This window comes from Mycobacterium sp. E2327, assembly GCF_001672675.1.
Classification (GTDB): domain Bacteria; phylum Actinomycetota; class Actinomycetes; order Mycobacteriales; family Mycobacteriaceae; genus Mycobacterium.
Window position 1 is genome coordinate 1 of record NZ_LZKE01000204.1, and the last position, 56,478, is coordinate 56,478.

Genomic DNA, 56,478 nt, shown 5'->3' on the forward strand with positions numbered 1-56,478 from the left:
CTCGTAGTAGGACCGCGGATCGGTCCCGTTGGGCAACTGGCACCACTCGGTGATCACCGGCGCCGAGGCCAGCCGCTGCTTGATCGCGTTGACGGCGGCGTCGTTCGACCGCACGTATTGCGAGTCGTTGGATTCGGCCCAGGCCGGCAACGGCGCCTGGACGCCGAGGCAGTCCGAGCGGATGCCGACCGGCGCCGACAGCTTTTTGGTGACGTCGTCGGCCAGCAGCTCGCGCACGATCTCGGGATTCTGCGGGGTGACCACCAATTGCGTGTGGGGGAAGGCGTTGACGTTCGCCGCCACCAGCTGCTGGATAGATGCCTTGGTGATGCTTTGATCCCGAAACTGGCTGTAATAGCCCAGCATTCCGACGCTTTCGTCGGGCCCGGGGCCGGGGGCGCCCAACACGTCGCGCAGGTACGCGATGTGGTTCTCGCTGAAATCCCCGTAGCCGGAGAACTCGAAAACGCTGAGCCGCTCGTCGCCGTCGTAGCGGCGGCCCAGCGCGGCCAGCAGCTGCCCGAACGCGCCCAGGTAGGCCGGGTCGTTCCAGCTCGGCACCACCTGCGTCACCCCGGGCGTGGGGCTGTTCGGCGGGGCCGGATAGCTGGTGGACGACGAACGCATCCAGTCGGGAATCGCGAGGTTGGTGTTGTCGGGATACGAGTCGTTGCAACAGGAGTTGTAGGCGTACACGCGAAGCGTCATCCGCATGTTGCGGTTGGCCAGCTTCGTCAGCGCGTCGTCGATGACGCTGAAGTCGAACCGGCGATCGTCGGGGGCGTCGGGCGGCAGGGTGTGCGGGTCGACGGGCTGCAGCTGCCGCCACGAGACGCGCAGGCTGGCATCGTAGGACGCGGGCCACGCCGGGTATCGCTGCTGGGCCGGATTGCCTTGCGGGAACAGCGGAACCAGCAAATCCTCGTACTGGCCGCGCAGCGGGTTGGCGATCTCCTGAACCGTCGGCGGGATGGCCGGGAAGACCATCGCCGACAGCGGTCCCGGGTTGGGGTGACCGCCGCAGCCGTTCAGCAGCAGCGCCGTGCACGCCACAACGGCGGCCGCGCTCTTTTTGATTGAACGGAGCATCGTCACCGGGGTTAGATCGCGCCTAACGACAACGCCTCGCGGTCGGCGAGGAACGGCATCGGCATCCAGCGCGCGGACAGCAACGCTTCCATCGCGTTGCCCGGCACCGGCCGGGACAGCAGGAAGCCCTGCGCCCGGTGGCACCCGTGTTGCATCAAAGTCAGTGCGGCAGCGGGGGTTTCGACTCCCTCGGCGACAAGTTGCAGGCCGAACGCCTCGGCCAGGCCGATGATCGCCCGGACGATGGCCAGATCGCCGGCGTTGGTGCCCAGGTCGCGGACGAACCCGGTGTCGATCTTGAGCATGTCGACGGGGAGGGACTTCAGGTGCGACAGGACCGCATAGCCGGTGCCGAAGTCGTCGATGGCGATCTGGACCCCGACCTCCTTGAGCTCGTGCAGGGTCTTGCGGGTGGTCTCGATGTCGTGCACGACGGCCCGCTCGGTGATCTCCAGGCAGACCGATCCGCCGTCGATGCCGAACTCGTCGATGGTGTCGGCGACGCTGCGCACGAAGCCGCGGGTGATCAGTTGGACGGGCGACACGTTGATGCGCAGGCTCGCGCTCTGCCCGACGCCGTTGGCGCGCCACCGGCTGAATTCGGCGCAGGCGCTTCGCATCACCCACCGGCCGAGTTCACCGGCCAGGTTGGTCGATTCGGCCACCCCGATGAACGAGTCCGGCAGCAGCAGGCCCCAGATCGGGTGCCGCCACCGGACCAGTGCCTCCGCCGCCACGATGGCGCCGGTCCACAGATCGACCTCGGGCAGGTAGTGCAGCAGCAGCGCCTCGCTGTCGATGTCGCCCTGCAGGTGCAGCTCGATGTCGTTGCGGAAGGCGCTCTTCAGCGACATGTCGTCGGTGGACAGCGCCACCTGGTTGCCGCCCGCGCGCTTGGCGGTCAGCACCGCCTCGTCGGCCCGGCGCAGCAGGTCGGTGCTGTTGTCGCGCCCCGGCATGCCCACCGCAAGCCCGATGCTGACGGTGCGGGTGATCATGTGTCCGCCGATAGCCAGCCGCTCGCGCAGCATCGCCCCCAGCCGGCGGGCGAACGACTCCGCCGTCCCCGTCGACATCGGCTGGTCCGGGATCACGACGAACTCGTCGCCGCCGAGCCGGGCGATCATGCTCTGGTTGCCCGCGCACACCCGGATCCGTTGCGCGAACACCCGGATGAACCAGTCGCCCGCGGTGTGCCCGAGGTAGTCGTTGATCGGCTTGAGCCGGTCCAGGTCGAGGTACAAGACGGCGACGGGTCCGGGGCTTCCCGGCGTGAGCCGTTCGGACAGGTGCGCGACCAGCGCCCGCCGGTTGTACAGGCCGGTCAGGTCGTCGTGCTCGGCCAGGTAGCGAAGCTTCTCTTCGGCGGCGATCCGCGCCTGCAGCTGCGCGAACAGCGCGGCGATGGCCTCGAGCGTGTTGATCTCTTCTTGCTTCCACTTGCGGGAGCCGTTCTTGACGAAGCCGAGCACGCCCGTGGTGGCCTCGCCCGAGACCAGGGGCGCGGCGGCCACCGAGGGCGACGTGGGCTGCTTGGACCCGCCCAGCCGCCGGGGAAACCCGCGGTTGTTCTGCTCCGGCCGGATCACGACCGGCTTGCGCCCGTGCTCGCACTGGGCCAGCACCGGGTCGGCGCTGGTGAAGTGAACGACGGCCAGCGGATCCGGGTCCGGAACGTCGGTGCGCGGCGGCCACTCCGCCACCAGCACCGAGGCGCGGATGTCGTGGTCGTGGTGGCGCAGGAAGCAGGCGTCGAGATCGAACTGCTCGACGAGCTGCGCGAGCACCTTCTCGCTGACCTGGGTCGCGGTGGAGCCCGTCGCCTCCATCAGCTGGGTGGCCACGGAGGTGACGACGAGATCCAGGCTTCGCGGCAAGGACTCCTCCGATGGGCGTGTCCCAGCTGGGCCTGGCCCGTTCGGGGGGCCCAATCAGGGGTGTTCGTCTTCCAGTTTGCACTCACCCGATGCACGCCGATGCGCATTGGGGAGCCCCATACTTCCGCGGTGGCTGCATTCGGCCCGGGGCAGGTCACGAATAGATGCGAAGCGTATCATGTGCGACCCGGCGCGGGGCCCGTTCGAGCCCGGCCCCCCAAGCCCCCAAAAAGGATGGGAGACCACCGCAGATGCCCGTCGCAAGCACGGCGAAACGTTGGCTCGCGCCGGCGGCAAAGACGTTGGCGCCGCGGCTGTTCTGGCGCCGCAAGTACGGCATCCTGCAACGCCTCGGCGAGGCGCGCCCGGACGTGCGGCTGGTCGCGTCGCTGTGCGATCCCAACCGCGTCTCGCTGGACATCGGGGCCGATGTCGGCGAGTTCACGATCGCGATGCTCGCGTCGTCGCGCTCGGTGATCGCGTTCGAACCCCGGCCGGCCCAGGCGCGCGAGTTGGCGTCGATGTTCGACGCGGTCGGCGCGCCGGTCCGGGTGGAAGCCGTCGCGCTGTCCGACACGCCCGGCGTCACCACGATGCGGGTGGTGGAATCCGACCCGGGCCGCAGCACGATCGATGCCGACAACGCCCTGGGCGACGCCGGCGGCGACGCGGTGCAGAGCATCGAGGTGCCGGTCAAGCGGCTCGACGACCTGCGCCTCGGCGACGTCGGCCTGGTCAAGATCGACGTCGAGGGCCACGAACTGGCCGTGCTGCGGGGCGCGACGGAGACGCTCGCGCGCAACCGGCCCGCCGTCCTGGTGGAGGCCGAGGAACGCCATCACCGCGGCGCCGTTGCCGCGATCACGGAGCTGCTGACGGGACTCGGGTACGAGGGCTACTTCGACACCGGTGACGGCCGGCGGCCGATTGAGGAGTTCGACGCGGCCCGGCACCAGAACCCGGCCAACATCGGCGGCCGGGAGGACGGCTGGGCGGCCCACGGCGTCTACGTCAACAACTTCGTCTTCGTCCCCAAGGGCGTGTGAAACGGCTCACAGCTCCGCCCGGACTGTCACGGTCGGCCGGCCCGCGGTGTCTCAAGGGCACGAGTTCCGTGAGAGTAGGAGACAGAAATGACCCAGCCGACCGCCCCAAGAACCCACGTCGTCGTCGTCGGCGGCGGATACGCCGGAACCCTGGCCGCCAACCACCTGCGCCAGCGCCCCGACGTCGACATCACCCTGGTGAACCCGCGTCCCGTGTTCGTGGAGCGGATCCGCCTGCACCAGCTGGTCGCCGACACCGGCGCGGCGATCGCCGACTACGACACGCTGCTGGGCGAGGGCATCGGGCTGGTGATCGACGCCGTCGAGCGCATCGAGGCCGCCGACCGCCGCCTGGTGCTGGCCTCCGGCGCCGAGCTGGACTACGACTACCTGATCTACGCCGTCGGCAGCACCGGCGCGATGCCGCTGACCGTGCCGGGCGCCGCCGAGTTCGCGCACTCGGTCGCCGACCTGGAAAGCGCGCAACGGCTGCGCTACGCGCTCGCCGACCTGCCGCTGGGTTCGCCCGTCACTGTCGTCGGCGGCGGGCTGACCGGCATCGAAACCGCGTCCGAGCTGGCCGAGCTGGGGCGCCCCGTGACCCTGGTGTGCGGCGGCATCCTCGGCCCCTCGCTGAGCGAGAAGGGCCGGCGGTCGGCGGCCAAGCAGCTGCGCCACCTCGGCGTCAACGTGCTCGAAGCCGCGGCCGCGAGCGAGGTGCGCTGGGACGCGGTGGTGCTCACCGACGGCGCCGTGCTGCCCAGCGCGGCGACGGTGTGGACGGCGGGCTTCGCCGTGCCGGACCTGGCCGCGCGCAGCGGGCTGAGCACCGACCCGCTGGGCCGGCTGCTCACCGACGAGACGCTGACCAGCATCGACGACCAGCACATCGTCGCCGCGGGTGACGCGGCCGCGCCGTCCGGGCAGCCACTGAGGATGAGCTGCCAAGCCGCCGGCCCGCTCGGGGTCCAGGCCGCCAACACGGTGCTCAGCCGCATCGCGGGAGAAGCACCGGCGCTGCTGAACCAGGCGTTCACCGGTCAGTGCATCAGCCTCGGCCGCTCGCACGGCACCATCCAGCTCGCCCGCAAGGACGACACCCCGGTTGAGTGGTACGTCGGGGGTCGGTTCGCGGCGTCGGTGAAGGAGACCGTCTGCAAGGGCACGCTGTGGTTCATTCGCCGCGAGGCCGCCAAGCCCGGCTCCTACTTCTGGCTCAAGGGCGGCCGGCGGGTCGCGCAGTTCCCGGCGGACGAACAGGTCGCGCTGCCGTGACCCGTTCGACCGAGCACGCCGAACGATTCACGGTGCTGCGGCCTTTGCTGTTCACGATCGCCTACGAGATCCTCGGCTCGGCGACCGAGGCCGACGACGTGCTGCAGGACAGCTACCTGCGGTGGGCCGACGTCGACCTGTCGGCCGTGCGCGACACCAAGTCGTATCTGGCCCAGCTGGTCACCCGGCAGGCGCTCAACGCGCTGCGGGCCGACGCGCGCCGCCGCGAGGAGTACGTGGGGCCGTGGCTGCCCGAGCCGCTGCTCCTCGACGACCAGGATCCCTCGGCCGATGTCGTTCTGGCGGAATCGGTTTCGATGGCGATGCTGGTCTTGCTGGAGACGCTGAGCCCCGACGAACGCGCGGTGTTCGTGCTGCGCGAGGTGTTCGGCTTCGACTACGGCGAGATCGCCGAGGCGGTCGGCAAGCCGGCGCCGACCGTGCGTCAGGTCGCGCACCGCGCGCGCGAACACGTGCGGGCGCGGCGGAAGCAGCGCGGCGCTTCAACAAAAATTGATGCCGAGCGCAACTCGGAAATCACCGCCCAGTTCCTGGCCACGGCGGCCAGCGGCGACGTGGCGGCGCTGATGGGGATGCTCGCCCCGGACGCCACCTGGACGGCCGACAGCGGCGGCATCGTCAGCGCCGCCCGCAGGCCCGTGGTCGGCGCCGAGCGGGTGGCCCGGGCGATCGTGGGGCTGATGCGCAAGGCCGCCGGCTTTGCCGGGGCGCGCGTGGACATGGTGACGTGCAACAGCGCCCCGGCGGTGCTGCTCTACCTCGGCGAACAGCTCGAAGGGGTGATCACGCTGGAGATCGCCGGCGACAAGATCACCAACTTCTACGTGATGCGCAACCCGGAGAAGCTGGCCGCCCTCGCCACCGCTCGCGACATCAGCCGCGGCTAGGCGGCAGACTAGGGCGGTGCGAACCGACCGGCTTGGCGACCTCGGCGCCGCGCCCGGGGTGCTGCGCGCCGTCGGTGACGCCGCCGGCCGCCTGGGTTTGGCGCCGCCCGCCGCGCTGACCGGCGAGTGGTTCGGTTCGCTGGCGGTGATCGCGCCGAGCCTCGCGGCGCGGCCGGTCGCCGTCGACGACGCCTTCGCGGTCCGCCTGGGCACGCCCGCGCCCGGCTCGGCGGCGGTCGGCGGCGGCTGGGTCGGCTACCTGTCCTATCCCGATCCCGCCGCCGACGGCCGGGCCAACCGGATCCCCGAGGCCGCCGGCGGCTGGACCGACTGCGTCCTGCGCCGCGACCGCGACGGGGCCTGGTGGTACGAAAGTCTGTCCGGCGCACCGATGCCGGGCTGGCTGGGCGCCGCATTGGCGGCCAGGCCGTCGCCGCCGCGCGATTGCCGCATCGACTGGGGCGGCCCCGACCGGGCGGCGCACCGCGGCGGGGTACTGGCCTGCCTGGAGTCGATCCGCGCCGGCGAGGTCTATCAGGCCTGCGTATGCACGCAATTCACCGGGTCGGTCAGCGGCGCTCCGCTGGATTTCTTCGTCGACGGCGTGGCGCGCACCTCCCCGGCCCGGGCGGCCTACGTCGCGGGGCCGTGGGGCGCGGTGGCGTCGCTGTCCCCGGAGCTTTTCCTGCGACGACACGGTGCGACCGTGACGTCCAGTCCCATCAAGGGCACGCTGCCGCTCGATGCCTGGCCGTCGGCGCTGCGGGCGTCGGCCAAGGATGTCGCGGAAAACATCATGATCGTGGACCTGGTCCGCAACGACCTGGGCCGGGTGGCGACCGTCGGCACGGTCACCGTGCCCGAGCTGTTGGTGGTGCGGCGCGCGCCGGGCGTGTGGCACCTGGTGTCCACGGTGTCGGCGCGCGTCCCCCTCGAGCTGCCGACGTCGGCCCTGCTGGACGCCGCCTTCCCGCCGGCGTCGGTGACGGGTACCCCCAAACACCGTGCGCGGCAACTGATTTCGCAATGGGAACACAGCCGCCGCGGCATCTACTGCGGAACAATCGGCCTGGCCTCCCCGATCGCCGGATGCGAGCTGAATGTCGCGATTCGCACCGTCGAGTTCGACGCTGGCGGCGGCGCGGTGCTGGGCGTCGGCGGCGGGATCACCGCCGACTCCGATCCCGACGCCGAATGGGAGGAATGCCTGCACAAGGCGGCCCCGATCGTCGGGCTGCCGTTGGTCGCGACACCGGCTCAAGCCGGCTAGGAGGCCGGCCGGTGAAGCATCGGAGCCTCGGCCGTGAATTTCGGCTAACACCCCACGCCACGTGCCGCTTTTGCTTAAGCTTCATGGATTGACCCGCGCCGATCGCGAGTCGACTGCCGGAGGGGGCCGTCATGAGAATCGCTGTCCTGGGCGCCGTCGCGTCCGCCCTGATGGGCGGGATGCTGGCGGTCACGCCCCTGACCTCGGTCAGCACGCCGCTGCCGGCCGCGGGACCCTGCGGCAATGGCGGGGCCCCCTGCCAGAAGGTGGCGTCGGTCCTGATGCCCGAGACGCCGCCGTCGGCGCCCGGCACGCAGGCCGCTCCCGCAGCGAACACCGGGGACGCGCCGAAGCCGGTCGCGGAGGCCACCAACCCGACAATGCCCGGCGGACCGGGGAGCGCCGGAGCGGTGTCCGGGGCACCGCGAATCGGCGGGGGCGGCGGCGCGCCGGCCTCGGGGGCCTCGTTTCCCGGCGGATTCGACACGGGCTTGCCTGACGCCGCGGCCGCGGTCCTGCCGCAGCTGCCGGGCGCCATAGACAACGCGGCCGCGATCTCCGCCGCACCCGCCGGGGCGCAAACCGCCTGGTCGATCGTCCAGGGCGTGGTGGGCGTGGGAACCACCGTGGTCGGCGTGGGCACCAGCGTTGTGGCCACCGCTTCCACCGCCGCGATCGCGCTCGCCTACCTCAAGAGCACCGGCCTGCTGCCGGCCGGCTTCACCCTGGGCGTGCCGGCCATCCCGGGCCTTGCCGCCGCGGCTGCGGCCGTCCCGAATGCGGCGGCCGCCGTTCCGGGCGCTGCCGCCGCGATTCCGGCGGTGCTGGCGGCCGCGCCGGGGGCCCTCCCGGCGCTGCCCGCCTTGCCCGCGGTTCCCGCGGGATTGCCCGCGCTTCCCGCGGCCCCGCCGCTGCCGGCCCTGCCCGCCGCCCCGCCGCTGCCGGCCCTGCCACCGCTGCCGGCCGGTCCGCCTGCCCTGCCGCCGCTGCCGGCGTTACCCCCGCTGCCCGCGGGCCCGCCGCCGCTGCCGCCGCTGCCCGGCCCGCCGCCGCTGCCGCCGCACCCCCAGCTGTGCACGCCGGGGATCGGTCCCCTCAAGGCCTGCACGCCTTAGGAGAGCTACTCGGCGCGTGACTGCAGCACGGCGTCGTAGAGCTGACGTGTCCGCACGTCCGGATGCGCCGCGGCCACCTCGCTGCACGCGTCCTTGACGCGCACGCCGCCGGCCACCATCGCCTCCACCTCGGCCACCAGCGACGGCAGGTCGGCGCGCGGCGTCGCGCCGGCGAGCACCACGGTGATCTCGCCCAGCACCCCGTCGTTCGCCCACGTGGCCAGCTCCTCCAGCGAACCGCGCACCACTTCCTCGTGCACCTTCGTCAGCTCCCGGCAGACCACCGCGCGGCGGGCGCCGCCGAGTTCGTCCACGGCGTCGCGCAGGCAGGCCGCCAGCCGCCGCGGCGATTCGAAGAACACGCAGGTGCGGCGCTCGTCGGACAGCGAGGCCAGCCAGGTCCGGCGCGCCGACTTCTTGCGCGGGGCGAACCCCTCGAAGCAGAACCGCTCCGACGGCAGCCCGGACACGGCCAGCGCGGTGGTCACCGCGGACGGCCCGGGCAGACAGGTCAGCGGAATTCCGGCCTCGACGCACGCCGCGACGAGCCGGTAGCCGGGGTCGCTGATCAACGGCATGCCGGCGTCGCTGACAATCAGCACCGTCGCCCCGGCCTTCATCGCGTCGACGAGGGCGGGCACCCGAACGGCCTCCACCCGGTCGTACAGGCTTACGACCCGACCCTTGATCTCGGCTTGCAGCGCCTTGGCCAGGATTCGCACCCGCCGGGTGTCCTCGGCGGCCACCACGTCGGCGTGGGCCAGCGCGTCGACCAGGCGCGGCGAGGCATCCGACGGCTGGCCCAGGGGCGTCGCGCCCAGCAATAGGCGACCGGAGGTCATGACGGACAGCCTACGATCGACGTGATGACCGCCCCGCCCCGCGAAAGCGCCGTCGCCGAGCGCGAGCGTGTCGTACCCGTCGACAGCCCGGGCCCGCTGGTTCCGGTGGCGGACTTCGGGCCGACGGACACCATTCGCGGCTGGGTCGCGACCGGGGTGATCACGGTCCTGGCGACGGTGACCCGGTTCCTCAACCTGGGCTCGCCGACCGATGCCGGCACGCCCGTCTTCGACGAGAAGCATTATGCGCCGCAGGCCTGGCAGGTGCTGCACAACCACGGGGTGGAGGACAACCCCGGGTTCGGCCTGGTCGTGCACCCGCCGGTCGGCAAGCAGTTGATCGCCCTCGGCGAGGCGGTCTTCGGCTACAACGGGGTGGGCTGGCGGTTCACCGGCGCCCTGCTCGGCGTCGTGATGGCGGTGCTGGTGATGCGGACCGTCCGGCGGATCAGCCGCTCGACGCTGGTCGGCGCGATCGCCGGGGTGCTGGTGATCTGCGACGGCGTCAGCTTCGTCACCGCGCGGACCGCCCTGCTCGACGGCCTGTTGACCTTCTTCGTGGTCGCCGCGTTCGGCGCGCTCATCGTGGACCGCGATCAGGTGCGCTGGCGGCTGCACGTCGCGCTCGTGGAGGGCCGCAGCGCCCAAACCCTATGGGGCCCAAGGCTTGGCGTGCGTTGGTGGCGCTTCCTTGCCGGGGTGATGCTCGGGTTGGCTTGCGGCACAAAGTGGTCCGGTCTCTACTTCGTGCTGTTCTTCGGCGTGCTGTCATTGGCGTTCGACGTCGCCGCGCGGCGCCAGTACCAGGTGACCCGGCCGTGGCTCGGGGTCTTGCGGCGCGACCTGATTCCCACCGGGTACGCGTTGGCGCTCATCCCGTTCGCGGTCTACCTCGCCAGCTACGCGCCCTGGTTCGCCTCGGAGACCGCGATCGACCGCCACGAGGTCGGCCAGTCGATCGGCCCGCACTCCGTCGTCCCCCTGCCCGACGCCATTCGCTCGCTGTGGCACTACACCGCCAAGGCGTTTCAGTTTCACGCGGGCCTGACGAACTCCGCCGGCAACTACCACCCGTGGGAATCGAAACCGTGGAGCTGGCCGATGTCGTTGCGGCCGGTCCTCTACGCCATCGACCAGCAGAACGTCCCCGGCTGCGGCGCGCAGTCGTGCGTCAAGGCGGAGATGTTGGTGGGCACCCCGGCGATGTGGTGGCTGGCGGTGCCGGTGTTGCTCTACGCCTGTTGGCGAATGCTGGTCCGCCGGGACTGGCGCTATGCGGCTGTTTTGACCGGCTACTGCGCGGGATGGCTGCCGTGGTTCGCCGACATCGACCGGCAGATGTACTTCTTCTACGCCGCGACGATGGCGCCGTTCCTGGCCATGGGCATCGCGCTGATCTGCGGCGACATCCTCTACGCCCGCAACCAGAACTCCGAACGGCGCACGCTCGGACTGATCGCGGTCAGCTGTTATGTCGCATTAGTGGTGACCAACTTCGCGTGGCTTTTCCCCGTACTCACCGGCCTGCCGATTTCCCAGCAGACCTGGAACATGGAGATCTGGCTGCCCAGCTGGCGCTAGTTCTCGCATCGAGACTGCGTCCAGCGCGCGCAAATGGCCCGATCCGACGCGCTGAGCGCAGACTCGGCGCGAAAGACCTACACCGGATCGCGCGCGGCGGGGCAGGACATGCACCGGGGACCGCCGCGGCCGGTGCTCAATTCGGACCCGGCGATGGTGAGCACCTCGATGCCCGCGTCCTGCAGGCGGGCGTTGGTCTGCGCGTTGCGCTCGTAGGCGACGACGACGCCGGGTGCCAGCGCCAAGGTGTTGTTGCCGTCGTCCCACTGCTCGCGCTCGGCGACGAGGGGGTCCAGCCCGGTGTCGATCACCCGCAGCTTGTCGATCCCCATCGCCTTGGCGGATGCCTCGAGAAAAGGGGTCTCGTCGCCGATAGTGACGCCGTCGGGGGTGCGCTGGATCGTGTACGCCGACAGCGTGTCGACGATGTTCGCGTACATCACCACGGTGTCGGTGTCGACCATCGTGCACACCGTGTCCAGGTGCATCTGCGCGCGCCGCTGGGCGATCGGCACCGCGAGCACGGTGTCGGCGAGATCGTCGTCAAAAAGGCTGCGCGCCAACGCTTCCGCACCGGCGGGGGTGGTCCGTTCGCCAACCCCGACCGCGATCACGCCGGGGGCGAGCAGCAGCACGTCGCCGCCCTCGACGGGAGCGGTGCGCGACTCGTAGGCGCGCCGCACCCCGGTGAACCGCGGGTGATGGGCATAGATCAGGTCGGTCAACGACGCCTCGCGAACGCGCGCCCGCAGCGCCAGGGTCGGGATCACCACCCGCGGCCCGATCCAGATGGACGAGTCACGGGTGAACACCAGGTTCGGCAGTGGATCGATGACGAAATCCGCCCCGTGGTGCATGCGAAGCACCAGGGAGACCTCGGTGAGGGTGTCCGGCGGCAGCTCGTTGAACGTCATGCCACCCATCAGCACGTTGGCCAGCGCCACCGGGTCCAGCCCCCGCAGATGGGCCGAAAGCTCTTGCGCCAGTGGGGTTCCGAGCCGACGAGCGTCGACCGCGGCGGCGACGCCCTGCATCCGGGCGGCCCCGCTGTGGTTGAGCGCCTCGGTCAGCAGGTCCGACAGCAGCAGCACCTCGACGCCGCGGGACCGCAGCAGCTCGGCGAACTCGTCGTGTTCCTCCTGCGCCCGCGCGACCCAGGGCAGGCCGTCGAAGAGCAGCTGATCGTTGTTGCGCGGATTGAGCCGGCGCAGCTCCGCGCCGGGGCGGTGCAGGATGGCGACCCGAAGCGCGCCCACCTCGGAATTGGTGCCCAGCTCAACATCACCCACCCTGGAAACGGTAGCCGGTCGCAAGGCCGGTCCCCGCCTCATCGAACGGGTGTGCGATAAAATGGGCGCCGTGAGCATCGCGGTACAGGGCTCGCTGTTCGAGCACACCGAGCGCAGACAGCTCGGTGACGGCGCCTTCATTGAGATCCGCGCCGCCTGGCTGGCCGAGGCCGACGACCTGTTCGCCGACCTCCTATCGACCGTTCCATGGCGGGCCGAGCGCCGCCACATGTACGACCGGGTGGTCGACGTGCCGCGGCTGGTCAGCTTCCACGACCTGACCGTCGAGGATCCCCCACACCCGCTGCTGGGCAAGCTGCGCCGGCGGCTCAACGACATCTACGCGGGCGAACTCGGCGAGCCCTTCACCACCGTCGGATTGTGCTGTTACCGCGACGGCTCGGACAGCGTGGCCTGGCACGGCGACACCATCGGGCGCAGCAGCTCGCAGGACACCATGGTGGCGATCGTCAGCCTGGGCGCGACGCGCACCTTCGCGATGCGGCGGCGCGGCGGCGGCCCGTCGCTGCGACTGCCGCAGGCCCACGGCGATCTGCTGGTGATGGGCGGATCCTGCCAGCGCACCTGGGAGCACTCGGTGCCCAAGACCTCGGCGCCGACCGGCCCGCGCGTCAGCATCCAGTTCCGTCCCCGCGACGTGCGCTAGCGGCGATCACAAGCACGGCTAGCCGGGCGCGGTGGGTCGCCGCCATCGGCCTAGCGGCCTACGAACGGACCGCGGCGACCGCCTTGACGAGGAGGTCACGCGCGCGTTGGGTGTCGATCTTGGCCACCGGCTGGTCCGGAATGACCAGCGGGTTGGCGATGACGATCACCTGGTAATCACCGAATTGGGCCGAGTAGTCGTACAGTTCGCCGGTGCGCGCTCCCCCACCGACCACGGCCTGCAGGACGCGGTGCACGCCCGCGGTGCGGGCCCCGTCGATGTGCGGCGCGTCGATCGCCTCGATGCCGCCCCGTACCCCGGTCCCGGCGAATGCGACCTTGGCGCAGTCCTTCCCGGGGTCGTTGAACGGCAGGGCTTTTGACGTCTCCAAGGCGATGACGACGAACCGGTTGCCGTTGCCCTCGGCCGAGACGGCGGCCATGTTGCCCTGCAAGTCGGGTGGCATGTCCGGGCCGACGGCCACTTTCGCGCAGTTCGCCGGGTCGAAAGTCAGGCCGTCGGGCAGTTTCCGGGCCGAGAGCAGCTTGGGGTCGACGCCCCGGACGGGGATGTCGGTGACCTTGTAGTCCGGCCCGAAGCTCGACTTGACGTCGACGACCTTGCCGATGTCGGCCTTGACGGGGGTGGGATCGTTGCCCGACGAGCATCCGGCGAGCACGCACACGGAGGCGGTCGCGAGCAACACCTTCAACATCGTGGCCAATCTACCCAACGGGGACGCTCAGCCGCGCAATGTGGACACCGTTTTGACGAGCAGATCGGCGGCGAACTGCGGCGGCAGCGCGGGCAGCGTCGAACCGGGGTCCGTGGTCAGCGTGGTGAACGCGTAGTACTGGCCGAGGTAGGCCGTGAAAGTGTATGCGCGCGAATCGATTTCGGTGCCCGATTCGACGGACGACTTGGTGTCGGCCACCATGCCGAGCGTCGCGGCGCCGTCGATGTGGGGGGCGTCGATGAGGCGAACGCTGGCGGTGGTGTGGCCGTCGCTCATGGTCCACCGCCCGCACGCCGCGACGACGCCCTGGTCGAGGTCCACCGGCCCTGGCAAAGCCACCACCACCGCGTCGACGATGCCGCCGGTCCCCGACCCGGAGAAGCCCTGCGCGGACTGGTCACGTCCGTTGCCCGGGTCGGCGAGCGTCGCGCACGGTGGCGGCTTGGCGCTCGCGGCGGCCCCGAGGCTCCAGATCACCCTCGGCGACGCCCCGCTCGGGACGTTGGTGGTCACCTCGTAGTGGGGAGGCAGCTCGCCGACCACCCGCTTGATGTTGGCGGGGTTGACGGCCGCGTTGGGGGCGCTGGCCGATTTGGTGGGCGCGGCCGACGGCGCGGGCGCGTGGGTGTGCGCACACGCCGTCATCAGGACAACCGGAATCCCAATCCACAACGGCCGCATGCCCGTTCAGCCGACCGCTTCGATCACCTGACGGGCGACGCGCTTGATCTGTTCGGCCATGTGACGGCCGAAGACCAGCCGGTGGGGCACGTCGATGACGGTGGTGATGACGCCGACGTCCTCGCGCTCCCAGACCGCGCCGTAGTGGTCCATGATCGCTCGCATCGGCCCGTTGTCGGAAAGCATTCGCGCGGAGAATCTTTCGACACCGTCGACCCTGGCGGCGATGGACAGCGCGCTGATCAGAAAGCTCCCGATCCCCCGGCCCTGGTAGGCGTCGGCCACGGTGAAGGCGATCTCGGCGGTTTTCGGATCGCTCTCGTCGCGGACGAAGCGGGCGTCGGCCACCGGATTCTCCCCGTCGATCACCACCCACACGAAGTGGTCGACGTAGTCGACCTCGGACAGGTAGTGCAGCAGCGCCGGGGTCGGCATGCGGGCCGTCATGAACCGCCGATAAAGGGTCTCGCTGGAGAACTGGATGTGGCCGTGGACGGTGCGCTCGTCGTCGCCGGGCAGGACCGGGCGCAGCATCAGGCGGGTGCCGTCGCGGACCTCTATGGGGATCGGGGTGATGAATGCGGCCAGGCGCTGGCGCACCGTGCGCAGCAACCGCGGCATGACCCCCGGCAGGTGCACCATCCGGGTGAAGGCGTCGTTGTCCCCGATCCAGCCGGTCAGCGGTTCGGCCGTGGTGACCGTCGCGATGCGCGGGATATTCCGCAACAGGGCGATCTCCCCCACGATGGTGCCGGGCGTCACGTGTCCGGCGTTGACCGTGCCGTCGCCGTCGCTGTCGACACGCTTGATTTCGGCGGTGCCCGACGAGATGAGCAGGAACGAAACGGCCTGCTCGCCCTGCTGCATCAGCACCTGGCCGGCTGCCGCGCGCAGCGGCTGGAGGCGGGCCGCCAGCGGCACTAGGTCCTCGGTAGTGCAGCCCTCGAAGATGTCCATTGTTGCGAGCTCTTCGGCTCGCGCGCCGGTCAGTTCGGCCACCACGACAATCCTACGGGTTGCCGGGACACGCACCGGGTCGGCGCGCTCCCGCGCCGGGACGGTCACGCCTTACTTGCCGCAGCCTTCCGCACCGTCGGCTGGGGAACCGGCACGGTCAAGCCGGAACACCGCTTGGTTGAAGCGGTCCGAACTCGTCGCCTTCTTCCCGTCGGCCTGAATGTACTGAAGCTGAACCGTTGCCATGAAATCTCCGACGGCCCGCAGGGTCGGGCTGTTGAACGCCACTCGATAACAATGGTCGCGCATCAGATCCCAGGCGACCGTCGCGTCGGAAGGCAACTCCTGCCACACCCGCCGTAACACCTCGAACCGGTCGACCGTATGCATATTCAAGGAGTAGCCGTGGATTCTGTCGGTGCCCTGGTCGGATACGTCGCTGTAGACGGCGCCGCCATGCGCGAGGTACTCCGGCAGGCTGGGATCTCGACCGTAGGCGTTGGCGGCCGCGGCGTTTGGCGGGTGCGAGTCGTCCCAAGCGGCCCGGGTGGCTCCGATACCGGGAATCGACTCGCCTTGGACGGCTGACGCTGCCGGCACCAACGCGACGGCGGGCAGGCTTGCCGGTGCGGCCGGTGTGCTCGCCGGCGAGCGCGAACAACCCGCCGTGGCACCGACCAGGACGCAGCCCGCCGCGATCGCGACTCGCACCGAGCGTGTTGATGAGAACGACATACGCCGCTCCTCAGCTAGGGAGGCCAGCTACAAACGGACTATTTGGTAATAGACCACATTACAATACTTTCTGTATCATCAGATAGGTGAAAACAGACCTTAAGTCTTTCGGCGATGCGGCAGCCTCCGCGGCGCCGATGAAGGCCCAGCCCCGCCTCGGGCTGGCGCTCTCGTGGCCGAAGACCACGTCGGCGTTCCTGATCGACGTCGCGGTGCTCGTCGTGGTCAGAAAGCTCGCCGGCGGACCGCAAACCGCGATGTGGTGGGGCGGCGTCGCGGTCGCCGTAATCGCGACGGCGGCCCTGCTGCTCACCTACCGCGGGATCACGGTCATCTCGGCCCTGGCCAGGTGGCTGTGGGACTGGTCGGCCCCCGACATCTGGGACTCGTCCCCCGAGCCGGCGGCGGCACTGAGCACGACGGAGTCCTCCCCGGCCCGGGGCGAGACACTGAATCCCGGCTGCACCGCGGCTATCGATCATCGGCGCCGCTTCGGCCGCCGCGTGGTCGGAGTGCGCGGATACCGGGGCCAGCTGGTCGCCGTGGTGGCCCTCGACGGGCCGGCGGACGCACCGCACCATCACCAGACCGCCTCGTCGGCTACCTTGCCGGTGCCGGCGGTGGCAACGGGACTGCACCACTTCGATGTGCGCCTGGACGCCATCGACATCGTCTCGGTACGACGGCGGCACGCCGCCGACGGTCGCCCAGCGGGTTTCGAGCACCGGACGTGGCTGGTGTTGCGGATGGATCCCCAGCGCAACGTCGGCGCGGTCGCGGCCCGCGATTCGCTGGCCTCGACTTTGGCGGCGGTCGTCGAGCGGCTGGTCGACGATCTGAACGGTCGGCGCTGCGCGGCCCGGCCGTTGACTGCCGACGAGTTCGCCGAGGTGGACGCCGCCGTGGCGGCGGGACTGCAACCGGCTTCGACCCGGTCGGGATTGCGCCACCTCAAGTGTTTCGACGGGTACGCGACCAGCTTCTGGGTGTCACCACAGGACATCACGTCGGAGACGCTGGACCGGTTGTGGCTGGACGACACCGATGTCACCGTGCTGACGATTCGGCTGAGCGCCGCGGCCGGCCGGGTCCACGCAGCGGCTTGGGTCCGCTACCACAGCGCGGAACCCCTGGGCAACGATGTATGCGTCGGGTTGAATCGGCTCGTCGCCCGCCAGCTGGCCGCGGTGCATGCGAGCCTGCCGGCCCCGGCGAAGCGCCCGCCGCTGGTGGTGCCGGGACGCCCGCTGCGCGACGACGAACGACTCGAAATAGGTTTGGGCCAAACAGAACTGGACGCTGCATCGGAGGAACACCCGATGACCGAGGCCGCAGCGGTCTGAGTATCGCCGCAGTCAGACCGGGAGTTCGACGGCCGGCTTGTCGCGACCGGGCGGCCACACCGGCTCCCGCCGGCGGGCGGACCCGACGCTTCGAAACTCGACGCCGTGCCGCCCGAGACAGTCCTGGCCGGGCAATGCGTCGGCGGCCTCGATCAGCCCGAGCAGCGAGTCGGAACGAAATGGGAACGGGACGCCGGCGAGCTCGAGCAGCCGTAAAACGGCCATCACGGGTCCGGCGGGCACGGGCAAGCTGGGCCGGCGTTCATGTCCGGCCGAAAGGCCCGCGAAGATCGAGGGCAGGTCGACCGGCTGCGGATTCGCCAGCCCGACGACCTCGCCCGACAGCTCGTCGAAGTGTTCGATCACCGTCGCGATCGCGTGCGCCACATCGTCCTCGTGTGCCAGGAAGAGCTTGGCCGATTTGAAACGCGGCCAAAGCGGCAGACCAGAAATCTTCCGGAGCGTGCCCGCCATGCCCCCGGGCGATTCTCCGTAGATCAGACCGGGACGGACGACGACGCAACCCATGTCGAGGGCAGTGCGTTCCACCGCCAGCTTCATCAAGCCGTAGGTCTGTCGTGTCCCGAAATAGGCGGACATCGACGAGACGAACACGACTTTGCCGACGCCGGCGCTCACGGCGGCTTCGATCAGCCGGCGCGAACCGATCACGTTCTCGCGCCAAAGTTGGCTCGTATCTTTCCCGCTCAGTACCCAGGCAGCGTGGACGAGCGTGTCCACGTCTTGGAAAATCGCCCCGTCCAGGGGTCGACCGAGTTCGAAGTGGCGCCACTCGGTGACTTGGCGTTCGGGTCGCCGACGCGTCAACGCGACCACCTCGTCGCCGCGCTCGGAGAAATGGTCCGACAGAACCGATCCGAGGTAACCGGTCGCACCCGTGATCGCCACCCGGTCTGAAGTCATCGCGATCCCCCTAGGGCTTCGGTGGCGATTCGGTGCGCATTCGCCATGATCGTCAACGTGAACGTGGTCGCCGCAACGGTCGGAAACACCGACGCATCCACGAGATGGACGTTGCGCCAGGGCTTTACCCGACCGAGGGAGTCGCTGGCGAACGGGCCGAAAGGCTTCGCCTGCATGGGAAACGATCCCCCGTAGTGGTAACTCTTCGCCGGTCCGGACAGTTTCGTTTGACCCGGTATCGGGTGCAGGTCGAGCGCGCGACCGCAACGCCGGAGTTGTCGGAGCACCCGCTCGAGCATCGGCTGCGTCGCCTCATTGCGGCCCGACGTCACCCGGACCGGCGGTAGCGACCCGTCGGCCTCGACGGGGCCGATGCGAAGTTCGACGGGGGGCGAGGCCCACGAGGGCAGGTAGCCGAGGCCGACGGTCAGGCGCCGCAGGCCCGTTCGGGCCACCGAGCGCAGCGAGCCAGAGGTCAAGACGCCCGGGAGCGCCCCCAACATGATGTCGTTGTACGGGTAGCAATGCACGAGTGCGGCTTCTTTGCCGTCGCTGTCGAAGGTGACGAAGATATTGAACTGGTTGAGCGTGAACTGGCCGTCCTGTGTCAGCTCGGCGACCGGCCGCATCGACAGGAACGGCGTCATGAACTGAACGGATTCCGCCAATCTGATGGAGCGATCCGTGAGTCCGAGGGAGCCCGCGACGATCCTCGTCGTGCCGATCGCTCCCGCCCCGACCAAGACGCGATCCGCGCCGAAAACCCGCCGCCGCCCCGTCTCGACTTCCGTGGCGTGCACCGACACACGACCCGCCGCGTCCTCCTCGATGCGGTCCACCCGCACGCCGGACCGGTAATCCACCCGGCGCTGTGCCCTGAGCCGATCGAAAGTCTGCGACGCGGAATAGATGAGCTGGTACGGGCAGCCGGTCATGCACAGGCCGACACGACGACATGCCGATCCCTTCAGCGCCAAACGCGCATGACCAACCGTCACCCCGTGCCGCCGGACGGCGATCCGATTCCGTTCGTAGCGCCGCAGCACCGACGACGTGCGATCGGTGACCGCGGGCAAATGCTCGGGAGCACCCATCAGCGGAAAGGTCTCCTCGAGGTCGTCGGCCTCGCCCGAATACGGGATCTGGCTGAGGATTTCGCGGTAGTGCGGTTCCAGGTCGGGGCGCGAGATCGGCCACGTCTTGAACGTCCCCGTCGAATACGGCATCACCTGCGCCCCCCACGTGTTCGAGAATCCGCCGTAGGCCCCCGACACCACCAGCGGGTTGGCTTCACCGTCCGCGTCGATGTCGTCGAGTTGGCCCGCGTTCGCGAACACGAAGTTCGACCCGTATATCTGCTTGACCGGAAGCTGGCCCGCAACCGTGGCCTTCGGAAGCGCGGAGACCAGGTCCAAGTCGTCCGCACTCCAGCGGTCTGGCGACGTGCTTGCCATGGCCGCGCGGGCGGCCTGTCGGCCGTCCTCGAGCTGAGTGCCCAGATCCAAAACGGTGACCGTCGCCTCGCGAACACGTTCAAGCGCCAGGGCGGCCGCGGCAGCCGACGGACCAGATCCCACGATCACAATTTCCATCGGACCTCCTGGACCCGCAGCGCGATCCGGGCAGCGGTCGGCGAAGGGTACACGCAATGCTTCCTATAGCGGGTCTATCGTATCTTTTGACGCATATTAAGCCTCTTACAGTCTTGCTGTCACGTGATACGCTGACTAAAAAGATGATTTGAGCCCATATCACCGACTACCAGTCATCACCCATACCCGCCACGTTGAACCGCAACGAGACCCTGGGGAAGCACATAATGCCCGCTCTCAGCCCGACCAAGCGACGCGCGAGCCATGCCCTAGTCGGGTACATGCGCGCATGCGTCGCGAACGAACACCTGCCGATACTCGCCAAGAAAGTCTTCGTGAACCGATGCAACCAGCTGCTCACGGCGCTCGGCAGCGAGCCGGACGAAACCCCGGTGGAGTCCATCTACGGGACCAAGTTCGTCGCCGGCCTGGACAGCTCAGCCATCACGTCCTGCCTCCGCTTCCGCGGCACCTACGAACCGGTGCTGTCCGAATTCATTCTGCGGCACGTCCAGGAAGGCGACATCTGCGTCGACGCGGGCGCCAACATCGGCTACTTCACCCTTCTGTTCGCCAAGCGCGTCGGTCCGTCCGGGAAGGTCATCGCGATCGAAGCCGCGCCCGACACCGCGCGGCGGCTGCGCACCAACGTCGAGCTCAATGGGGCGGGCAGCATCGTTCACGTCGTCGAGGCGGCGTGCGCCCCAGAGAAAGGCGAGCTCACCTTCTACCTGCATCCCAGCGTTGATGCCTTCTCCCGGCTCAGCCCACCGGCCAAGGGCGATTTTGACCGCCGCTTCACGGGAAGCACCTGGATTCCCACGGCCGTGGCCGCAGACACGCTCGCGTCCCTCGTCGGCGCCGACGCTCCGCGGGTCTCGTTCATCAAGGTCGACGTCGAGGGCGCCGAAACGGCCATCGCGCCCCAAATAGCCGCTGACTTCACGCATCCCAACCTGGTGGTGGCACTCGAGGTGAGGACCGAAATCGAGGCCACGTTGCGGCCGTTCCAAGAGCAGGGCTTCCACGTCTACGACATGCACAACGATTATCGGTGGGTGTACGAGGACAAGGTGCCGGCGATTACCGAGACGACATACCGCGACATCTCCCACCGGGGGTGGCGCGAAGCTCGAGCGCATGCGGCCGACGTTCTCCTCAGCCGCCAACCGCTGGCTCTGTCCTGAAGATCTACCCAGCAGCACCAGGCCCGGCGATGATCCAAAAGTATTGTGCGGCAAGGGCGTTCTGCACGAAGATCCTCAGGCCCGGGTGGAAAGCATCCGTCGCGACGATCGCGGTCGCCGCCCTCGTTCTCAGTGGCTGCTCGACGTCGAACGCGCCGGCTCTGCCGCAGGGCGCCCCACCGAACCCGGACCGGGTCTTCGCCACGACGGCTCAGGTGCTTCAGGCGGTCCAAGCGGCCCAAACCATCAACGCCCTACCCGATGCGGTGGGCTACTTTCTGACCAAAGCCGACTGGCCGATGGCGACCGGGCACTTCGACTGCCACCAGGTCGACCCGCACGAGGTCGGTTTGCCGGCGAATGTCCTCGACCCCTCCGTATCCGAGTTCGGGCAGTGTGCGGCCGGCGCCGAGCACGGCACCAAGCGCATGGTGACGTTCGGGGATTCCCGCGCCGGGATGTGGGGAGCGGCGCTCGAAAGCATCGCCGCGAAGGGCGGCTACCAGCTGCGGACCTTCCACATGGGCGACTGCGCGCCGCTGGACCTGCCGTTCTTTTCATATGAGAAACACGTGCCGGACGGGGACTGCGCCCAATTTCGCCGCAGCGCGATCGCCGCGATCCGAAATCTGCATCCAGACCTGGTGCTAGTGACCAGCTTCAGCACCCATATGCTCGCCGACGGCAGCCAGCCGACCCCCGCCCAATGGCAAAAAGGCTGGGAGACAACGCTAAAGGAACTCGCCCAACCGGGTACCCGGCTGGTGATGCTCGGCGACATCCCCGACTGGGAAAACGACGACGCCCACTGCCTGGCCGGCCACGTCATGGCAGTCCAGAAATGCAGCGTCCCCGTCGCCGAGGGCATGCCGTCGGGAAACGTCGAGGCCGAGCAGGCCGCCGCCGCCACCGCCCAAGCGCTCTACATCCCCACCCTGTCCTGGGTATGCGCCGAGCGATGCGAACCAGTCATCTCCGATATCCGCGTGTACCAAGACCGGTTCCACTTCACCAACACCTATACCGTCTACCTCACCGGCGCACTCGGCGAGGCACTCCAACCTGCGCTCAGCTAGGCGGCGTCAATGCCATCCGTCAGCATTCTCACGGCGACGTACCAACACAGTGCGTTCATCGGGACCTGCATCGAAAGTGTTCTCCGGCAAACAAATCCCGACTGGGAGATGATCGTCGTCGACGACGGTTCCCAGGACGGCACTGCCGAGATTGCCGAGTCCTTCGGAGATCCGCGAATCGTCGTTATCCGCAGGCCCCACGAAGGAATCGGTGGACTGGCGCGTGGGTATAAGTTGGCACTCGCCAGCGCGAAAAGTCCGATTGTCGCGATCTTGGACGGTGACGACACGTGGCCCGCTCAAAAGATCGAGCACCAGCTGCCACTGTTCGCCGATCCCGGCGTCGTACTCAGCTACGGGACAGCGGGTCTCATGGACGAGAACGGGGTGACCTACGCGAAATACTGGCACAAGCCGCGCGGCGCCGTCGCCCGCAACGAACCGGTTGGCTCGATCCTGCCCGCCCTGGTGCGGCTCAACTTCATCAACGCGTCGACGGTGATGATTCGACGGACGGCCCTCGACGAGGTCGGAGGGTTTTGGCAACCGGAGAACACGAACTACGTCGACCTTCCCACCTGGCTCCGACTCGCAATGACCGGTAAATTCGCCCCCTCACCAAGGCTCCTCGGCAATTGGCGCCGGCACTCGACGCAGGTAACGACACGCAGCTGGTTCAACACCACCAACGACAGGACTCGGTTTCTCGAGACGTTCCTGTCGGACGTCAGTGACCGCCTTCCGCCAGGCATCACCGCCGACCTGGAAGGGGCGGTGCGCGCGGACGGCTCCCGGCAGAACGAGGAAGCCGAAATCGCCAGGGGGCGCGTCGAATTGATCTCCGGAAACTGGGCAGCGGCCGTCGACGCATTCTCGACCGCATTTCGATCCGGAGGGTCCGGGATGCGTCCGGTCGCCGCCGTCGGCATGCTGTGCGCGTTGGCCCGGACTGACATGGAGGTCTTCGTCAGGGCAAAGGGACGCCACGCGTTGCCGTCGCGACGGCACCTCGCAAGACACGGGCTTGCCGGTCGTCCTGGCCGTTTCGCGGTGGACAGCGCTTGATCAGCGAACGTTCGCCACGCGCCTCATGCGCGGGCGCCGGTCGACATAGTTCTCGTACCGTCCAAGCTTTTCGCGGACACAGCCGGCCAATTCCGTTCCGGTGGTCGGCCCGACGAGCAGCGCTCGATCCGGCGCGATCCCGGCGGCGTGGGCGGCGGCGATATCGGTGGGCTGATCGCCGATCAGCATTGACCGGGCCAGGTCCAGGTTGAGGTCGCGCGCGGCGGCAAGGATCAAGCCGGGCTTCGGCTTTCGACACTCGCAATATCTCTGCGCCGGGTCGGCGGACCGCGGATGGTGGGGGCACGTGTAGATCGCGTCGATGGCGATCCCGTGCGCGGCGAGCGCGGCGACAAGCAGGGCGTGGATGGCCATGACGTGCGACTCGGTTGCCTTGCGGGTGCCGATGCTGCCCTGGTTGGTGACGACGACCAGTGCGGCACCGGCCGTTTGGGCGGCGGCGGCCGCCTCGAGCGCGAGGTCTATCGGCTCGAAGTCGCCGGGCTCGATGACGTACCCGTCGACGATATGCCGGTTCAGGACCCCGTCGCGGTCCAGGAACAGCGCGGGCCGAGGCGCCGTCGGGGCTTCAGTTCGCAGGTAGCGCAGCATGAATCGAGGTCGCTGTGAGGGCCTTCGATCGCACGTCACCGCTCGGCAAGTTCGCGAAAGAAATCGGCGTAGCAATCGGCGTTGGCATCCCAACTGTGCGGATTATCAAAGCGCGTACCGACTTTCGTTATGGATCGCAGCATGGCGTCGCGCAGCCCGACCGGATCTCCCACGTCGGCGAAAACGACTCCGCCGTAATTTTCGCAGGCCTCTTGAAGCGCGGTCACCTTCGTGGTGACCAGGGGCAGGCCCGCTTCCATCGCCAAGTTGACTGGTCCCGAGGCCGAGGCACGGCGATACGGGACGACGATGACGTCCGTCGTTTCGAACAAATCTCGGACTTGGTCTTCCGGAAGAAATCCCAGGATGATCTCGTGATTCTCCGCACCCGTGTCTCGAATAGTCTGCAAGGCCTCCTCCGTGCCGCCCCATGGCTCGCCGGCCACCGTCAGATGGGCGCGCACCCCGTCGCGCATCAGCATGGAAAAGGCCGCGGCGAGTTCATCGATGCCCTTGTACGGGCGGATGACCCCAAAGAAGAGAAACCGCACCGGATCTCCTTCGCTGCGCACCCGTTTCTTGGCGGCGGATTCACCATCGCCCACGTCCTCCAGCGGTCCGGGAAACACGACCGAAAAGGGCAGTCGCCGCACGCAGGGATAAAATTTCTGCATCACATCGATGTCGGACTTGGAATGAACAACCACCCCGGAGACCAACCGCGCCAAAAGGCGCATCACCACCCGGGCGTACGAGGTGACGAAGGGGACCGCCGCCTCACCGACGTCCGTTGTTTCATGCATCTCCAACACCACCGGCGCGCCGATCAGCCGGGCCACCAACGCGACCACCAGGTAGCTGTGCGCGGTCAGCGCCGCCCACCACTGGAGCAGGACCACCTTCGGGCGCCGCCGTAAGAGGAACCGGATCGAACGAAAGATTGAGGCGCCCCAATACCAATCGAGGCCCTCACAGGTCGGAATGCCCTCGAGGTGCAGGGCCTCGGGGCCATACGTTCCGACCCTGTCGCGTCCGGGGTAGAAGCGACGCGGGCACAGCTCCCTGATCAGCAGGGCGCTCACGGAATCGCCGCGACGCGCGAAGGCATTGGCTATCGCGGCGTTGTGGTATCCGACGGCCGAGAGGAAACGAGCGCCCGGGCCGACGAGCATGACGTCGTCGGGTCCCCCATCGATATCCGATGGCCGCATCCCGCTCGTTCGGCCGGCTGGGGTCGTCTCAACGCGCATGGGCTTTGCCGGAGAAATCTCGACCACGCTCACACGCCCGTGGTGTCGAAGAGAAATTCGTCTGCGCTTCGCTCGATCGGGAAGAGCGCCCGCTCCACCAGAGCGAAAATCATGTGGCCACACATGATGTGAAGCTCTTGTATCTTGGCCGTTTCGCTGGCAGGCACATTCAATTGATACTCGGCGATGCCCATGTCTCTGGGCTGGTTGCCGGTGAAAGCGACGGTGACGACACCCATCGCCTTCGCGGCCTCGAGCGCCCTGACGACATTCACCGAGCGACCCGAGGTCGAGATCCCGATGAGAACGTCCCCGGCACGCCCGAGCGCTTCAACCTGCCGGGCGAAAACCAATTCGTATCCGTAATCGTTACCGATCGCGGTGAGGGCCGAAGTGTCGACGGTCAAGGCGATCCCGGCAGCAGGAGCGCGATCGTAGTTCTGGCGGCCGACCAACTCGGCGGCCAGATGCTGCGAATCCGCGGCCGATCCGCCATTTCCGCAGAACATGATCTTTCCGCCCGACCGCAAGGATTCGATGATCGCGCAGGAGATATCCGCCAGAATTGTTCCGTATCGCAGATCTTGCAAGGCGTCGAGGCTGGCGCGGGTTTTCGCCATCTCTCCGTCGATGAATGCAAGCATCTCGGTGTTCATCGCAGCGCCCACGCTACCGCTCCTTCCGATACAAAATGTGCCGGCTGTACCGCGCCGAAGTGCAAGTCGCCCAGAGCCCGCATGACCGCCGGCCGCCGGACCGGGTCCGTGAGGAACAGGACATATCCCCCGCCACCTGCGCCTGACACCTTTCCCGCGAGGGCGCCGGCCGCAAGCGCGACATCGAAGCAGTGTTCGATGCGGGGAGTCGAAATGCCCTCGGCCAGTTTCTTTTTCATTCGCCATCCCCGCTCGAGAACTCCGGCGAGCTGGACCAGATCCCCCTTCAGCAAGGCCTCCTTCATCGCAATCGCCTCTTCCTTGAGTTCATGGGTAGCTGCGAGTTGCGACGCGGAGCCCGCTGAAATGTAGGTGGTCTGACGCTCGATGATTTCGGCGGACTTGCGCGAAACCCCGGTGTGGAACAGCACGATCGATGCCTCGAGCTCGCGCAGCGTTGCCTCCTTGATTCGCAAGGGATTCACGATGACCCGTCCGCCGGGCCCGAACTCCATCACATTGAAGCCACCAAACGTCGCTGCGTATTGGTCCTGACTTCCCCCGGCCTGGCCGTAGTCGTTGCGCTCGATCTCGAACGCGAGCCGTGCCACGTCGTACTCACCGAGCGGCAAGGCGAAGAATTCGCGAAACGCCTCCACCACCGAGACGACCAGAGCTGACGAAGAGCCCAAGCCGGAACCGGGAGGTGCGTCCGACACCGTAGTCAGGCGAACGCCCGGCCGGCCCAGATCAAAATCGCGAGTCAGGCGTTCATAGATGGTTTGGTGCAGCGTCAGCGGTCCCGACCCGGCCGGCTTCGGCCCATCGGCGACGGGGTCGTCCACCTCGATATCGGGTGCGCGGAACTCGATGGCGCCGTCCGTGGTCTCTTCCAGGGTGGCGTAGCAGTATCGGTCGATGGTGGCATTCAGGACGATGCCGCCGTAGGTGTCGCAATACGGCGACACGTCGGTTCCGCCGCCGGCGAGGCCGATCCGCAAGGGCGCACGGGAACGGACCCGGTGGGCCGGCCGCCGCCTGTCGCGCTCGCGGAGACCCGTGTTCGCCTGTAACCAATAGTTGGCCGTCACAGTGTGTGCGGGCATGTTTTGTCCCTTGGCTAATCGTTGCGGGCGGCGAGAGCAGAGTGCAGAGTCGCGAAACGGCACGTCGTCCCCGGCGACAGCGCTAGTCGAGGCGTCCGGACGTCCGTACCGGCCATACACATAAAGAGGGATCATACATACTTTTCATATGATGCGAAGCGCTACGCCCAACTTCAAGTATCATGCCTTTTGGACACAAGCGGGCGGTCAGCCGCGGAGCTACGAACTGAGTCGCAACCTATGACAACTTTCGGGATTCAAAAGCGGCACGGACACCGAGCCGCACGGCTGATCGCTGCCGCCGCCGTCGCGGTGAGTGCGTGCTCGACGTCGAACGCGGGGGCGGGCCCCCAGGGCGCCTCGACGAACCCGGCCCGGACGGCCGCCACCGGCGCGCAGGTGCTGGAAGCCGTCCACGCGGCCCAAACCACCGACGCCCTGCCCAGCACGGTGGGCTTCCTGACCAACGAGGACTGGCCGATGAGCAAAGGGCACTTCGACTGCCACCAGGTCGTCGACGTTCCCGCCAATATCGTCGACCCGAAGAGGACGGAGTTCGGAGAGTGTGCGGCCGGCGATGAGCACGGCACCAAACGCATGGTGATATTCGGAGATTCGCGTGCCCGGATGTGGGGGGCGGCGCTCGAAGGCATCGCCGCAAAGAACGGCTACCAGCTGCGAACCTTCCTGATGGCGGCCTGTTCGCCGCCCGATCTCCACTATTTCTCGTACGAGAAAGGCACGCCCGACGTCGATTGCGACCAATTCCGCCCGGCCGCGATCGCCGCGATCCGAAACCTGCATCCAGACCTCGTCCTCGTGACCAGCTTCAGCACCCATATGCTCGCCGACCGCAGCCAGCCAACCCCCGCCCAATGGCAAAAAGGCTGGGAGACAACCCTCAAGCAGCTGACCCAACCCGGAACCCGGCTGGCGATGCTCGGCGACATCCCCGCCTGGGAAAACGACGACGCCCACTGCCTGGCCGGCCACGTCCTGGCAGTCCAAAAATGCAGCGTGCCCGTCGCCGAGGGAATCCCATCCGGAAACCTCGGCGCCGAGCAAGCCGCCGCCACCACCGCCCAAGCGCTCTACGTCCCCACCCTGCCCTGGGTATGCGCCGACCGATGCGAACCCGTCATCGCCGACACCCGCGTCTACCAAGACCGGTTCCACTTCACCAACAGCTATACGGTCTACCTCACCGGCGCACTCGGCGAGGCACTCCAACCGGCACTCACCTAGGCGACGACCGATGACCGGCCGTCGGCTGCTAGCGACCCGTAGATGACGCGCAAGGTTTCGCGCAGGACATTTCTGCACGGGGCCAGCGGCCTCGCGGCCGTCGGTGCGCTGTCGGGATCCGTTGGCGCTGCGGCCATCCTGAACGCCCAGAGCCTGAGCGATCCCGGCATCCCTCCGGGCGCCAAGTTCCGTGGGGTCAACCTCGTCAACAGTTTCACTCAGACGACCGCCGCCGACGGCAACGACATCTGGGCGTCGCTGTGGGGTGTCTGGGACTGGCACGGGCTTATCGCGCCGCAGTTGGAGGACATCGCGACGATCGCGAATGCGGTCCGCATCTTCGGCAACACGCTGGTCCTGGCGCTGGAAAGCATCACACTCACGCAGTACCTGGCCCGGTGGCAACAGTTCCTCGACCACGCCCAGGCTCTTGGCCTCTTCGTCTACGCCTGCGGCGGCGACCTGGGGCACTGGGGCAGATACACCTGGGCGCAATCCACCGAGACCTATCGCCAGCTCGCGCAACTGCTGAAGAGCTACCCCAACGTCCTCGGCGTTGACATCGTCAACGAGGCGTCCCAGCCGCTGGCGCCGGTCGGCTGGACATACAACCAGCCAGAACCGGTCGCCGAAATGCTGACCGAGTTGGGCGGCATCGTTCGGTCTGCCGGGCTGCCGATCACCTATTCCCGAAGCGTCACGGCGCGCAGCGGATGGGCGCAGGACTACTACACCGACCACCTGGGCGATTTTCTCGATTTCCACGTCTATTACCTGCCCCACGCCACGGACTCCCTCCAGGCGTACGGTCACCCGGCCAATGCCAACAAGAGGCTGATCATCGGCGAGTTCGGCATCACCAACACCTCGTCACCCGAGGAGCGAGCCGCCTACTACAGCGCGGTCCGCGCGATGATCGACAACGATCCCCGCTGTATGGGCGCCCTGGCCTGGTCCGCCTACGACTTCGGCACGACGAAAGACATGCAGACGGGCCTGTTCGACCCACAGCGGCGGCTACGTCCGGACATCGCCCGACCGTTCTCCACGTTCCCGATACGGTGGTGATTTTCCTGGTGGCCACCGCTGTGCCCGACCATTTGATCGCGAAAGTTCTGGTGCCTCAAGCGTTCTCATCAGGGGTGCTGCCCTACTCCGAGTCACGGGACTGACCGAGCCGGCCGCGGCGGGCGCGCAGTCATCGAACCGCTTGCTCGTGGCTGGCAAACTGCATTCATGACGTCTGCGCGCCGGGTGGTCTTGGTGGTGTCGCTGGTGGCAACCACCGGGCTGACACTCGTCCTGGGTGTCACCGACCCGTTCCCCCCGGCGAGCTATCCGACGCGCTTTTTCGTGTGGAACCTGGCGTTGGCGTGGATTCCGGTGTTCTGTGCGGCCGGTTTCGGCGTGGTACGCCGCCGGATCTGGTTGGTGCCAATCGGGCTGCTGTGGCTGGCGTTCCTGCCCAATGCCCCGTACCTGATGACCGACCTCGTGCACCTCCGTCACGACGTCGAATTGTGGCGACACGTCATGCAATACGGCGTCGCCGCGTGGACCGGCGTCATCCTCGGCGTGGTCTCGGTGCATCTCGTGTGTCGGCGGATCGAGCGCGAGTTCGGCCCGGTGATCGGGTGGATCGCGGTGGTGGTGTCGGTCGGCTTGTGCGCCATCGGCGTGGTGATCGGGCGGTTTCAGCGGTGGAACTCTTGGGATTTGCTCACCCAGCCGGGCGCGGTGGCGGCGACGACGTTCGACTGGGTGCGTTCGCCGCTTGCCTACGTCCAGCCGACCGGTTTGGCGCTCGCGGTCGGGGCCTTGTTCGGGCTGGCATACCTGACGCTGTGGTCCCTGTGGCCGGCGCGCGCCCTGAGGCCGGCGGACGAGGGCGCGCCCGACGGCATCGAAGCCGGTCCCCCCGCGGTGACGGGGGCGGGCAAGCTGCCATGACGCGTTGGCGATGAGCCGTCGGGTGCCGGCCTATCGCTTCGCCGATCGCGGCGGTCGCGTGGGGCGCACATCCGCTCCGGTCCGAGGAAACTATAGGTTTGCGAATCGGCCCTATTTGAGACAAAATGGATGTACTGTGCCCGTATAAGCGCATCTTCGGTATACGCTCAACCCGTCGGACTCACGGGCCGCGGTGACCAACGGACCGCTTTGGTCCCCTGCTTACGCTGGGAGGAGCAGATGCCGTTCGTGATCACGCGGCTAAGGGATGGGGCGGCAAGCCCGTCCCGAGCGAAGTCCCGTCCGGGAGCGTGATGACGCATCGGGCGACGGCACACCGCGACACGACGGTCGCATCGCTGGATGCCGCCGTCGCCCGTCGATCGCGACTCGCCGATGCCGTCCCTTCGCCGGCGGCCGGGCGCGGCGATCGGTTTCGCCCAGACATCGAGGGTATGCGCGCCATCGCGGTCGGACTCGTGCTCTTGTTTCACGGCTACGGGAAGCCCTTCACCGGCGGGTTCGTCGGTGTGGACGTCTTTTTCGTCATCTCCGGATTTCTGATCACCGGCCTGCTCCTGCACGAGCAGATCAACGACGGCCGGATTTCGCTCTGGCGCTTCTATGCCAGGCGGGTGCGGCGCATCCTTCCGGCGGCGACCCTCACGGTGCTCGCCACGATCTTCGCGGCCTATCAGCTGCTGGGCTTCATCTCCGGGAACGAAGTCGCCAACGATGCGAAATGGACGGCCGTGTTCGCGGCGAACATCCACTTCGCCGAGCAAGGGACCGACTACCTCGGCTCGCGACTGCCGCCGTCACCTCTTCAGCACATGTGGTCGCTCGGCGTCGAGGAGCAGTTCTACCTGGCCTGGCCGACCCTCTTTCTGTTGGTAGCCATCGTCGTTCGCCTGTCGAAGCGCCGCAACGTGGTCGCCGTCCTCACCACTTCGCTGCTGGCGGTCATCGGCGCTTCGCTTGCGTGGTCGGTTGTTCAGACGTCGTCGAACGCGACGTGGGCATATTTCTCTCCGCTGACCCGCGCCTGGGAACTCGCTCTGGGAGCCCTGGTCGCAGTGCTCGGGCCCGCGGTTTCCCGAGCGCCTCAATCGGTGCACCAGGTGAGCGCTCTGTTGGGCTTGGCCGGGATCGCAGCCAGCGCACTGATTCTGACGTCGTCGACGCCCTATCCCGGCTGGGCCGTGGCCATCCCGGTGGTCGGCAGCGCGATGCTGATCGCGGCCGGATGCGGCAACCCGCAGACGGTCGTCGGCCGCGTCCTCTCCGTTCGCCCGATGCAGTGGTTGGGTGCGCGGTCCTATTCGCTTTACTTGTGGCACTGGCCGATTCTCGTGATCGCCGCCCGATATGCCGGGCACCAGCTCAGCGCGTGGCAAAACTCCGGTTTGCTGTTGGTTGCGGTCGCGGCCTCAGCGATCACGTTTCGAGTGATCGAGAATCCCGTGCGCCGGTCCGCCTTCTTGAGGTCCCGGACGCAATTGACTCTGGCGATCGGTGTGGCCCTGACCTTGTTGACGGTCGCGGTGGCACAGCATCAGATCGCTTCGCACGAGCGAACCTGGAACCCACCTAAACTCCAGCCGTCATCCGTGGGGCAGGCGCAGGTGCTCGAAGCCGTCCAGGCCGCCCAAAGCCTTCACGTCCTGCCGAAGTCTGTGGCGGATTCGCTGACCAAACTGGACCTGGCCAAGGCCACGGGACGCTTCGACTGCTACCAGATCGCGCTTCCTCCCGAGTTCGTCGACTTCTCCAAGTCGGAGTTGGGGCACGAATTCGGGCAATGTGCGGCCGGCGCCGAGCACGGCACCAAGCTCATGGTTACCTTCGGAGATTCCCGCGCCTGGATGTGGGGGGCGGCGCTCGAGGGTGTGGCCGCGGCGAACGGCTATAAGTTGCGCACGTTCTACATGAACAGCTGCCCCGCCCTGAACCTCCATTTCATGTCGTATCAGACCCAGGCGCCGAATGACGAGTGCTATCAATTCCATCGGAGTGCGGTAGCCGCGATCCGGAAACTGCATCCGGATCTGGTGATCGCGACAGGCGCCGGCACGCAGCTGCTCGCCGACGGCAGCCAGCCGACCGCCGCGCAGTGGCAGGAGGGCTGGGCCTCGACCTTCCGGGAACTGGCCCAACCCCAAACCCGGTTCGCCATGCTCGGCGCCATCCCGACGTGGGAGAAAGACGACGCGCACTGCCTGGCGGCCCATGCCAGTGCGGTTCAACAGTGCAGCGTGCCGAGATCGGAGGGCATGCCGTCGGGAAGTCCCGAAGCCGAGCAAGCCGCCGCGTCGGCGGCCGGGGCGCTGTACGTCCCGACCGTCCCATGGGTGTGTGCGGATCGATGCGAACCCGTCATCGCCGACATCCGCGTGTACTACGAGCGGTTCCACTTCAGCAAGTCGTATGCGGCTTACCTGACCGGCGCCGTCGGTGAGGCACTGCGACCGGCGCTTGCCTAGGTCGGCGACAGGAGACATGAGGTGAGGATCTTCGAGGCAACCGATTGCTACCCACCCCCATTGGTGGGTGGGCGTGATCTCGCGGTCCAACTGCTCGCGCGTGAGCTGGCGCGCCGGGGCCACGAGGTCGACGTGCTGACTCTGGCCGGGGCGAAGGGACCGCGCACCGAGCACGACGGCGACGTACGAGTACATCGGATGGCCGGGTGGGGGCGCCTTCTCAATTCGCTCTACGTTGACCCCGAAAAGCCCTTTCACCCAACGCTTCCCGACCCGGGCCTGGTCCGCGCGATTGCCCGGCTCATCGAGGAGCGGCAGCCGGACATCGTCCATGTGCACTCGTGGCTGTTGTACTCGCTGCTGCCTCTGCTGCCGTCGGCGAAAACACGACTGGTGGTGTGGCTGCACGATTATGGCTTCGTCTGCCCGAGGGTCGGCTACGTTCATCGCGGCAGCGTCTGCACGGGCCCCGGGTACGCGAAATGCCTCTCGTGCTCGCGGGAGCAATACGGCGCGGCAAAGGGTTTCGCACTCACCACCGGACTGGCGGCGATGAAGCCGTGGCGCGGGCGTGTCGATCGCTACGTCGCGAACAGCCGATTCGTTGCCAACGCCTCGGCGCCACTGGTCGCCGGTAGCGGCCAGGGGATAGACGTGATCCCGCCGTTCGTCCCGGACGAGGCATTCCAGGCCGCGCGGGCACCGCGTCCGGCCTTCGTGCCCCCCGAAGGCGACTACCTCATGTTCGCCGGCGCGCTCGGACCGCACAAGGGCATCGACGTCCTGCTGGAGGCCTGGTCGGGCCTGCAAAACAGGCCGCCGTTGGTCCTGGCCGGGATCCGGCGACACGACACCCCGACCTCGTTCCCGCCCGGCGTCATCGTCTCCGACGACATCCTCCCCCGTGACGAGGTACTGCGCGGATGGGGCAATTGCCTTGCCGCCGTGGTGCCTTCGGTGTGGCCGGAGCCCTTCGGCCTGGTCGCCGCGGAGGCGATGGCCGCCGGGAGGCCGGTGGTCGCGTCAGCGGTCGGTGGGCTGGCCGAACTGGTGCAAGACGGCGTCAACGGGATTCACGTGCCACCGGGTGACGTACCGGCGTTACGCAATGCGCTCGAGCGCATCGTCGCCGACGCACCCTTGCGCGCCCGATTGGGATCGGCGGCTCGCGAGAGGGCGGTCGCGTACTCCTCGGACGTGGTCGTGGGGGCCTGGGAGCAGGTTTTCCACGACATGCTCGAAACGCGAACCAATGGTTCGCACATGCCAGCACACGAGCGGAGGCCGCGAGTGTGACCGACAAATGAATACGCTCCGCAGACACCAACGCCTATTTGCAGTTTCCCCCAAGGAAGGAATTAAACCGTGGACGTCCTAAGCGACAACCTTGCAACCAAACTCACACCGACGCCGTCGATCTACGCGCCACCGCGAACCGTCACGGACCCCGAATCGTGCTTTTTCTACCACACCATCGACATCCCGGGTCACGGCACGTTCGACGGGGAATGGGATTTGAGACGAGGGGTCGACCGCTACCTCGGCGGGGTCGACCTGACGGGCAAGCGAGTGCTCGAGATGGGGACCGCAAACGGGTTCCTCTGCTTCGAGATGGAGCGGCGCGGGGCCGACGTCGTCGGCGTCGACTTGTCCGAGGAGCAGTCCTGGGACATCGTTCCATTCGCCACATCTGATGCGGCAGACGACGACTCGGCCCGCAAAGCACACATGCGGAAGATCAACAACGCCTGGTGGTTGGCGCATGGAGCGTTCAACTCCCGAGCCAAAGTGGTGTACACGTCCGCCTATGCGGTCCCCGAGGAGATCGGCGCGGTGGATGTTGCGACCTTCGGTTCGATCCTCCTGCACCTTCGCGACCCGTTCCAAGCGCTCTGGAACGCGTGCCGCCTCACCAGGGAGACGGTCATTGTCACCGACATCCTTTCTCCCCGAGACGTATTCCCGCTCAAGATGCTGGACATGTTCCAGCGGCCGGCCATGCGCTTCAAGCCGAATCCGAAGACGGGAAGCCCCGACGAAACGTGGTGGACGTTGAGCCCCAAGCTGGTCAAGCGGTTCCTCGGCGTGCTGGGGTTCGAATCGTCGACCCTGACCTATCACCGGCAGCTGTCTACCCGGCATCGGGTGACCTTGCCGGTGCCGCTCTACACGGTGGTCGCACACCGGACCGCGGGGCGCGCACTCGGCGAAGGATGATCGAGGCGAAACCCAAGACGACGACGGTCAAGCGCGCGGGTCGGCGCGCTTTCCGTCGAACGAGAAGTTGAGGACCATCACGGATTGGCGGCCATCGGTCTCCGAAGGCGGCTGCGGCCTCGCGGTCGTTGTGCGGTTGTTCAACCTCAGCGCGTCGCGCTGCCCGGCGGCGACGCGTTCTTCGACCAATGAGAGCGCGTTCTTGATCCAGGCGCGGGGCTCCCAGACTATGGCGCCTGCTTTCAAGCGGTACAGCCCGCCAAGGGAAAGCACGACCGTGATGCCCCCTAGCAACTGTCCAAATGGCTGTCGCGAGAAGCCCATTGGCATGGCCGCGAGCAGCACCACCGCGCACGTCGCCACGGCGATGCTGATACCCAAGCTGGCGAGCAGCCGCTCGACCCATGACTGCCAGTCGGGCAGCGCGGCGCACACGAAAGACAAACCGGGGACCAGGAACACCATCAGCAGGCCCAGCACGAGCTGAATGATTTGCGGGACGCGGATGGGCCCCGCGTAGCCGGTTGCCGCATTCATGCCGGCGCAGCCGGCGGCGAATGACGTGTAAAACCACAGCCGGCGGGCGCGTGTGGTCATGCCGGTTTGGGAGGCTTCGGGTGAGGCGAGGCTCATGAACAGGCACCGCTTTCGATCTGGGAGGCGTCATAGATCTGGATGGGTCCCGCGTCGTAGATCAGCTTGATGCAAGGGTCGGCCGAGAACTTCTCGAGAGCTGCCGGCGGGAACGGGTGGCTTTGGTGGCCGGCCTCGGGTTCCTGGGTGTGGACATAATGATCGGCCAGGTTCGGAATGCTAAGCGTCATACGCCAATTGACCAGCAGGTACCGCAGCCGCAGCTCTTTGATGTTCTGCACGATCGCGCTGTTGATCGATTCGGAAAAGAAGATGGGCCAGAGCAGGCGCGAGTCGGCGAGGTCTTGATCTCCGTAGGTGGCGAGCGCCCACGAGTCCATGTCGTTGGCGCCGAACATGTTGTTCGGCCCCAGGTGCTGCAGAGCCCATATCGAAGCGGCGATGACGTCCGGCTGCAACGACCTCTCATACCCGTGCGGGTTCGACCCCTCCGGCAGCCGTTCGAAGAACCGGGTGCCCACGGTCACGTTGCCGACGAACACGACGGTCACGAGGGCGGCGGCGATAGCGGTCGGGACCAGCGAGTCACGCCAGGCGTTTCCAATTGCATTGGCCAGGCGGCCCGTTCGGATCTTGCTGCCGCGCCCGGCGCGACCGCCGCGCCCGGACAGCCGCCACTCGTACCATCTCGTTGCCGCCGCGGCGAACAACAGGCCGAACACGCAACCCAGGCCCGTGTAAACGTACTCCGAGGACCGACCCGATACCGCGACGCCGTTCGGGGCGAACCGCGGCACCAGGCTGAGCGGGAAGGCGATCGCCAGCATGGTGGCGACGGCCACGGGTGCCCGGCGGCACGACCACCGCGCGCGGAGCAGGGCGACGGGCAGGACCCCCAAGAGCACTAGAACGGCCGCATAACCCGCCATGGGCTCCCACGCCGGTGGGGCCATGGCGATGATGTGATACAGCTTGCGCGGTGCGGTGGTCCCGCGGATGACGTTGACCGTACTCTGCAGGGCCGGAAGGAGATTGCCCGTGATCAGGTAAGCCGCGGCCGGACGCGCCACGACGAAGAACCAGGTGAACGTCACGCCGCAGGCCACCATTGCCAGGATTCCGACCTGGCGTCGCGCCGCCTTCGTCGCGTGGCAGCCGACACGCTCGGCGAGCCACCAGGCCACGAGCAGCCCCGCCAGGATGAACCCGACGACGTGGTGGGTGAGGGTCACCGCGATGATGCCCACCACCGCGATGACCATGGGCGCGAAGCCACCGCGGTTGCGGGTGCGGCCGACCCACCAGACCACGAAAGCCGCGAGGGGAACCGCAAGGTTCCCGTAGGTGAACGTCGAGCACCAGAACAAGAACATGGGGTTGGCCATGTAGACCAGGCTGGCGAGCGCCGCGCCGCGGCCCGAACGCGTGACGCTCTCGAAGATGAGGTAGAAGAACGCGCACACCAGGACGCGGGCAATGCCCATGATCAGCAGGCCCGCGGCGAACATGCTCAGCCCGGTGAGTTCCACCACTCCGGCGGTGAGCGCGGCCAGTCCCGGGTAGTAAGCCGCCGTGTCCAGGAGCGGGTTCCAGGTGAACAGGTGACCCTTGCTGATGATCGCGTGGGTATTGCGCACATGGACGTACTCGTCGACGAAGGTGAAGTCGTAGGGCGAGCCCAACACCTTCACGAAATACAGGGCCAGCCCGAGGAAGACGACAAGGGTCAGTCGCTCCAGCGGATTGACGTCGCGTGCCAGGACCCGCATGGCGACGGGAACGAAGATCAACAGCACGCCGAGCCAGAACATCACATACGTTGGGAAGGAAGTATTTTCGTTTCGATTGGCTTGGTCGGCCACCCAGAGGACGCCGAGCCCGGCCGCGCTGCAGAGCACGATCAGCGCTACCCACCCGTAAGAAAATCGAGCGGACCGCGGCTCCTCCGGGGTGAATCGGATCGGAAGTGGTTCCGTTGCGCCAGATGTCGCCGCCCGGCCGTCGCCGATCGGTTTGACGTCGGCCGCGCCGCCAGAACGAATAAGTCTGAGGCCGTACCGACGGGGGACGGCAGCGACGCCACTGAGAGTTGTCAAGAAGCCCTGGGCCTGGCGCCACGTCGCGGCTCCGACCAACGTCCTCTCGTCCACGTCGTCGCCGTCGGTGGCCGAAACGAATTCGAGCCGGGGCCTCACCGGATCTCCTGGCCGCTGTGCACCCGAGCGCGCGAAGCCTGTCGGCGCCAATCCAGCACGACGTATGCGCAGCCGCACAGCTGCATCGCCAGGAATGCCCAGCCCACCGCGCTGATGCCGATCGACGGCAGCAGAAACCACGAAATCACCACGGTGCCAACGCCGATGCCGACCAACAGCACGGCCGCGGCGACGAGCCGCGCCTCGGCGCGCAGCACTCCGACGTAGACATGCACCACCGCGTCCGGGATCGAGGCCAGCACAACCAACCTCAACAGCCCCACCGAGTGGCCGGTATAGGAATGACCGAAGGCGGACAACATCGTCCCACCCAAAACAAGGATGGCCACCAAGCCGGGCACCATGATGGCGCCCAGGGTCTTGAACGCCGACCGAGCCAGCGCGCCGATCTCCTCGGGCCGGTGCATTCCCTCGGCGAACAGGTTATTGGAGAACGCGGGTGCGATGACGAGGAAGAGCGCCGCCAACATCCATGTCGTGTAGAAGTAGGCGTTGTCGCGCGCGGAGAGTCGCACCGTCACGATCACCGGAAGCAGATACGTCAACAGCCCCGCGCCGAGCCCGATCAGTTGGTGAAGCGTGACGCGCGAGCGAAACGCCCGAGCGGTCCGCAGCAGGACCGAAAGTTCCGGTGGTCGCGCAACTCCGATCCGCCGGGCGAGCAGCACCGCACCAAAACCGAGGCCCACCACGGCCCCGGCTCCCCAGGCCCCGAGCAGGCGCACCGCGTCCGGCGCAAAGACGAGTGCCACGAGGCCGAGCATCAGCACCTTGACGGCGCCGACGGCGAAGTTGCGCCTGAACGCATAGTTGGCTTTGCGTTCGGCGAGAAAGACGCAGTCGAGCGTGACGCCCACCGTGAGGGCGACGGTGCCGACAGTGAACACGGCCGCGAAGCCCACGCCGCGCAGCGCCGCCAGTTCGGGGGAGATCAGCGGGAGCACCGCGACGCTGCCCGCACACAGGGCCGCGGCGAACAACGTCACCGTCGCCACCCCCGCCCAGAACGTGGCCGACCACTCGGTTTCCTTCGCCTGTCGAGGAAGCGACTGGATGAGCATCCCGCCGACCCCGAGGCAGGACAGCATGAGCACGATGCTGGTGGCCGACGTGGCCGCGGCCGTCAGTCCAACGGTCGAGGGGCTGTACAGGTGCGCCGCCAAGAGCCAGAAGGCGTAGCCGAACGCGGAGTTCACCACCTGAGTCGCGGTGCTGAAGACGCCGTTTCTGATCAGTGAGTCGCTGCGGGCCCGATCGATGTACCCGCGCGCCCAATCAATGCGTGCCCGCAAGTCCGGACGCCGGCTCAGCTCGGACGTCCGCGACGGCTGGGCAGGTCTGAGGTCGGGGGTGGTCAAGTCATGCGCCGGGTCAGATGACTCACGAGCCAGACTCATGAACCCTCAACCCCAACCCCGGTCGCCTTATCCCCGGTCATCACCTCGACACCTGGCTGCCAGGTATGCGTTATACCATTGATGCACCAGAAGGCACAGCTTACATACTATTGGACGAGAATAGAACCGATTCAACGACTTATAGTTTAGGCGGGCGACGGCCTGCGATCGCCTTCCGGAGGGCTGAGTTGTGAACGGACCCCGCGCCTGGCGCAGCCCCATCCGGGGGCCCTGGCTCACGTCGGTGTTCGGTCTGGTCCTGCTCATCGGAATCCCGGTCGAATTCGTCACGGGGCTGATTTCGTACGCCGCCTACAACCCCCGGTTCAGCACCAACGACCCCAACCCGGCGCGCGGCCTGTTCGGGCTCTACCTGTTCGATTGGCTGACGTCGCCGAGTTGGGTCTACCGGCTCACCGAGGGCATCCACGTGATCTTGGGCCTGGCGCTCGTCCCGGTGGTGCTCGCAAAGCTGTGGTCGGTGATTCCCCGGCTTTTCACCTGGCCGCCGTGGCGCTCGGTGGCCCGGCTCTTAGAGCGGCTGAGCCTGGTCCTGGTGGTGGGCGGCGTGCTGTTCGAGATGACGACGGGAATCCTCAACATCGACTACCTCACGACGATCGATTTCTACAGCGCGCACTTCTTCGGCGCCTGGGCTTTCATCGCCGGCTTCGTCGTCCATGTTTGTGTGAAATTCGGGGAGATGTTGCGCGCGCTGCGCTCGAGGAGTCTGCGTACCGAGCTGCGGACGGGGCTCGACGGTACTCGCCCGGAGGACGTCGACCACGGGCTCGTCCCGCCCGAACCGGCCGCTCCGACGATTTCCCGCCGGGGCGTCCTCGCCCTTGTCGGCGGAACTTCGCTCGTCGTATGCGCGGTGACCGCCGGCGAAAACGTCGGCGGGTTCATGCGCCGATTCGCTCTGGTGGGGACCCACTACCGATCGAGTGGCCCCGCAGGAAACGACTTTCCGGTGAACCACACGGCGGCGGGGCGCCGGATCACCGCCGCGCAGACCGGCCCGGACTGGCGGCTGGTCCTGGTGGGGGCACGCCGGCTTTCGGTCAGCAGGGCACAGCTGACCAGCATGCCGTTGACGACCGCGCACCTGCCGATCGCCTGCACGGAAGGCTGGTCGACGACGCAGGCATGGACCGGCGTCCCCCTTGCCGCCCTGGCGCGACTCGTCGGCATCGAACGACCCGGCCGCGCGCAAATCGAGTCGCTCGACTCTTTGACGGTGACGCTCTCGGCCGCACAGGTCTGCTCTGCCGGCTCGATGGTCGCTTTGCGCGTCAACGGAGCGGACCTCTCCCTCGACCACGGATTCCCGGCCCGGGTCATGGTTCCCGCGGCCCCCGGCACCCACAACGTGAAGTGGATCGCCCGAATCGAGTTCTCGGAGGCGAGCTGAGATGGAGTGGTTCCGCCGCCACTACGGTGCCAGGCCGCTGAATCTGGTGGGGCTGCTCATCTGCTTCGCCGTCGCCGCCTACGCGGCGACCCGGGTCCTGCACGAGGCAGGATGGGCCGCAGTCTTCCTGTGGTTCGTCTTCTGCGTCGTGGCCCACGACCTGATCGGATGGCCGATCTACGCGTGGGCCGACCGCAGGATGCAGCGCGTACAAAGCGGGCAAGCTGCGCGCCGAAGGTTGCTCGTCCCGTGGATCAACTACGTCCGGGCTCCAACCGTCGTCTCGGGTGTTCTCTTCGCGATCGCGTTCCCACTGGTCTTCCGGCTCTCCGACACCTACTACCAGGCGACCACCGGCTTCACCGAAGACGTTTACCTGTTCAACTGGGCCGGAATCAGCGCGCTGGCCTTCGCGATCTCCGCGGTCCTCTACGCCTGCCGCCTCGTGCGGGCCCGTCGGCGCCGCGCCGCCCAGGCCCACCTCGATTCCAGACCGGACGACAGTTTTTCTGGCTAAAATACAAACCTAGAGTATAATTTCGCCATGCCGGGTTCGACCGCCCACCAAACGCTAGCCACCGCTTCCGACGACGTCCGCGCAACCGCGGACCCGGCGGTCAGTCGGCGCGACACGCGTTCGACGACCGAAGTCCCGACATTCTTCGGACCAGCCGATTCGCCCCTGTTCGGCGTGCTCCATCTGCCGGCCGACAAGCAGATCAGGGGCGGTGTACTGATCTGTGGCTCGCTCGGCAAGGACGGGATGGACAGCGTCCGCCTGCACCGGATCCTCGGCGACGGCTTGGCGCACCGCGGGTTCGCCGTGCTGCACTTCGACTACCTGGGCTCGGGAAATTCGTCCTACGCGCAGGCCCGTGACGACGCGGTGGCCCACTGGGTGGCCAGCGTGGGCCACGCGCTCGACTACCTCACGCTGATCGGCGCCGAATCCACGACGGCCGTCGGCATCCGTGCCGGGTGCCTGCTCCTCGACGAATACCTTGCCGGCCAATCGCACCCGCCCAACCGCGTGGTCTACCTCGATCCCGCCGGAACGGGCAGACGTTTCCTCCGGGAACACGCGACGCTGTTCCGGCTGTCGGTGGGCGAGGACGCTGCCACGCCCGGTGAAGTGTCGATCGTCGGCGGGCGGTTGACCGACCACGCCGCCGCACGATTCGCCGCGTTGCAGATCCGCGCCGATCCGGTCAGCGGCCATGGCGTCGAAAACGTGCTTCTCGTGGGACGACCGGACGAGACCGACCGGCGCCTCACCGCCCTCGCGTCGGCACCGGGAGTCGATTCGGTCATCACCGTCGGCTTGCGGGAATGCGCCGGGCCGAGCCCGCGGGACTACATGTTGCCGATCCCGTTCACCGCGGTCGATTCGATCGCGGAGTGGATCGACACGAACAGCCCCACCCGCACCCATCGCGCCGCACCCCGATACCGGACAACGGCGACGGTGCCGGCGGACGGGCCCGATGGGGTCGACGTTGTCGAGCGCATCGAGCGAATCGAGCCGAACGGGCTGTTCGCGATCCGCACGCTGCCCCGGCACCCCGATCCGTCGCCAACGGGCACCGTGTTGTTCTTCGTGACCGGCCACGACTTGCACGTGGGACCCGCCCGGGAATGGGTCGAGTTGTCGCGTCGCGTCGCGGCGACCGGCGCGCAGGCTTTGCGCTGGGACCCGGCGGGACAGGGTTTGTCGGGCGAAATCACCCGGGGCCCTTGGCGCAACATCTACTCCAAGGCCGACGTCTCCGACGCGATAGCGGTGGCCAGGCATGCGCGCCAAGGTGCCGGCGAACTCAAGCTTGTCGGGATCTGCTCCGGCTCGTGGTACGCCGCCCATGCCGCCCGCAGCATCGGTGCGCAATCGGCGATCCTGGTCAACCTGGTGATGTGGAATTGGCGCGTCACCCCCGCCTTGTTCATGCAGTGGATCGGTCGCGAGAAAGCGCGCCACGCCAACGCGGCCGTTGACACGGCCACCGGCCCGTCCGAAGCCAAGACGAAGCGCCTCAGAGGACTGCTCAACCCGGCCCGGGAGCCGGCGAAACGACTTATGCACCAACACCTCCCGCGACACGTCTTGCGGTTTTTGAGCTGGATTGGACTGGTGTGGCTGCCGGAGCCGGTCCTGACGACACTTGCCCGCCGCGGAACCGACGTGACGCTGATCGCCTCGCCCGAGGACGCGGAGGCGTTCGCCGCCAAAGGCGGTCGGGCAGCCCTCGAGCGGCTGCACCGGACGTCGCGACGGACCCGCCTGATCGCCGCACCCACCGGCGATCATGTCGCCCATCACCCGGCGATCTTGACCGCGATCCGCGGCGCGGTGTTGCCGGCCGAGGCCGCTTGCCCGACTTGCTGATCAACTCGAATGGGAGAACGAAACCATGGCCACCGCACCGGTTCTCGCCGCAGCCGCTGTGTTCGCCGGCATCGCCCTCGGACCCGCTGCTCCCGCGTCGGCCGCTCCGGTGATGAACGGGCACTACGTCGTGACCGTCTCCAACACCATCACCGGCCAAACCACCACCGACGATTGGTACTTCACCCCCTGCGGTGACGGCTGCGCTTCGGTTCAACCGTGGGGGCGGGCCCAGTTGGCCAACGGACAATGGACGCTGGACACTACGAATAATGCGTTGTGCCGCAACGACATTACCGTTTACCGGGCCGAAGACGCCCACTACGTGTGGGATCCGAGCACCCTCGCGGGCACGGTTCAACTTACCGGCAAGAGCACGGCCTGCGGCCGCCCGCTGGGGTACAGGCTGACCAGCAGCGTCAAATTCACGCAGGTCCCGTAACGCATTGCCCCCCGCGGGGGCCCGCGCCTGCCCGAAGTTCCTAGCCGGCCTCGGCCGGCCCGCAAACCACGACAACGACGGCCATCGCGTGGCAATCGGCGTGCGCGAGGGACAAAGACGAGCTGAGCCAGCCTTGCCGTTGCGCCCGCTCGGCGAGCGTTCCGCTCAGGCGCAGTAGCGGAAGCGGACCGTCATGAGTCACCTCGATCTCGCGCAGCGGAAACGGCATCTCGGGTTCCCCGAATGCCTTGATCACCGCTTCCTTTGCCGCGAACCGGGCCGCCAGTCCGGGCACCCGGTCGCGGCCCCGGCAGTCGTCGATCTCGCTCGCCGTAAAAACCTTGTGCAGGTACCGATCCCCGAACGCCGCCAGCGAGTCCCGGACATCCGCAATGGCCACGACGTCGCATCCGGTGCGCACGCGGCGCCCGTCAAACTCGCCCGGCACATCGATCATGCACTCAGCACGTCACGAAGACGAGTTGACCAGGCCGTCGACGACCCGCTCGATGCTGCTTATGGAGGCGAAGGTGGACTTCTTGAGCACTTCGTCGGGGAACTCGACGCCGAACGCGTCCTCGAGCGCGAGCATGACATTGACCGACGCGTGCGACGTCAGGCCCAGCTCGTACAGGTCGGCCTGATCGTCCACCTCACGCGGATCGACCGCCATCCGACCATGAGCAGCTAAGACGTCACGGATTCGGTCCTGCATCGCGCTGGCCCTCCCAATTTCTGCCGTAATGCAACCTATTTGCCAGTGTCGTACTGTACCGCCGCAAACGTGACCGCGTTATCCGAAAAGTTCCCGCACACCGCATCAGAAATCCGATCGGCCGCAGGCAAACTGAGTGTGAATACGTCGGTCGCCTCGCTGCGGTATTTGCGCCCGCGCAGCGGCGGTAGTGGCCGTCAAGCGCGGCCGACATACTTGACGACATGTACATCCCGGCCCATTTCGCCGCCGACGAGCAGGCCGTCGACGACCTGCTCACGCACCACGGTGCAGCGGACCTGATCACCGCAACAGCCGAGGGCGTCGTAGCCACCATGCTGCCGTTCGTGTATGACCGGGGCGCGGGGACGCTTCGGGGCCATCTCGCCCGCAACAACGACCAGTGGCGGCGCCCGGCGGTCGGCGAGGCCCTGGTCATCGTGCGGGGACCCGATGCGTACGTCTCCCCGGCCTGGTACGCGAGCAAGGCGGAGCACGGGCGTGTGGTGCCCACGTGGAACTACGTCACCGCGCACGTCTACGGGCGACTCACCGTCCACGACGACCCCGCCTGGGTCGAACAAAATGTGCGTGAACTGACCGGGCGCCACGAGGCCGGGCGACCGCAATCATGGTCGGTCGACGACGCGCCGCGAGAGTTCATCGAGGCTCAATTGCGCGCCATCGTGGGAGTGGAATTGTCGATCACCCGGATCGAGGCCAAATTCAAGCTCAGCCAAAATCGATCGGCCGCCGACATCGACGGCGTGGTCTCGGGTCTGATCACGGACGGGCGCGAAGACGTTGCTCTGGCCGTAGAGCGCGCACGCTTGCCGAGCAATTAACGGCGTGTGCCGTTAGCATCGACGGCCATGGCGCGGACTGCGATCGAATTGAGGCGGCACCTCGGCGCCGCCGCCCGTCTGTGGTCCGCGCCGGCCCATCACACCGTGGAAGCAGAATGGTGGACCGCGTTCAGCGGCGAGATCAGCGTCGACTACAACGTGGCCTGCTGCCAGTCGTCCGACAACGACGTGCTGGTCGACCACTGCCTCCAGCCGCTGCTCGACCTCAAGAAGCCCGGCATCGTCATGCTGGCCGGACCCGGCCTGGCCACCGCCCAGAAGCTGATCGACGCCGGCTGGGCCGTGGTGGAGGCCCTTCCCCTGATGCTGCTCGAGGGTGCCGACGCGCCCGACGTCGACGGGGCCGGGGTGCGTGCCCTGACCGAGGAGGAGCTACCCGAGGCCCGGGCCCTGCTGGCCGATACCTACAGCATGTCCGACGCCGCCGCCGCGGTGGCCATCCCCGTCCAGGCCGCGCACGACCCGGACCTCGGGGCGTGGGGCATTTTTGACGGCGACCGCATGGTGTCCATGTTCACCGGGGCCACCGAGGACGGCCTGCTGGTGGTTTGGTCCATGGCCACCCGGCCACGCGACCAGGGGAAGGGCTACGGACGGCGGCTGCTGGCCGCCGTGCTGCGGTCCCAGTTCGAAGCGGGGATCAAGGGGTCGCTGCTGCAGTCGTCGCCGCCGGGCGAGCGCCTGTACCGCGGGCTTGGCTACCAGGTCGTCGAGTACTGGCAGCTGTGGTCGCGGCCCCGCTGGATGATGGGCCGCGCCTGAACGGCCCGCCGGTGGGCTAGATCCGCCCCGCGACGAAGTTCGCAGCCTGATTGACCATCCCGGACTGCACATAGCCGACGTGCGCCGACGAATCCGTGCCGTCGGAGCAGATCGGATCTCCTGGGTTGCACAGGTCGATGGTCTTCGCCCCATACAGCGGGCTGATCGCGGTCAGCGGCGCCCGCAGCGACTTATCCCACGGGTTTCCGAAGACGGCGACCGCGGCAACATGGCGGGCCACATCGGGCGGCATCGGCGCGGGAACGTAGCCCGCGGGCGGCGCACCCGCCGCGGTGATGAGGTCTATCACGGCCGCGCCCAGGGAGTATCCACCGAGCACCATCCTGGTGTCCGAACAGTTCGCCGCCGTGGACTGGACGTAGGCGCTCGCATCTTTGGCGCCCGCGGACGCGGAGCTGGCCAATTCGCTGCTCCTGCTGGTCGCCGGGTAGTCGACCGCGTACACCGCGACGGATTTCCCCACCAGCTGCGGACGCAGCGTATCGACGAACGTCTGCCCGATCACGCCCAGCCCGGGTGGATCGTCGCTGCCGCGAGCAAACACCACCTCGACGTCGGGACACGGCGCCGCGGCGGCGATCGAAGGCATGGTGATCACGGCATTCGGCACCGCGCAGGTGGTCAGAAGCGCGGCGCCGAGGAAACGAGCGATCGTGCGGACGCTCACGTCGTTCATATTGACACATTGCGGCAATCCGCGGCCGCGGAAGCCGAGCGCGGCTGGACGACAGGAGTTTTCGCGTCATGCTTCGTGACCTGCGCGGGTGAGCGAGAATAGCGAGCGTGCAGCAGCCGCGAGAAGGCGTGACAGGACGCGACGTGCTCGGTGCGGTGCTGGACCACGCCGAACGGGCCCCGGACGTGCCCGCCGTCAAGGACTTGGACCGCGCGTTGACCCGGGGCGAATTGCGCGCCGCGGCCGGGGCGGTCGCCGCCGGCCTGCTTCGGAAAGGCGTCGAGCCCGGGGATCGGGTCGCCCTGTTGATCGGTAACTCGGCGGACTTCGTGGTGGCGGCGCTGGGCTGCCTGTGGGCCGGGGTCACCTTCGTTCCGCTGGCTATCACCGACCCGGACATCCGCCGCGAGCAGATCGTCACCGACTGCCGGCCCGCGCAGGTGATCACCGCGGGCCCCGACCAAACGGCGCCCCCGGGGGGACTGCCGGCCGGCACGGCGTGGACCTCCCTTGCGGAGCTGAGCGCCGCGGACGGGCACCCACCAGAACCGGTGACCGGCCCCGTTTCCTACATCATCTATACGTCGGGGACGACCGGCATCCCCAAGGGAGTCCAGATCCCCCCGGGGGCCTTCTACACCGCGGTCCAGGCGTGCGCCGACGCCGTGGGGCTCAGCGCGGACGACCGGTGCCTGTGCGTTTCACCCGTGCACTTCGACGGGTCGTTCTCCGCGATGTTTCCCCCGCTCGTGCGGGGCGTCCCGCTCGTCATTCCGGACCGCGAGGCCCTGCTGTTCCCCCGCAGGTTCTTTTCGATCGTCGCCGACGAGGGCATCACGGCGACCAGCTTCTCCCCCAGCTACCTCCGCTTGCTCCGGGCAAGCGGCCGGCTCGATCGGTTGGCCGACACCGCGCTCCGGGTGATCGCCCTGGGCGGCGAGGCGCCGTCCAGCGCCGACATCAGGGCGGTATGGGCCGCCAGTCCGGGACTGCGGGTGGTGAACCGGTACGGCCCGACCGAGACGACGATCGCCGTCGCGCATCTCGAACTGACGCCCGAGTTGCTCGACGCGGGACCGGTACCGATCGGTCATCCGCACAGCGGGAGCTCGTTTCACCTTGTTGACGAGCACGGCGGCCTGATCGATCGCACCGGAGCGGTCGGCGAGCTGTACATCGGCGGGCTGCAGCTCATGGCCGGATATTTGAACGACCCGGCGCTGAGCGCGGCCGTGCTGCGGACGGACGTCATCGAGGGAACCACCGTCTACCGCACCGGGGACCTCGCCTTCCGCGACGACCGGGGCAACTACATATATATGGGGCGTTCCGACCGCGTCATCAAGCGACATGGGGTGCGGTTGTCCCTGGTCGAGGTGACCGACGCGCTCGGTGGCCTGAACGGCGTGGCATCGGCGGCGTGCACGACCTTCGACCTGCAGGGGGACCTGGGAGTCGTCGCGTTCGTGGTGCCGGACGGCGAACTCACCCCGGTCGCCGTCCGCTCGGCCGCCAGCGAACGGCTCCCCGAAACGATGCTGCCCGATCAATTCGTCCTGGTCGCCGAGCTGCCCCTGACGTCGTCCAGCAAGGTGGACGAGCGACGGCTGCTGAAGGAGGCCGGCCTGTCCCCGCCGAACACCGGGGCCTGAGCCGTCGTCGCAAATCGTTTACATGGAAATGGCCTGACTACGGCATTAGAACCCGGTGCCTGGGCTACGATCGCCGCGTGGAGGCGAGGGCAACTGGCACGGCCTCGGGGGAAACGTACGAACAGCTGGTCCGCCGCCAGCGTGCCCAATTGCAAGATACGTACCTGCAGGGGGTTCGCCGGCTGCGCTGGGACGCCGGGCGGCTCGCCGCAGAGCGCGAACGGCGGCTTCGAGAGCTGCTCGTGCACGCCGCCGAACATTCGCCGTTCTGGCGGGAACGACTGGCGGGGCACGATCTGGCGAATTTCACCGAGGCCGACCTCCCCTCGCTGCCGATCCTGACCAAGGCCGAGATGATGGAGGAGTTCGACCGGCTGGTCACCGTCCCCGGGTTGACACGTGCCCGGGTCCAACAGCACCTCGATGAGTTGAGCGGGGACGGCTACCTCGACGGCCAGTACCGGGCGATCATCACGTCGGGGTATGTCCAAGCCCCGTCACTCCACGTCTACGGCTGGGACGCGTTCGTCACCTTCGTGATGCAAGGCTCACGCTGGACAGGGCGACGCGGCGAGGACCCGGACGCGGTGCTGGCGCAGTGCTTCAGTTGCAGCCCCAAGCACGAATCCGGGATCTTCTACGCCTTCAGCACCTTTGAGAGCGGCGGACCCACCTCGCACTGCTGCGATGCCACGCTCCCCCTGGATCGGATCGTCGACCGCCTCAACAACGCCCGTCCCGCGGTGCAGGCGCTGCAAGGGTGGCCGAGCCTCATCCGCGAGCTGGCCCTGGAGGCGATGAAAGGGCGGCTCACCATCGAACCGACCTGGGTGAGCGTCGCCGGCGAGCTCTGCACGCCGCCGGTGCGAGAGGCGGTTCGGGCCGCGTGGGGGATCGAGGCCTCGGAGTTCTGGGGCTGCTCGGAGGGGACCTACGCCTTTCCGTGCGGCGTCGGAGAGGGCATGCACGTCGCGGACGATCTGGTCATTCTCGAACCGGCGGATGCCGACGGCAACGTCGTGCCATTCGGGCAACCCGCGGATCGGATGCTGCTGACCAACCTGTTCAACCTGGACCAACCGCTGATCCGCTACGACATGGTCGACGCCGTGACGATGTCCGACGAACCCTGTCCGTGCGGTTGCGCCCACCGCCGCATCCTGTCGGTCAACGGCCGGATCAACGGAGCCTTCGAATACGAGGGCGGTGCTCGGGTGCCGCGCGCCGCCGTCGAGCAAGCCGTCGTGGCCACCCCCGGTGTCGCGAACTTCTCCGTCGGCAAGGCGCAGCACGGTCTCGACGTGTCGGTGGTGACCGACGGTTCCTCCGACCTGCAGCGCCTGCAGACCGACCTGGTCGACGTGCTCCGCCGGCACGGCGGGCCGACCTCGGACGTCCGGGTGCGCGAGGTGGAATTCATCGAGCGGCTGTCGAGGGGAAAGTGCCGGCAGTTCGACCCCAGCTGATCAGCCGGCCATAGCCTTGTCCAGCGCCTGATCGATGTCGGCGATGATGTCGTCGATGTGCTCGATCCCGATGGACAGGCGGATCGTCTCCGGCCGGATGCCGGCCTTCGCCAGTTCCGCGTCGGACAACTGGCGGTGCGTGGTCGAGGCCGGATGGATGGCCAGGGTCTTGGCGTCGCCCAGGTTGAGCAGCCGCTTGACGAGCTGGAGGGCATCGAAGAAGGCCAGTCCCGCCTCGTAGCCGCCCTCGGCCCCGAAGGTGACGATGGACGGCACGCGCCCGTGCAGGTAGCGCCCGACGAGATGGTGGTAGGGATGGTCGGGGAAGCCGGCGAAGCTCACCCAGGCCACCCGGTCGTCGGCGGCCAGGTAGTCGGCCACCGCCCGTGCGTTGGCTTCGTGGCGGTCGAGCCGCACGGCCATCGTCTCGAGGCCCTGCAGAAGCATGAACGCGTTGAAGGGCGACAGGGTGGCGCCGCTGTTGCGCAGCTGGATGGAGCGGGCCCGCACGGCGAACGGCCGGTCGGGGAAGTCGCGGGCGAAGACGACGCCGTGAAAGGCGGGCTCGGGCCGGTTGAACAGGGGGAAGCGGTGGGGATGGTCGGCCCACGGGAACCGGCCGCCGTCCACGATGGCCCCGCCGAGGGTGGTGCCGTGGCCGCCCACGAACTTGGTCAGCGAGTGGACGACCACATCGGCCCCGTGCTCGATGGGCTTGAGCATGAGCGGCGTGGCCACCGTGTTGTCCACGATGAACGGCACGCCCGCCGCGTGCGCCACGGCGGCGACGGCCTCGAGGTCGACGATGTTGCCCGCCGGGTTGCCGATGGTCTCGCAGAAGACGGCGCGGGTGTCGTCGTCGATGAGGCGGGCGATCGACTCTGCCCGGTCGTTGGCGGCGAAGCGGGCCTTGATGCCCAGGGTGGGCAGCACGTGGGCGAAGTAGGTGAAGGTGGCCCCGTAGAGCTGGGGGGCGACGACGATGTTCGTGCCGGCAGTGGCCACCGTCAGGATGGCGTAGCTGACGGCGGCCATGCCTGAGGCCACCACCAGGGCCGCCGTCCCCCCTTCCAGGGCGCAGATGCGCTGCTCGAGGACGTCGAGTGTCGGGTTGTTGAGCCGGTTGTAGTGGAAGCCCGGCGTCTCGAGGTCGAGCACGGCACCGGCGTGGGCGGCGCTGATGAAGTCGTGGGCCACCGTTTGGTAGATGGGGACGGCTACGGCCCGCGTCCCGTCGGGGGTGTAGCCGCCGTGGATCGCGATGGTTTCGTCGTGCATCCTCTCCCCGCTCCTCTTCTCAGATCGTCGCCAACAGGTTGGCGTACATACACAGGGCCGCGCCCCGCCACCGCCATGGGGCGCGGGCGCCGATCTCGTCGAAGGGGAAAGCAGCCACCAGGGCCGGGTCCCGTTCGCCACCTATCACCCGCTCGTGCAGCCGGCGAAGACCATCCCAGTCCGGGCCGGTTACGCAATCCCTTGGGAGGCAGGGCAATTCGTCGTGCTCGCGGGCGGCGTAGCGCCGCACGTCCCGACCGTACTCGCGCACCAGGCTCGACGGGTCGTACTCGGGATGCGCCTGAAACAGCACCACCTGGGAAATTCCCACCGTCTTGCTGACCACGCTCCAGCCCACCTCGGCCGACTGCAATGCCACCGCGTAGCCGGCGGCCGCCACCGTCTCGGTGGGCACGGCGTTGAGCCGGGAATGGGGCAGGACGAGGGGACCGTCCAAGCCGGCTGCCAGGGGGTGGGACCGGTCGGCCTCCTGGGCGAAGACGCCCGTGCACTTGACCGGGAGGGTGGTCCGTTCGATGCCGTCGAAGACCGCGAGGGCGGCATGGGCCGACAGGCAGGACAGCACCATGGCGGGCACGTTCTCGCTCCCCCACTTCAGCAGGCCGTGCAGATCGGACCAGTACGGCTCGTCCTCGATGCGGGACTCGATCGGGTTGGAGCCGGTCACGATCAGCAGGTCGGGGGGGTTCGAAATGATGTCCTCGAGCGGTCGGTATTCGGCGGCGATGCGGGCGCGGATCCGCTCCCCCCGCGGCACCCCGACCATGGTGTGACGGGTGACGGCGACCGTGTCAGACCCGGACCCGGCGCCCAGCAGCCCCATGAATTGTCGCTCGGTGGCGCCGAACGCGGCATCCGGCATGTTGTTGACCAGCGCGCACGTCCACCGCGCCGGTCCCTCGATCCGGTCGGTCGGATCGAGTGCCTCTGCCAGTTGAACGCCCATCGCCGTCAATGCCTGACATCGGTGTAGGTGACGGTGACCTCCTGGTGGAGGAGCCGGTAGGCCGCCTGCAACTGGTCCTCGTCGCCGGCCGAGCCGACCACCGCGACGATGTGGTTGCCGGAGCCGTCCCGCCAGTCGAGGGAGGCACCCGGGCGCTGGTGGACGCTCACCGTGTCCACGCCGGCTTGGTCGCTGAAGTCGTTGATGCCCTCGATGGACGTCACGGTGGCCGAGACGGTCGGCGGCTGGAGGAAGAAGCGGTAGCCGATGCGCTCGGTGGCCACCGGGCCCTCGATCCAGACCGGCTCGCCCAGGGCCACCCGCAGGGTGAGGTCGAGCAGGCTGATGCCGGCGGCGCGCTTGAGCATCTCGGGCACACCGCCGCCCAGCCGCCCGTTGACCTCGATGATGCGGGGGCCGTCGGGGGTGAACTTGACCTCGGTGTGCAGGCACCCGGTGCGTACCCCAAGCGCGTCGATGGCGCGGGTGGCCAGGTCCAGCACGGCCGAACGACTCCCCGCGTCGAGCGCGGCGGGGATGAAGAACCCCGTCTCGCGGAAGTTCTCGGCCGGCGGGAAGCGTCCGGTCAGGGCCAGGTGGCTGACGACGCCGTCAGCCACCACGCTCTCGACCGAGACGTAGCCGGCGTAGGGGCCGCCGGCCCGGGCCGGATCGTCGGCCAGATAGCCCTCGAGCACCATGTCGCGGCGGCCCGGGCCGAGCGCATTCAGCAGCTTCTCGAGTTCGGCGCCGTCGCGGGCCAGGAAGGTGCAGCGGCTGCCCTGAGCCGAGCGGGGCTTGAGGACGGCGGGCCACCCCACCAGGTCCTCGACGGCCCGCAGCTCGCGCTCGGACTGATCGGGGCGGATGAGGTGGCACGGGGGGATCTCGACGCCGGCGTCGGCCAGGGCCCGGCGCTGGCGGGCCTTGTCGGTGAGGGCGGCGGCGGTGGCCGGGCTGTGGAAGGGGAGGCCGAGGCCCTCGGCCACATGGGCCAGTTCGACCATGCCGGCGTCGAGGTAGGTGGTCATGCCGTCGGGCTCCCAGTCGCCCAGCACCTTGACCGCCTGCTCCGCGCTCATGCCCTCCAGGTCGACGACCGGGCCAAATCGGTTGAGGAGATCGACCATCTCGCCCATCCCCGGCACTGCCGTGTCGATCAGCCACAGCAGGTCGCACAGGCCGGCGGCCGCCTCGGCCAGCTGCATCACGGGGACGCACCGCGGCCCGTAGCCGACCGCCACCAGCGGCCGCGGTCGTCCGGTCGGGAAATCCGTCATGTTGCTCAGCCGATCACGGCCTCGACGCAGTCCTGCGCGTCGTACACGGCCCGGAGGCGGCTGCGGGGTGAGGGCAGGTAGTGGGTGAAGTAGCGCACGCCCTCGGTGAGCACGCCCAGCAAGGAGATGTTCGGCTGGAGCCGGCCCTCCGTGTCGTAGGGGTGGAAGTCCTCGTTGATGGCCACGCTGCCCACTGGCGTGTCACCGTAGGTGAGCTGGGTCAGCCTGCCCTTGGCGTACAGGCGGTTCAGCAGGGGCGAGCCCGACCGGGCCAGCGAGGGCATGTCGAGGTAGCCCCGAACCACCCCGTCGGCCGTCAGGGCCGCCGGCTCGTCGAGGGCCGTGGAGCTCAGTCGGACGCCGTCGCCGCACGCGGCCAGCTCCGGGCTGGGCCCGAGCGGGATCCGCACCACTCCGGCGTCGAGCAGCGCCAGCAACTGCTGCGACCGCATGGGTGGCACGCCCGCCTCCAGCCGGTTGATCCGGCCCCGGACGTTGGACTGAAATTCGACGTAGGAGTCGAGCGAGAGGCCGCCGAACTCGATGACCGAACGCAGCTTGTCGCGGAGGATGCGCAGCACCTCCTGGGCCGCCTTGACGGGACTCCCCCCGGGTAGCAGGGCCTCGGTGAGGTCGTCGTCGATCATGTCGTAGACCTGGCTCTGGTAGTCGCCGGCCGAGGTGTAGTGGCGGTCCGACCCGGCGAAGAGGTGAGTGGCCGGATCGAAGCGGCCGTAGCGCGGCTCGAGACCGTCGACGACCTTTTCGTAGTGTCCGTCGAGCCAGCCCTGCCGGAGGACGGAGCGGACCTCCGTGGACTCGACGTCGCCCCCGGCCCGCGCGGCGGCCTGGATGTAGTAGCGCGCCTGCATCTCGGCGAAGATCAGCGGGAGAAGCTCGGCCCGGAAGTCCACGTGCCGCCGCACCGGCGATCCGCCCGGATTGGTCAGCGCCGTGAACTCCTCGGTGGTGCACACCACCGGCTGGTACTGGCCGTAGGGGTCGACGCCCGTGGCCGACTTGGCGCAGTACGGCGCGCCCGAGCGCGAGTAAAGCGTGATGGTCGGCTCGCTGCCCGAGGGCACATACCGCATGCGGTCACCCCGGTCGCACCGGTCCACGAAGGTCCCGCCTCGTCCGACCGTGAGGGCGGTCAGGACATCGAAGCAGACCAGGCCCATGCCCGCCACGGCTATCGAGGATCCCGCCGGAGCGCTGCGATCGAGGCACTCGACCGGGTAGGGCTGCAGGTAGCGCACGCCCCCGTCGGCCCCGCGCTCGTGGTTCCAGGTGTGCCCCGACGTCAGCACCACGTGGTCGACGGTGAGGGTGGTGCCGTTGTCGAGCAGCACCTCCTCGCGCCCGTGGAGGGCCGGCGAGATGTCGACGGCCGCCGCGTAGTGCCGGACGATCTCGAGGTTGGGCGGGGCGTAGGACACCAGCGTGTCGTAGAACCAGACCAGGTACTCGCCCATCAACCGCCGGGGCAAATAGTCGGTGGGCAGGATGGGGTCACCCCCGGCGCCGATGCGGCATTCGTAACCCATCCAGCGGTAACCGCGGACCACGGCCCACGGATGCAGTCCCACCGCGTAGGGGGGCAGCGGGTCCCCGTCGGGGGCGACGTAGAGGGAGAGCTGACCGCAGGCGTTGTTGAGCACCAGGAAGTCGGGCTGCTCGGCGGAGTAAACGCCGCCTCCGAGTTGAGCGGGCTCAATCACGTGCACCCGCACCGGCGTGTTTACCCGCCGGGCCCGGCTCACCGTGCGCTCGAGGACGCAAAGACCCCATGCGCCGAGCCCGACGATGGCCATCTCGATCATCGGACACTTCCCATACACGCCACCTCAGCTCGGCGGCCGCTGGCTGATCTCTGCGTTCGAGACCGGTTCGGCCGGTTTTCCTGGATTGCGGCCGCGGTGAGTCGGCGGACCGCGTCGACGAGTTCGTCGACCACTTGGGTCGTGGTGGCGAAGGAGGTGACGAAACGGACGACACCTGGTTCCCACCGGCCGTGATAGAAGTCGTAGCCCTGCTCGAGCAGTCCGTCGATGACCTGCTGGGGCAGGTGGCAGAAGAGGATGTTCGCCTCCGGCGTGCCCGCAACGCGAGCGCCGGCAATGGAATTCAAACCCGCGTAGAGCCGCTCGGTCATGGCATTGGCGTGCAAGGCATTTCGCAGCCACAGGTCGTCGGCCAGGTAGGCGTCGAGTTGGGCTGCGGCGAAACGCATCTTGGCCGCGAGTTGTCCGGCGCGCTTGGCCCGGAAACTCAGCTCGGTGGTCAGGGAGCGGTCGAACACGACGATCGCATCGGCGGTGATGCTCCCGTTCTTGATGGCGCCGAAGGACAACACGTCCACGCCGGCGCGCCAGGTCAGTTCGGCGGGGCTGCAGCCCAACGCGGCGACGGCGTTGGCCAGGCGGGCCCCATCCAGGTGGACGCGCAGGCCCGCACGCTTCGCGATGGCGGCCAGGCGTCCGATCTCGGCCGGGGTGTATACCGCGCCGGTCTCGGTTGACTGGGTGAGGCTCAGCACGGCGGGCTGCACACTGTGCATGTCCCCGACCTTGCGGTGCACCGCGGCCTGCAGCTCGTCGGGGTCGATCTTGGCGTTATCCCCGCCCAGGGCAATGAGTTTGGCGCCCCCTGTGAAGAATTCCGGGGCGCCGCACTCGTCGTTGTTGATGTGGCTGTCGCGGTGGCACAGCACGCCGCCCCATGGTGGGGTCAGCGCGGCCAGGCTCAACGCGTTCGCCGCCGAGCCGGTGGAAACGGGGAGCAGATCGACGTCGCGGTCGAAGACCTCGCCGAAGCGGCGCCGGGCGCTGGACGTCCAGCTGTCGGTGCCATAGGGCGGTGCCTGCCCGGCTGCCGCCGCAGCGATGGCCGCGATGATCTCGGGTGCACCCCCCGCGGTGTTATCGCTGACGAGGGAGCGGTATGGCCTCATGGCGATCACGGTCCCGTGTCGTCCGCGCGTAACCGGAGCTTCGGTGTCAGGCCCAGCTGGACCCGACGGCGCTGTCCGTGCTGGACATGTTGCTGCCCGCCGTCTGCACCTTCTGGCCGTGAGCGTTGGCCTGCTCGTAAATCACCTGGAAGTTACGACCCAACTGGGTGATGAACTCCTGGCAAGCCACCGAACCGGCGCCACCCCAAAAGTCACCAGCAGCCAGCACATCGCGAACGATGGCCTGGTGCTCGGCCTCCAACGACGCGGCCTGGGCGCGAATCGTCGCACCATGGGCATCCACATCGCCAAACTGGTAATTGATGGTCATGTTCATGTCTCCTTGGTTTAAAAGTATTGGGGCAGAGGGCTATTCGGGCTAGCTGCCGAGGATCTGCTGGGAAGCCTGCTCTTGCTGCTCGTAGTTGTTCGCGTCGCGGATCAGCCCGTCGCGCACACCGTGCAGCATGTTCACGATGTTGCGGAAGGCCTGATTCATCTGACCCATGGTGTCGTAGGAGGTCGCCTGCGCCTGGCCACTCCAGCCGGCACCGGCGATGTTCATCGACGACGCCCACATCTTGCGAGCCTCGTCCTCAACGGTCTGCGCGTGGACCTCAAAGCG

At 67.9% G+C, this 56,478-nt stretch carries 51 protein-coding genes and 1 pseudogene; 25 read left to right on the top strand and 27 right to left on the bottom strand.

Features of this window, described 5'->3' with window-relative positions; translation table 11 throughout:
- Both A5712_RS23180 and A5712_RS23185 read right to left on the bottom strand, forming a co-directional pair.
- Positions 1-1,089: pseudogene (locus tag A5712_RS23180) on the bottom strand (hypothetical protein); the annotation flags it as partial.
- 11 nt (positions 1,090-1,100) lie between these two features.
- Entirely contained in the window at positions 1,101-2,966 is a 1,866-nt protein-coding gene (locus A5712_RS23185) for a bifunctional diguanylate cyclase/phosphodiesterase (RefSeq protein ID WP_068110374.1), read from the bottom strand.
- A gap of 251 nt (positions 2,967-3,217) precedes the next feature.
- Here A5712_RS23185 and A5712_RS23190 point away from each other — a divergent pair, with 251 nt between their 5' ends.
- The 5 genes from A5712_RS23190 (at position 3,218) to A5712_RS23210 (ending at position 8,580) form a co-directional block, all read left to right on the top strand.
- Complete coding sequence (locus A5712_RS23190; protein ID WP_068110378.1) at positions 3,218-4,012, top strand: FkbM family methyltransferase; 795 nt, start codon at positions 3,218-3,220, stop codon at positions 4,010-4,012.
- An 87-nt stretch (positions 4,013-4,099) separates the two neighbouring features.
- Entirely contained in the window at positions 4,100-5,287 is a 1,188-nt protein-coding gene (locus A5712_RS23195; RefSeq protein ID WP_068110381.1) for an NAD(P)/FAD-dependent oxidoreductase, read from the top strand.
- Positions 5,284-6,195: an RNA polymerase sigma-70 factor gene (locus A5712_RS23200; protein ID WP_068110384.1), complete on the top strand. Its 912-nt coding sequence runs from the start codon at positions 5,284-5,286 to the stop codon at positions 6,193-6,195. Before A5712_RS23195 ends, A5712_RS23200 begins: the two co-directional genes overlap by 4 nt.
- Positions 6,196-6,211: 16 nt before the next feature.
- Positions 6,212-7,465, top strand: coding sequence for an aminodeoxychorismate synthase component I (locus tag A5712_RS23205; RefSeq protein WP_068110387.1), 1,254 nt, complete (start codon positions 6,212-6,214; stop codon positions 7,463-7,465).
- A 131-nt stretch (positions 7,466-7,596) separates the two neighbouring features.
- Positions 7,597-8,580 carry a hypothetical protein gene (locus tag A5712_RS23210; RefSeq protein ID WP_068110390.1) on the top strand — a complete coding sequence of 328 codons (984 nt, stop codon included), beginning with the start codon at positions 7,597-7,599 and terminating at the stop codon, positions 8,578-8,580.
- A gap of 5 nt (positions 8,581-8,585) precedes the next feature.
- Here A5712_RS23210 and rsmI read toward each other — a convergent pair whose 3' ends face one another.
- Positions 8,586-9,422 carry a 16S rRNA (cytidine(1402)-2'-O)-methyltransferase gene (gene rsmI, locus A5712_RS23215; protein WP_068110393.1) on the bottom strand — a complete coding sequence of 279 codons (837 nt, stop codon included), beginning with the start codon at positions 9,420-9,422 and terminating at the stop codon, positions 8,586-8,588.
- A 24-nt stretch (positions 9,423-9,446) separates the two neighbouring features.
- Here rsmI and A5712_RS23220 point away from each other — a divergent pair, with 24 nt between their 5' ends.
- Positions 9,447-11,003: a dolichyl-phosphate-mannose--protein mannosyltransferase gene (locus A5712_RS23220; RefSeq protein WP_068110397.1), complete on the top strand. Its 1,557-nt coding sequence runs from the start codon at positions 9,447-9,449 to the stop codon at positions 11,001-11,003.
- 77 nt (positions 11,004-11,080) lie between these two features.
- Here A5712_RS23220 and arcA read toward each other — a convergent pair whose 3' ends face one another.
- The gene (arcA, locus tag A5712_RS23225; protein ID WP_068110400.1) at positions 11,081-12,292 is read right to left on the bottom strand and encodes an arginine deiminase; all 1,212 of its coding nucleotides are present in this window, start codon (positions 12,290-12,292) and stop codon (positions 11,081-11,083) included.
- Between the two features lie 70 nt (positions 12,293-12,362).
- Here arcA and A5712_RS23230 point away from each other — a divergent pair, with 70 nt between their 5' ends.
- Complete coding sequence (locus A5712_RS23230) at positions 12,363-12,959, top strand: alpha-ketoglutarate-dependent dioxygenase AlkB (RefSeq protein WP_197519478.1); 597 nt, start codon at positions 12,363-12,365, stop codon at positions 12,957-12,959.
- A gap of 58 nt (positions 12,960-13,017) precedes the next feature.
- On the opposite strand, the gene A5712_RS23235 is transcribed toward A5712_RS23230, so the two are convergent.
- The 4 genes from A5712_RS23235 to A5712_RS23250 all read right to left on the bottom strand — a co-directional run bounded on the left by A5712_RS23235 (position 13,018) and on the right by A5712_RS23250 (position 16,068).
- Positions 13,018-13,674: a DUF5642 family protein gene (locus A5712_RS23235; protein ID WP_068110405.1), complete on the bottom strand. Its 657-nt coding sequence runs from the start codon at positions 13,672-13,674 to the stop codon at positions 13,018-13,020.
- Positions 13,675-13,701: 27 nt separating this feature from the next.
- Entirely contained in the window at positions 13,702-14,376 is a 675-nt protein-coding gene (locus A5712_RS23240; RefSeq protein WP_068110407.1) for a DUF5642 family protein, read from the bottom strand.
- 6 nt (positions 14,377-14,382) lie between these two features.
- Entirely contained in the window at positions 14,383-15,333 is a 951-nt protein-coding gene (locus A5712_RS23245; RefSeq protein WP_369830426.1) for a GNAT family N-acetyltransferase, read from the bottom strand.
- A 111-nt stretch (positions 15,334-15,444) separates the two neighbouring features.
- Positions 15,445-16,068: a hypothetical protein gene (locus A5712_RS23250; protein WP_156766730.1), complete on the bottom strand. Its 624-nt coding sequence runs from the start codon at positions 16,066-16,068 to the stop codon at positions 15,445-15,447.
- 137 nt (positions 16,069-16,205) lie between these two features.
- Between A5712_RS23250 and eccE the strand changes: the two genes are divergently transcribed.
- Entirely contained in the window at positions 16,206-17,411 is a 1,206-nt protein-coding gene (gene eccE / locus A5712_RS23255; protein WP_068110412.1) for a type VII secretion protein EccE, read from the top strand.
- A 12-nt stretch (positions 17,412-17,423) separates the two neighbouring features.
- On the opposite strand, the gene A5712_RS23260 is transcribed toward eccE, so the two are convergent.
- Together A5712_RS23260 and A5712_RS23265 are read right to left on the bottom strand one after the other, a co-directional pair.
- Complete coding sequence (locus A5712_RS23260; RefSeq protein ID WP_068110414.1) at positions 17,424-18,335, bottom strand: NAD(P)-dependent oxidoreductase; 912 nt, start codon at positions 18,333-18,335, stop codon at positions 17,424-17,426.
- Positions 18,332-19,927: a GMC oxidoreductase gene (locus A5712_RS23265; protein WP_068110417.1), complete on the bottom strand. Its 1,596-nt coding sequence runs from the start codon at positions 19,925-19,927 to the stop codon at positions 18,332-18,334. The genes A5712_RS23260 and A5712_RS23265 overlap by 4 nt, the downstream gene beginning before the upstream one ends.
- 335 nt (positions 19,928-20,262) lie before the next feature.
- Here A5712_RS23265 and A5712_RS23270 point away from each other — a divergent pair, with 335 nt between their 5' ends.
- The 3 genes from A5712_RS23270 to A5712_RS23280 are packed head-to-tail and all read left to right on the top strand — an operon-like array spanning position 20,263 to position 23,255.
- Positions 20,263-21,114: an FkbM family methyltransferase gene (locus A5712_RS23270; RefSeq protein ID WP_197519479.1), complete on the top strand. Its 852-nt coding sequence runs from the start codon at positions 20,263-20,265 to the stop codon at positions 21,112-21,114.
- Positions 21,115-21,143: 29 nt separating this feature from the next.
- Positions 21,144-22,190, top strand: coding sequence for an SGNH hydrolase domain-containing protein (locus tag A5712_RS23275; protein WP_156766732.1), 1,047 nt, complete (start codon positions 21,144-21,146; stop codon positions 22,188-22,190).
- A gap of 9 nt (positions 22,191-22,199) precedes the next feature.
- Positions 22,200-23,255, top strand: coding sequence for a glycosyltransferase family A protein (locus A5712_RS23280; RefSeq protein WP_082973613.1), 1,056 nt, complete (start codon positions 22,200-22,202; stop codon positions 23,253-23,255).
- Here the strand turns inward: A5712_RS23280 and A5712_RS23285 are convergent, their stop codons facing one another.
- The 4 genes from A5712_RS23285 to A5712_RS23300 are packed head-to-tail and all read right to left on the bottom strand — an operon-like array spanning position 23,256 to position 26,879.
- Positions 23,256-23,867 carry an HAD-IIIA family hydrolase gene (locus A5712_RS23285; RefSeq protein WP_068110427.1) on the bottom strand — a complete coding sequence of 204 codons (612 nt, stop codon included), beginning with the start codon at positions 23,865-23,867 and terminating at the stop codon, positions 23,256-23,258. It abuts the gene before it with no gap.
- 35 nt (positions 23,868-23,902) lie between these two features.
- On the bottom strand, positions 23,903-25,150 hold the full coding sequence (locus A5712_RS23290; protein WP_156766733.1) for a glycosyltransferase family 4 protein: 1,248 nt from the start codon (positions 25,148-25,150) through the stop codon (positions 23,903-23,905).
- A complete protein-coding gene (locus tag A5712_RS23295; protein WP_197519480.1) occupies positions 25,147-25,785 on the bottom strand; it encodes an SIS domain-containing protein in 639 nt (212 codons plus the stop codon). The genes A5712_RS23290 and A5712_RS23295 overlap by 4 nt, the downstream gene beginning before the upstream one ends.
- Positions 25,770-26,879 (bottom strand): hypothetical protein, encoded by a 1,110-nt coding sequence (locus tag A5712_RS23300; protein WP_082973615.1) that lies wholly within the window; start codon positions 26,877-26,879, stop codon positions 25,770-25,772. Before A5712_RS23300 ends, A5712_RS23295 begins: the two co-directional genes overlap by 16 nt.
- Positions 26,880-27,119: 240 nt before the next feature.
- Between A5712_RS23300 and A5712_RS23305 the strand changes: the two genes are divergently transcribed.
- The 6 genes from A5712_RS23305 to A5712_RS23330 all read left to right on the top strand — a co-directional run bounded on the left by A5712_RS23305 (position 27,120) and on the right by A5712_RS23330 (position 34,774).
- Positions 27,120-28,124, top strand: coding sequence for an SGNH hydrolase domain-containing protein (locus tag A5712_RS23305; RefSeq protein ID WP_068110436.1), 1,005 nt, complete (start codon positions 27,120-27,122; stop codon positions 28,122-28,124).
- 42 nt (positions 28,125-28,166) lie between these two features.
- Entirely contained in the window at positions 28,167-29,192 is a 1,026-nt protein-coding gene (locus A5712_RS23310) for a hypothetical protein (protein WP_068110440.1), read from the top strand.
- 168 nt (positions 29,193-29,360) lie between these two features.
- Entirely contained in the window at positions 29,361-30,074 is a 714-nt protein-coding gene (locus tag A5712_RS23315) for a DUF1361 domain-containing protein (RefSeq protein ID WP_082973616.1), read from the top strand.
- Positions 30,075-30,388: 314 nt separating this feature from the next.
- Positions 30,389-32,557: an acyltransferase family protein gene (locus A5712_RS23320; RefSeq protein WP_068110443.1), complete on the top strand. Its 2,169-nt coding sequence runs from the start codon at positions 30,389-30,391 to the stop codon at positions 32,555-32,557.
- Positions 32,558-32,578: 21 nt separating this feature from the next.
- Positions 32,579-33,853: a glycosyltransferase family 4 protein gene (locus tag A5712_RS23325; RefSeq protein WP_068110446.1), complete on the top strand. Its 1,275-nt coding sequence runs from the start codon at positions 32,579-32,581 to the stop codon at positions 33,851-33,853.
- Between the two features lie 69 nt (positions 33,854-33,922).
- Positions 33,923-34,774, top strand: a complete 852-nt coding sequence (locus A5712_RS23330; protein WP_068110451.1) for a bifunctional 2-polyprenyl-6-hydroxyphenol methylase/3-demethylubiquinol 3-O-methyltransferase UbiG — start codon at positions 33,923-33,925, stop codon at positions 34,772-34,774.
- A 27-nt stretch (positions 34,775-34,801) separates the two neighbouring features.
- Here the strand turns inward: A5712_RS23330 and A5712_RS23335 are convergent, their stop codons facing one another.
- The 3 genes from A5712_RS23335 to A5712_RS23345 are packed head-to-tail and all read right to left on the bottom strand — an operon-like array spanning position 34,802 to position 38,981.
- A complete protein-coding gene (locus A5712_RS23335) occupies positions 34,802-35,407 on the bottom strand; it encodes a DUF1616 domain-containing protein (protein ID WP_068110454.1) in 606 nt (201 codons plus the stop codon).
- On the bottom strand, positions 35,404-37,563 hold the full coding sequence (locus tag A5712_RS23340; protein ID WP_156766734.1) for a hypothetical protein: 2,160 nt from the start codon (positions 37,561-37,563) through the stop codon (positions 35,404-35,406). The genes A5712_RS23335 and A5712_RS23340 overlap by 4 nt, the downstream gene beginning before the upstream one ends.
- Entirely contained in the window at positions 37,560-38,981 is a 1,422-nt protein-coding gene (locus A5712_RS23345) for a lipopolysaccharide biosynthesis protein (protein WP_156766735.1), read from the bottom strand. Before A5712_RS23345 ends, A5712_RS23340 begins: the two co-directional genes overlap by 4 nt.
- A gap of 190 nt (positions 38,982-39,171) precedes the next feature.
- On the opposite strand from A5712_RS23345, the gene A5712_RS23350 reads away from it, so the two are divergent.
- The 4 genes from A5712_RS23350 to A5712_RS23365 are packed head-to-tail and all read left to right on the top strand — an operon-like array spanning position 39,172 to position 43,217.
- On the top strand, positions 39,172-40,395 hold the full coding sequence (locus A5712_RS23350; protein ID WP_068110462.1) for a molybdopterin-dependent oxidoreductase: 1,224 nt from the start codon (positions 39,172-39,174) through the stop codon (positions 40,393-40,395).
- 1 nt (position 40,396) lies between these two features.
- A complete protein-coding gene (locus tag A5712_RS23355) occupies positions 40,397-40,912 on the top strand; it encodes a hypothetical protein (RefSeq protein WP_068110463.1) in 516 nt (171 codons plus the stop codon).
- A 27-nt stretch (positions 40,913-40,939) separates the two neighbouring features.
- Positions 40,940-42,775, top strand: coding sequence for a hypothetical protein (locus A5712_RS23360; protein ID WP_068110467.1), 1,836 nt, complete (start codon positions 40,940-40,942; stop codon positions 42,773-42,775).
- 25 nt (positions 42,776-42,800) lie between these two features.
- Entirely contained in the window at positions 42,801-43,217 is a 417-nt protein-coding gene (locus A5712_RS23365) for a hypothetical protein (protein WP_068110470.1), read from the top strand.
- Between the two features lie 40 nt (positions 43,218-43,257).
- Here A5712_RS23365 and A5712_RS23370 read toward each other — a convergent pair whose 3' ends face one another.
- Both A5712_RS23370 and A5712_RS23375 read right to left on the bottom strand, forming a co-directional pair.
- Positions 43,258-43,674, bottom strand: a complete 417-nt coding sequence (locus tag A5712_RS23370; protein WP_068110473.1) for a holo-ACP synthase — start codon at positions 43,672-43,674, stop codon at positions 43,258-43,260.
- 12 nt (positions 43,675-43,686) lie between these two features.
- Positions 43,687-43,932 carry an acyl carrier protein gene (locus A5712_RS23375; protein WP_068110477.1) on the bottom strand — a complete coding sequence of 82 codons (246 nt, stop codon included), beginning with the start codon at positions 43,930-43,932 and terminating at the stop codon, positions 43,687-43,689.
- Positions 43,933-44,156: 224 nt separating this feature from the next.
- On the opposite strand from A5712_RS23375, the gene A5712_RS23380 reads away from it, so the two are divergent.
- Both A5712_RS23380 and A5712_RS23385 read left to right on the top strand, forming a co-directional pair.
- Positions 44,157-44,777, top strand: a complete 621-nt coding sequence (locus A5712_RS23380; protein WP_068110480.1) for an FMN-binding negative transcriptional regulator — start codon at positions 44,157-44,159, stop codon at positions 44,775-44,777.
- Between the two features lie 27 nt (positions 44,778-44,804).
- Positions 44,805-45,560 carry a GNAT family N-acetyltransferase gene (locus A5712_RS23385; RefSeq protein ID WP_068110483.1) on the top strand — a complete coding sequence of 252 codons (756 nt, stop codon included), beginning with the start codon at positions 44,805-44,807 and terminating at the stop codon, positions 45,558-45,560.
- Positions 45,561-45,576: 16 nt separating this feature from the next.
- On the opposite strand, the gene A5712_RS23390 is transcribed toward A5712_RS23385, so the two are convergent.
- On the bottom strand, positions 45,577-46,257 hold the full coding sequence (locus tag A5712_RS23390) for a cutinase family protein (protein WP_068110486.1): 681 nt from the start codon (positions 46,255-46,257) through the stop codon (positions 45,577-45,579).
- A 107-nt stretch (positions 46,258-46,364) separates the two neighbouring features.
- Between A5712_RS23390 and A5712_RS23395 the strand changes: the two genes are divergently transcribed.
- The gene (locus A5712_RS23395; protein ID WP_082973617.1) at positions 46,365-47,909 is read left to right on the top strand and encodes an amino acid adenylation domain-containing protein; all 1,545 of its coding nucleotides are present in this window, start codon (positions 46,365-46,367) and stop codon (positions 47,907-47,909) included.
- 77 nt (positions 47,910-47,986) lie between these two features.
- Positions 47,987-49,375 (top strand): phenylacetate--CoA ligase family protein, encoded by a 1,389-nt coding sequence (locus A5712_RS23400; RefSeq protein WP_068110493.1) that lies wholly within the window; start codon positions 47,987-47,989, stop codon positions 49,373-49,375.
- Here A5712_RS23400 and A5712_RS23405 read toward each other — a convergent pair whose 3' ends face one another.
- The 7 genes from A5712_RS23405 to A5712_RS23435 all read right to left on the bottom strand — a co-directional run.
- A complete protein-coding gene (locus tag A5712_RS23405) occupies positions 49,376-50,653 on the bottom strand; it encodes an O-acetylhomoserine aminocarboxypropyltransferase/cysteine synthase family protein (protein ID WP_068110496.1) in 1,278 nt (425 codons plus the stop codon). It lies immediately after the preceding gene.
- A gap of 19 nt (positions 50,654-50,672) precedes the next feature.
- Positions 50,673-51,620, bottom strand: a complete 948-nt coding sequence (locus A5712_RS23410) for a homoserine O-succinyltransferase (protein WP_068110499.1) — start codon at positions 51,618-51,620, stop codon at positions 50,673-50,675.
- Between the two features lie 5 nt (positions 51,621-51,625).
- Entirely contained in the window at positions 51,626-52,900 is a 1,275-nt protein-coding gene (locus A5712_RS23415) for an acetyl-CoA carboxylase biotin carboxylase subunit family protein (protein ID WP_068110502.1), read from the bottom strand.
- Positions 52,901-52,905: 5 nt separating this feature from the next.
- A complete protein-coding gene (locus tag A5712_RS23420; protein ID WP_068110505.1) occupies positions 52,906-54,723 on the bottom strand; it encodes an FAD/NAD(P)-binding protein in 1,818 nt (605 codons plus the stop codon).
- Positions 54,720-55,853, bottom strand: a complete 1,134-nt coding sequence (locus tag A5712_RS23425) for a low specificity L-threonine aldolase (protein WP_082973618.1) — start codon at positions 55,851-55,853, stop codon at positions 54,720-54,722. Before A5712_RS23425 ends, A5712_RS23420 begins: the two co-directional genes overlap by 4 nt.
- A 46-nt stretch (positions 55,854-55,899) precedes the next feature.
- Positions 55,900-56,184, bottom strand: coding sequence for a WXG100 family type VII secretion target (locus tag A5712_RS23430; RefSeq protein ID WP_067004763.1), 285 nt, complete (start codon positions 56,182-56,184; stop codon positions 55,900-55,902).
- 48 nt (positions 56,185-56,232) lie between these two features.
- The coding region (locus A5712_RS23435) for a WXG100 family type VII secretion target (RefSeq protein WP_068110509.1) at positions 56,233-56,478 on the bottom strand (246 nt) is incomplete at its 5' end.

What these genes read in the sequence shown, in the direction of transcription:
- eccE (WP_068110412.1), top strand. Translation starts at nt 16,206, where the DNA reads ATGAAGGCCCAGCCCCGCCTCGGGCTGGCGCTCTCGTGGCCGAAGACC.
- A5712_RS23355 (WP_068110463.1), top strand. Translation starts at nt 40,397, where the DNA reads ATGGAGTGGTTCCGCCGCCACTACGGTGCCAGGCCGCTGAATCTGGTG.
- A5712_RS23385 (WP_068110483.1), top strand. Translation starts at nt 44,805, where the DNA reads ATGGCGCGGACTGCGATCGAATTGAGGCGGCACCTCGGCGCCGCCGCC.
- A5712_RS23280 (WP_082973613.1), top strand. Translation starts at nt 22,200, where the DNA reads ATGCCATCCGTCAGCATTCTCACGGCGACGTACCAACACAGTGCGTTC.
- A5712_RS23335 (WP_068110454.1), bottom strand. Translation starts at nt 35,407, where the DNA reads ATGAGCCTCGCCTCACCCGAAGCCTCCCAAACCGGCATGACCACACGC.
- A5712_RS23310 (WP_068110440.1), top strand. Translation starts at nt 28,167, where the DNA reads ATGACGCGCAAGGTTTCGCGCAGGACATTTCTGCACGGGGCCAGCGGC.
- A5712_RS23275 (WP_156766732.1), top strand. Translation starts at nt 21,144, where the DNA reads ATGATCCAAAAGTATTGTGCGGCAAGGGCGTTCTGCACGAAGATCCTC.
- A5712_RS23390 (WP_068110486.1), bottom strand. Translation starts at nt 46,257, where the DNA reads ATGAACGACGTGAGCGTCCGCACGATCGCTCGTTTCCTCGGCGCCGCG.
- A5712_RS23250 (WP_156766730.1), bottom strand. Translation starts at nt 16,068, where the DNA reads ATGTCGTTCTCATCAACACGCTCGGTGCGAGTCGCGATCGCGGCGGGC.
- A5712_RS23345 (WP_156766735.1), bottom strand. Translation starts at nt 38,981, where the DNA reads ATGAGTCTGGCTCGTGAGTCATCTGACCCGGCGCATGACTTGACCACC.
- A5712_RS23235 (WP_068110405.1), bottom strand. Translation starts at nt 13,674, where the DNA reads ATGTTGAAGGTGTTGCTCGCGACCGCCTCCGTGTGCGTGCTCGCCGGA.
- A5712_RS23430 (WP_067004763.1), bottom strand. Translation starts at nt 56,184, where the DNA reads ATGACCATCAATTACCAGTTTGGCGATGTGGATGCCCATGGTGCGACG.
- A5712_RS23425 (WP_082973618.1), bottom strand. Translation starts at nt 55,853, where the DNA reads ATGAGGCCATACCGCTCCCTCGTCAGCGATAACACCGCGGGGGGTGCA.
- A5712_RS23190 (WP_068110378.1), top strand. Translation starts at nt 3,218, where the DNA reads ATGCCCGTCGCAAGCACGGCGAAACGTTGGCTCGCGCCGGCGGCAAAG.
- A5712_RS23240 (WP_068110407.1), bottom strand. Translation starts at nt 14,376, where the DNA reads ATGCGGCCGTTGTGGATTGGGATTCCGGTTGTCCTGATGACGGCGTGT.
- rsmI (WP_068110393.1), bottom strand. Translation starts at nt 9,422, where the DNA reads ATGACCTCCGGTCGCCTATTGCTGGGCGCGACGCCCCTGGGCCAGCCG.
- A5712_RS23420 (WP_068110505.1), bottom strand. Translation starts at nt 54,723, where the DNA reads ATGATCGAGATGGCCATCGTCGGGCTCGGCGCATGGGGTCTTTGCGTC.
- A5712_RS23380 (WP_068110480.1), top strand. Translation starts at nt 44,157, where the DNA reads ATGTACATCCCGGCCCATTTCGCCGCCGACGAGCAGGCCGTCGACGAC.
- A5712_RS23245 (WP_369830426.1), bottom strand. Translation starts at nt 15,333, where the DNA reads ATGGACATCTTCGAGGGCTGCACTACCGAGGACCTAGTGCCGCTGGCG.
- A5712_RS23265 (WP_068110417.1), bottom strand. Translation starts at nt 19,927, where the DNA reads ATGGAAATTGTGATCGTGGGATCTGGTCCGTCGGCTGCCGCGGCCGCC.
- A5712_RS23415 (WP_068110502.1), bottom strand. Translation starts at nt 52,900, where the DNA reads ATGACGGATTTCCCGACCGGACGACCGCGGCCGCTGGTGGCGGTCGGC.
- A5712_RS23320 (WP_068110443.1), top strand. Translation starts at nt 30,389, where the DNA reads ATGACGCATCGGGCGACGGCACACCGCGACACGACGGTCGCATCGCTG.
- A5712_RS23285 (WP_068110427.1), bottom strand. Translation starts at nt 23,867, where the DNA reads ATGCTGCGCTACCTGCGAACTGAAGCCCCGACGGCGCCTCGGCCCGCG.
- A5712_RS23300 (WP_082973615.1), bottom strand. Translation starts at nt 26,879, where the DNA reads ATGCCCGCACACACTGTGACGGCCAACTATTGGTTACAGGCGAACACG.
- A5712_RS23260 (WP_068110414.1), bottom strand. Translation starts at nt 18,335, where the DNA reads ATGACTTCAGACCGGGTGGCGATCACGGGTGCGACCGGTTACCTCGGA.
- A5712_RS23405 (WP_068110496.1), bottom strand. Translation starts at nt 50,653, where the DNA reads ATGCACGACGAAACCATCGCGATCCACGGCGGCTACACCCCCGACGGG.
- A5712_RS23210 (WP_068110390.1), top strand. Translation starts at nt 7,597, where the DNA reads ATGAGAATCGCTGTCCTGGGCGCCGTCGCGTCCGCCCTGATGGGCGGG.
- A5712_RS23195 (WP_068110381.1), top strand. Translation starts at nt 4,100, where the DNA reads ATGACCCAGCCGACCGCCCCAAGAACCCACGTCGTCGTCGTCGGCGGC.
- A5712_RS23220 (WP_068110397.1), top strand. Translation starts at nt 9,447, where the DNA reads ATGACCGCCCCGCCCCGCGAAAGCGCCGTCGCCGAGCGCGAGCGTGTC.
- A5712_RS23410 (WP_068110499.1), bottom strand. Translation starts at nt 51,620, where the DNA reads ATGGGCGTTCAACTGGCAGAGGCACTCGATCCGACCGACCGGATCGAG.
- A5712_RS23305 (WP_068110436.1), top strand. Translation starts at nt 27,120, where the DNA reads ATGACAACTTTCGGGATTCAAAAGCGGCACGGACACCGAGCCGCACGG.
- A5712_RS23315 (WP_082973616.1), top strand. Translation starts at nt 29,361, where the DNA reads ATGACGTCTGCGCGCCGGGTGGTCTTGGTGGTGTCGCTGGTGGCAACC.
- A5712_RS23365 (WP_068110470.1), top strand. Translation starts at nt 42,801, where the DNA reads ATGGCCACCGCACCGGTTCTCGCCGCAGCCGCTGTGTTCGCCGGCATC.
- A5712_RS23360 (WP_068110467.1), top strand. Translation starts at nt 40,940, where the DNA reads ATGCCGGGTTCGACCGCCCACCAAACGCTAGCCACCGCTTCCGACGAC.
- A5712_RS23375 (WP_068110477.1), bottom strand. Translation starts at nt 43,932, where the DNA reads ATGCAGGACCGAATCCGTGACGTCTTAGCTGCTCATGGTCGGATGGCG.
- A5712_RS23370 (WP_068110473.1), bottom strand. Translation starts at nt 43,674, where the DNA reads ATGATCGATGTGCCGGGCGAGTTTGACGGGCGCCGCGTGCGCACCGGA.